55 protein-coding genes (1 of these 55 running past the window's edge) are annotated in these 57,671 nt (G+C 34.9%); 29 read left to right on the forward strand and 26 right to left on the reverse strand.

Going from position 1 to position 57,671, the window contains the following annotated elements:
- Positions 1-57: 57 nt before the first annotated feature.
- Genes A8B35_RS21525 through A8B35_RS21535 form a run of 3 tightly spaced genes read right to left on the reverse strand, consistent with a single transcriptional unit; the run spans position 58 to position 2,246 of the window.
- Positions 58-747 carry a hypothetical protein gene (locus A8B35_RS21525; RefSeq protein WP_068475537.1) on the reverse strand — a complete coding sequence of 230 codons (690 nt, stop codon included), beginning with the start codon at positions 745-747 and terminating at the stop codon, positions 58-60.
- Positions 748-753: 6 nt separating this feature from the next.
- The gene (locus A8B35_RS21530; RefSeq protein ID WP_068475539.1) at positions 754-1,509 is read right to left on the reverse strand and encodes an ABC transporter ATP-binding protein; all 756 of its coding nucleotides are present in this window, start codon (positions 1,507-1,509) and stop codon (positions 754-756) included.
- On the reverse strand, positions 1,506-2,246 hold the full coding sequence (locus A8B35_RS21535; RefSeq protein ID WP_068475541.1) for an MlaE family ABC transporter permease: 741 nt from the start codon (positions 2,244-2,246) through the stop codon (positions 1,506-1,508). Before A8B35_RS21535 ends, A8B35_RS21530 begins: the two co-directional genes overlap by 4 nt.
- A gap of 115 nt (positions 2,247-2,361) precedes the next feature.
- On the opposite strand from A8B35_RS21535, the gene A8B35_RS21540 reads away from it, so the two are divergent.
- The gene (locus tag A8B35_RS21540; RefSeq protein WP_068475543.1) at positions 2,362-3,447 is read left to right on the forward strand and encodes a mannose-1-phosphate guanylyltransferase; all 1,086 of its coding nucleotides are present in this window, start codon (positions 2,362-2,364) and stop codon (positions 3,445-3,447) included.
- Positions 3,448-3,559: 112 nt separating this feature from the next.
- Here A8B35_RS21540 and porN read toward each other — a convergent pair whose 3' ends face one another.
- The 7 genes from porN to topA all read right to left on the reverse strand — a co-directional run bounded on the left by porN (position 3,560) and on the right by topA (position 13,076).
- A complete protein-coding gene (gene porN / locus A8B35_RS21545) occupies positions 3,560-4,411 on the reverse strand; it encodes a type IX secretion system ring subunit PorN/GldN (protein WP_068475545.1) in 852 nt (283 codons plus the stop codon).
- Positions 4,412-4,506: 95 nt separating this feature from the next.
- Complete coding sequence (porM, locus tag A8B35_RS21550; protein ID WP_071792539.1) at positions 4,507-6,063, reverse strand: type IX secretion system motor protein PorM/GldM; 1,557 nt, start codon at positions 6,061-6,063, stop codon at positions 4,507-4,509.
- Between the two features lie 26 nt (positions 6,064-6,089).
- Positions 6,090-6,902 (reverse strand): type IX secretion system motor protein PorL/GldL, encoded by an 813-nt coding sequence (gene porL, locus A8B35_RS21555; RefSeq protein ID WP_068475548.1) that lies wholly within the window; start codon positions 6,900-6,902, stop codon positions 6,090-6,092.
- Positions 6,903-6,979: 77 nt separating this feature from the next.
- Positions 6,980-8,311 (reverse strand): T9SS ring complex lipoprotein PorK/GldK, encoded by a 1,332-nt coding sequence (gene porK, locus A8B35_RS21560; protein WP_245820822.1) that lies wholly within the window; start codon positions 8,309-8,311, stop codon positions 6,980-6,982.
- Between the two features lie 38 nt (positions 8,312-8,349).
- Positions 8,350-9,285 (reverse strand): PorP/SprF family type IX secretion system membrane protein, encoded by a 936-nt coding sequence (locus A8B35_RS21565; RefSeq protein WP_068475550.1) that lies wholly within the window; start codon positions 9,283-9,285, stop codon positions 8,350-8,352.
- A 201-nt stretch (positions 9,286-9,486) separates the two neighbouring features.
- Positions 9,487-10,617, reverse strand: a complete 1,131-nt coding sequence (locus tag A8B35_RS21570; protein WP_068475551.1) for an arginase family protein — start codon at positions 10,615-10,617, stop codon at positions 9,487-9,489.
- 11 nt (positions 10,618-10,628) lie between these two features.
- On the reverse strand, positions 10,629-13,076 hold the full coding sequence (topA, locus tag A8B35_RS21575) for a type I DNA topoisomerase (RefSeq protein WP_068475554.1): 2,448 nt from the start codon (positions 13,074-13,076) through the stop codon (positions 10,629-10,631).
- A 334-nt stretch (positions 13,077-13,410) separates the two neighbouring features.
- On the opposite strand from topA, the gene A8B35_RS21580 reads away from it, so the two are divergent.
- The 5 genes from A8B35_RS21580 (at position 13,411) to tsf (ending at position 18,834) form a co-directional block, all read left to right on the forward strand.
- Entirely contained in the window at positions 13,411-15,780 is a 2,370-nt protein-coding gene (locus tag A8B35_RS21580) for a transglycosylase domain-containing protein (protein WP_068475556.1), read from the forward strand.
- A gap of 433 nt (positions 15,781-16,213) precedes the next feature.
- The gene (gene rplM / locus A8B35_RS21585) at positions 16,214-16,669 is read left to right on the forward strand and encodes a 50S ribosomal protein L13 (protein WP_068475557.1); all 456 of its coding nucleotides are present in this window, start codon (positions 16,214-16,216) and stop codon (positions 16,667-16,669) included.
- A 5-nt stretch (positions 16,670-16,674) separates the two neighbouring features.
- Positions 16,675-17,061 carry a 30S ribosomal protein S9 gene (rpsI, locus tag A8B35_RS21590; protein ID WP_068475679.1) on the forward strand — a complete coding sequence of 129 codons (387 nt, stop codon included), beginning with the start codon at positions 16,675-16,677 and terminating at the stop codon, positions 17,059-17,061.
- 103 nt (positions 17,062-17,164) lie between these two features.
- On the forward strand, positions 17,165-17,983 hold the full coding sequence (gene rpsB, locus A8B35_RS21595) for a 30S ribosomal protein S2 (protein WP_068475559.1): 819 nt from the start codon (positions 17,165-17,167) through the stop codon (positions 17,981-17,983).
- 26 nt (positions 17,984-18,009) lie between these two features.
- The gene (gene tsf, locus A8B35_RS21600; protein WP_068475561.1) at positions 18,010-18,834 is read left to right on the forward strand and encodes a translation elongation factor Ts; all 825 of its coding nucleotides are present in this window, start codon (positions 18,010-18,012) and stop codon (positions 18,832-18,834) included.
- 335 nt (positions 18,835-19,169) lie between these two features.
- Here the strand turns inward: tsf and A8B35_RS21605 are convergent, their stop codons facing one another.
- Entirely contained in the window at positions 19,170-20,210 is a 1,041-nt protein-coding gene (locus A8B35_RS21605; protein ID WP_068475563.1) for a GMP reductase, read from the reverse strand.
- A gap of 200 nt (positions 20,211-20,410) precedes the next feature.
- Here A8B35_RS21605 and A8B35_RS21610 point away from each other — a divergent pair, with 200 nt between their 5' ends.
- Entirely contained in the window at positions 20,411-21,160 is a 750-nt protein-coding gene (locus A8B35_RS21610; protein WP_068475564.1) for a tRNA 2-thiocytidine biosynthesis TtcA family protein, read from the forward strand.
- A gap of 70 nt (positions 21,161-21,230) precedes the next feature.
- Here A8B35_RS21610 and galE read toward each other — a convergent pair whose 3' ends face one another.
- Positions 21,231-22,256: a UDP-glucose 4-epimerase GalE gene (galE, locus tag A8B35_RS21615; protein WP_068475566.1), complete on the reverse strand. Its 1,026-nt coding sequence runs from the start codon at positions 22,254-22,256 to the stop codon at positions 21,231-21,233.
- Between the two features lie 218 nt (positions 22,257-22,474).
- On the opposite strand from galE, the gene A8B35_RS21620 reads away from it, so the two are divergent.
- Entirely contained in the window at positions 22,475-23,398 is a 924-nt protein-coding gene (locus A8B35_RS21620; protein WP_068475567.1) for an HU domain-containing protein, read from the forward strand.
- Between the two features lie 122 nt (positions 23,399-23,520).
- Here A8B35_RS21620 and metG read toward each other — a convergent pair whose 3' ends face one another.
- Positions 23,521-25,557: a methionine--tRNA ligase gene (gene metG / locus A8B35_RS21625; protein WP_068475569.1), complete on the reverse strand. Its 2,037-nt coding sequence runs from the start codon at positions 25,555-25,557 to the stop codon at positions 23,521-23,523.
- 350 nt (positions 25,558-25,907) lie between these two features.
- Here metG and A8B35_RS21630 point away from each other — a divergent pair, with 350 nt between their 5' ends.
- The 3 genes from A8B35_RS21630 to A8B35_RS21640 all read left to right on the forward strand — a co-directional run bounded on the left by A8B35_RS21630 (position 25,908) and on the right by A8B35_RS21640 (position 28,919).
- Positions 25,908-26,807 (forward strand): S66 peptidase family protein, encoded by a 900-nt coding sequence (locus A8B35_RS21630; protein WP_068475571.1) that lies wholly within the window; start codon positions 25,908-25,910, stop codon positions 26,805-26,807.
- 108 nt (positions 26,808-26,915) lie between these two features.
- The gene (gene efp / locus A8B35_RS21635) at positions 26,916-27,485 is read left to right on the forward strand and encodes an elongation factor P (protein ID WP_068475573.1); all 570 of its coding nucleotides are present in this window, start codon (positions 26,916-26,918) and stop codon (positions 27,483-27,485) included.
- A 204-nt stretch (positions 27,486-27,689) separates the two neighbouring features.
- Entirely contained in the window at positions 27,690-28,919 is a 1,230-nt protein-coding gene (locus tag A8B35_RS21640; RefSeq protein ID WP_068475575.1) for a PP2C family protein-serine/threonine phosphatase, read from the forward strand.
- A gap of 46 nt (positions 28,920-28,965) precedes the next feature.
- On the opposite strand, the gene A8B35_RS21645 is transcribed toward A8B35_RS21640, so the two are convergent.
- Together A8B35_RS21645 and A8B35_RS21650 are read right to left on the reverse strand one after the other, a co-directional pair.
- Positions 28,966-31,476 carry a YfhO family protein gene (locus A8B35_RS21645; protein WP_068475577.1) on the reverse strand — a complete coding sequence of 837 codons (2,511 nt, stop codon included), beginning with the start codon at positions 31,474-31,476 and terminating at the stop codon, positions 28,966-28,968.
- Between the two features lie 104 nt (positions 31,477-31,580).
- Positions 31,581-33,155, reverse strand: a complete 1,575-nt coding sequence (locus A8B35_RS21650; protein ID WP_068475579.1) for a helix-turn-helix transcriptional regulator — start codon at positions 33,153-33,155, stop codon at positions 31,581-31,583.
- Between the two features lie 226 nt (positions 33,156-33,381).
- Here A8B35_RS21650 and A8B35_RS21655 point away from each other — a divergent pair, with 226 nt between their 5' ends.
- The 8 genes from A8B35_RS21655 (at position 33,382) to A8B35_RS21690 (ending at position 38,453) form a co-directional block, all read left to right on the forward strand.
- Positions 33,382-33,600 carry a hypothetical protein gene (locus tag A8B35_RS21655; protein ID WP_068475581.1) on the forward strand — a complete coding sequence of 73 codons (219 nt, stop codon included), beginning with the start codon at positions 33,382-33,384 and terminating at the stop codon, positions 33,598-33,600.
- 106 nt (positions 33,601-33,706) lie between these two features.
- Entirely contained in the window at positions 33,707-33,919 is a 213-nt protein-coding gene (locus A8B35_RS21660; protein WP_068475583.1) for a hypothetical protein, read from the forward strand.
- A 44-nt stretch (positions 33,920-33,963) separates the two neighbouring features.
- On the forward strand, positions 33,964-35,466 hold the full coding sequence (locus A8B35_RS21665; RefSeq protein ID WP_068475584.1) for a MutS-related protein: 1,503 nt from the start codon (positions 33,964-33,966) through the stop codon (positions 35,464-35,466).
- Positions 35,467-35,558: 92 nt separating this feature from the next.
- Positions 35,559-36,266, forward strand: coding sequence for a tRNA (adenosine(37)-N6)-threonylcarbamoyltransferase complex dimerization subunit type 1 TsaB (tsaB, locus tag A8B35_RS21670; protein WP_068475586.1), 708 nt, complete (start codon positions 35,559-35,561; stop codon positions 36,264-36,266).
- Between the two features lie 61 nt (positions 36,267-36,327).
- Positions 36,328-37,113: a DUF3108 domain-containing protein gene (locus tag A8B35_RS21675; protein WP_068475588.1), complete on the forward strand. Its 786-nt coding sequence runs from the start codon at positions 36,328-36,330 to the stop codon at positions 37,111-37,113.
- Positions 37,114-37,127: 14 nt separating this feature from the next.
- Positions 37,128-37,493 carry a YraN family protein gene (locus A8B35_RS21680; protein WP_068475590.1) on the forward strand — a complete coding sequence of 122 codons (366 nt, stop codon included), beginning with the start codon at positions 37,128-37,130 and terminating at the stop codon, positions 37,491-37,493.
- An 8-nt stretch (positions 37,494-37,501) separates the two neighbouring features.
- Entirely contained in the window at positions 37,502-37,858 is a 357-nt protein-coding gene (locus A8B35_RS21685) for an MmcQ/YjbR family DNA-binding protein (protein WP_068475592.1), read from the forward strand.
- A gap of 10 nt (positions 37,859-37,868) precedes the next feature.
- On the forward strand, positions 37,869-38,453 hold the full coding sequence (locus A8B35_RS21690) for a DUF502 domain-containing protein (protein ID WP_068475594.1): 585 nt from the start codon (positions 37,869-37,871) through the stop codon (positions 38,451-38,453).
- A 14-nt stretch (positions 38,454-38,467) separates the two neighbouring features.
- Here A8B35_RS21690 and A8B35_RS21695 read toward each other — a convergent pair whose 3' ends face one another.
- Both A8B35_RS21695 and A8B35_RS21700 read right to left on the reverse strand, forming a co-directional pair.
- Positions 38,468-39,487, reverse strand: a complete 1,020-nt coding sequence (locus A8B35_RS21695; protein WP_068475596.1) for an NAD-dependent epimerase/dehydratase family protein — start codon at positions 39,485-39,487, stop codon at positions 38,468-38,470.
- Positions 39,488-39,497: 10 nt separating this feature from the next.
- On the reverse strand, positions 39,498-39,905 hold the full coding sequence (locus A8B35_RS21700) for an OsmC family protein (RefSeq protein WP_068475598.1): 408 nt from the start codon (positions 39,903-39,905) through the stop codon (positions 39,498-39,500).
- 116 nt (positions 39,906-40,021) lie between these two features.
- On the opposite strand from A8B35_RS21700, the gene A8B35_RS21705 reads away from it, so the two are divergent.
- The 4 genes from A8B35_RS21705 (at position 40,022) to A8B35_RS21720 (ending at position 43,573) form a co-directional block, all read left to right on the forward strand.
- Entirely contained in the window at positions 40,022-40,627 is a 606-nt protein-coding gene (locus A8B35_RS21705; RefSeq protein WP_068475600.1) for a riboflavin synthase, read from the forward strand.
- Positions 40,628-40,664: 37 nt separating this feature from the next.
- On the forward strand, positions 40,665-41,969 hold the full coding sequence (gene tyrS, locus A8B35_RS21710) for a tyrosine--tRNA ligase (protein WP_068475602.1): 1,305 nt from the start codon (positions 40,665-40,667) through the stop codon (positions 41,967-41,969).
- Positions 41,970-42,093: 124 nt separating this feature from the next.
- Positions 42,094-42,603, forward strand: a complete 510-nt coding sequence (locus tag A8B35_RS21715) for a hypothetical protein (RefSeq protein ID WP_068475604.1) — start codon at positions 42,094-42,096, stop codon at positions 42,601-42,603.
- 256 nt (positions 42,604-42,859) lie between these two features.
- The gene (locus A8B35_RS21720; protein WP_068475606.1) at positions 42,860-43,573 is read left to right on the forward strand and encodes a DUF6261 family protein; all 714 of its coding nucleotides are present in this window, start codon (positions 42,860-42,862) and stop codon (positions 43,571-43,573) included.
- 683 nt (positions 43,574-44,256) lie between these two features.
- Here A8B35_RS21720 and bioD read toward each other — a convergent pair.
- From bioD to A8B35_RS21760, 8 genes are all read right to left on the reverse strand, one after another.
- Positions 44,257-44,928: a dethiobiotin synthase gene (gene bioD / locus A8B35_RS21725; RefSeq protein WP_068475608.1), complete on the reverse strand. Its 672-nt coding sequence runs from the start codon at positions 44,926-44,928 to the stop codon at positions 44,257-44,259.
- A gap of 6 nt (positions 44,929-44,934) precedes the next feature.
- Positions 44,935-45,693, reverse strand: coding sequence for a malonyl-ACP O-methyltransferase BioC (bioC, locus tag A8B35_RS21730; RefSeq protein ID WP_068475681.1), 759 nt, complete (start codon positions 45,691-45,693; stop codon positions 44,935-44,937).
- Between the two features lie 11 nt (positions 45,694-45,704).
- Positions 45,705-46,367, reverse strand: coding sequence for a DUF452 family protein (locus A8B35_RS21735; RefSeq protein WP_068475610.1), 663 nt, complete (start codon positions 46,365-46,367; stop codon positions 45,705-45,707).
- Positions 46,364-47,530: an aminotransferase class I/II-fold pyridoxal phosphate-dependent enzyme gene (locus A8B35_RS21740; RefSeq protein WP_068475612.1), complete on the reverse strand. Its 1,167-nt coding sequence runs from the start codon at positions 47,528-47,530 to the stop codon at positions 46,364-46,366. The genes A8B35_RS21735 and A8B35_RS21740 overlap by 4 nt, the downstream gene beginning before the upstream one ends.
- On the reverse strand, positions 47,524-48,822 hold the full coding sequence (gene bioA, locus A8B35_RS21745; RefSeq protein WP_068475614.1) for an adenosylmethionine--8-amino-7-oxononanoate transaminase: 1,299 nt from the start codon (positions 48,820-48,822) through the stop codon (positions 47,524-47,526). The genes A8B35_RS21740 and bioA overlap by 7 nt, the downstream gene beginning before the upstream one ends.
- A 287-nt stretch (positions 48,823-49,109) precedes the next feature.
- The gene (gene bioB, locus A8B35_RS21750; RefSeq protein WP_068475616.1) at positions 49,110-50,087 is read right to left on the reverse strand and encodes a biotin synthase BioB; all 978 of its coding nucleotides are present in this window, start codon (positions 50,085-50,087) and stop codon (positions 49,110-49,112) included.
- 54 nt (positions 50,088-50,141) lie between these two features.
- Positions 50,142-50,438 (reverse strand): hypothetical protein, encoded by a 297-nt coding sequence (locus A8B35_RS21755; protein WP_068475618.1) that lies wholly within the window; start codon positions 50,436-50,438, stop codon positions 50,142-50,144.
- A 65-nt stretch (positions 50,439-50,503) separates the two neighbouring features.
- Complete coding sequence (locus A8B35_RS21760) at positions 50,504-52,102, reverse strand: hypothetical protein (protein WP_075604029.1); 1,599 nt, start codon at positions 52,100-52,102, stop codon at positions 50,504-50,506.
- 66 nt (positions 52,103-52,168) lie between these two features.
- Between A8B35_RS21760 and A8B35_RS21765 the strand changes: the two genes are divergently transcribed.
- Positions 52,169-52,849, forward strand: a complete 681-nt coding sequence (locus A8B35_RS21765; protein WP_068475622.1) for a hypothetical protein — start codon at positions 52,169-52,171, stop codon at positions 52,847-52,849.
- A gap of 88 nt (positions 52,850-52,937) precedes the next feature.
- On the opposite strand, the gene A8B35_RS21770 is transcribed toward A8B35_RS21765, so the two are convergent.
- Positions 52,938-54,176: an ATP-binding cassette domain-containing protein gene (locus A8B35_RS21770; protein ID WP_068475624.1), complete on the reverse strand. Its 1,239-nt coding sequence runs from the start codon at positions 54,174-54,176 to the stop codon at positions 52,938-52,940.
- A 198-nt stretch (positions 54,177-54,374) separates the two neighbouring features.
- On the opposite strand from A8B35_RS21770, the gene A8B35_RS21775 reads away from it, so the two are divergent.
- The 5 genes from A8B35_RS21775 to A8B35_RS21795 all read left to right on the forward strand — a co-directional run.
- On the forward strand, positions 54,375-55,094 hold the full coding sequence (locus A8B35_RS21775; RefSeq protein ID WP_068475626.1) for a hypothetical protein: 720 nt from the start codon (positions 54,375-54,377) through the stop codon (positions 55,092-55,094).
- A gap of 66 nt (positions 55,095-55,160) precedes the next feature.
- Positions 55,161-55,601, forward strand: a complete 441-nt coding sequence (locus tag A8B35_RS21780; protein ID WP_068475629.1) for a DUF417 family protein — start codon at positions 55,161-55,163, stop codon at positions 55,599-55,601.
- A 3-nt stretch (positions 55,602-55,604) separates the two neighbouring features.
- Entirely contained in the window at positions 55,605-56,186 is a 582-nt protein-coding gene (locus tag A8B35_RS21785) for an LOG family protein (protein WP_068475630.1), read from the forward strand.
- 22 nt (positions 56,187-56,208) lie between these two features.
- Positions 56,209-57,357, forward strand: coding sequence for a DUF4271 domain-containing protein (locus A8B35_RS21790; RefSeq protein ID WP_068475633.1), 1,149 nt, complete (start codon positions 56,209-56,211; stop codon positions 57,355-57,357).
- A gap of 22 nt (positions 57,358-57,379) precedes the next feature.
- Positions 57,380-57,671, forward strand: the 5' end (the start) of a protein-coding gene (locus A8B35_RS21795) for a uroporphyrinogen-III synthase (RefSeq protein WP_068475635.1). The gene runs 458 nt beyond the window's last position; only the first 292 of its 750 coding nucleotides appear in the window; it begins with the start codon at positions 57,380-57,382; its stop codon lies beyond the right edge, outside the window.

Raw genomic sequence — 57,671 nt, forward strand, 5'->3', positions numbered from 1 at the left:
GAGAAAAAGGATTCGTGCTGATAATAGAGTATTATTGGGAGGGGAACGCCCGAAACATTATTCTAGAGAAAATAGTGAGTGAACAACTTTGCTAGAATCTTCTTTACTTAAATTAAAATTAACAAGCAGATAATTAACTAAGGAATCTTCCCACGATTGTGCGGAATTACGCGTTTCCATATAATTATCGAAAGCAACGTTTCCTATTATTGAAATTTCGGAAAGGAAACAGAAAAAAATATTACGAAAAACAAAGGGATTAATCCCTATTTGTTTGTACTCATCATACAATTGATCTGCGAAATCTAATAACCTCCCGTAAGAATCGTTATTTCCCAACTTCTCTACTAACCACTTTTTATCAGAGGGGACTGGCCACTTAGATATATTATTTAAAGAGGGAATGAAAGTGTCACCAATTTGGTTGCGGTAACGAAGCAGTCTTATTCTTAAAAATACAGGATTATATATATAAGAATTTACTTCAAGACACTTTTGAGCATTAACTTGATATTGTATTTTATGTAATTTAAGCAAAAACTTATTCTTAAGATTTGCGGGAAATACCGTTATCAAGCTTTCTTTTTTTAAAACACCAGGAAATAGATCATCTAACTGAAAGGCTGCTTTATGAATTACAAACAATAAATCTAAAGGAGTAGGATCATCACATTCGCTTTTTTTGCTACGAAGAGTAAAATCACTTATTATACTACGAAAGCGTTGGTCTAATACTGAGCTAAACACAAAATATTACTTTAAATTGTTTTTTATAGTTTTAAATAGCTCGGAGGCAAATACAAAATTATTCAAACGCTCTTCAGAGGCTGTAAATATTTCTTCTTTTGTACCCTCCCAACACTTTTTACCTTCGTGAATAAAAATAATCTGCTCTCCTATACCCATAACTGAATTCATATCGTGAGTATTTATTATTGTGGTAATCCCATATTCCTTGGTAATTTCATATATAAGATTATCTATTACTATGGATGTTTTAGGATCGAGGCCAGAGTTTGGCTCGTCGCAAAATAAATATTTAGGATTTAAAGCTATCGCTCTAGCAATGGCAACCCTTTTTTGCATCCCTCCACTTATTTCTGACGGAAATAAATGATTGACATTTTCAAGATTTACTCGTTTTAAACAGAAATTCACTCTTTCTAATTTCTCTTCTTTAGACATTTTTGAAAACATATCTAAAGGAAACATTACATTTTCTTGTACTGTGGAAGAATCAAATAATGCAGAACCCTGAAAAAGCATACCTATTTCCTTACGAATAGATTTTTGCTCTTTAAAATTCATTTCAGAAAACACCTGATCTCCATAAATTATTTTCCCCGAATCAATTTCATGCAAACCAACCATGGATTTTAATAGAACAGTTTTACCATGACCGCTTTGACCAATAATAAGATTAGTTTGTCCTGCCTTAAATGTAGCAGATACATCATGAAGAATCTGTTTTCCGTAAAAGGACTTTTCAACATTCTGAACTTCTATCATGCCAACATCAATTGAGTTAATAGTAAATTAAATAATAAAATAAGAATACAGCTTGTAACAACAGCTTTAGTACTTGATTTACCAACTTCGAGAGACCCCCCCTTAACAAAGTAACCCTGATACGATGAAATAGTGGATATCAAAAATGCAAAAACAACACTTTTAATTAAAGAGTATGTTATATAGAAAGGAATAAATGCATATTGGATACCATAAATATAGTCAGCCGAAGGCACTACTCCTGTAAGAGAACCGGCGAGCCATCCCCCTGTAATACCAACGCCCATACTTAGTAATACCAAGAAAGGCATCATGATCATAAATGCCATTACTTTAGGCAAAACTAAAAAACCGGCTGAGTTGATCCCCATTATCTCAATAGCATCAATTTGCTCAGTGACACGCATTGTACCAATCTCAGAGGCAATACTTGACCCAACTTTTCCTGCTAAAATTAAACCAACTATACTGGATGAAAACTCAAGTAATATAGAATCGCGTGCTGCTAGACCTATAGTATACTTAGGGATAAAAGGCATTTCAATATTGTAAGCAGTTTGTAGGGTAATTACGGCTCCCATAAAAACTGCAATAATTAACACTATACCTATTGAGTTTGTACCAAGCAACACAGCCTCATTAAAAAAATGCTTAACAAACACACTATGCTTTTCAGGCTTTGCAAAAACTCTTTTTAGGAAATTAATGTATCGCCCAAACTCTTCAAGAAACTTCATAGTTTAAGTATTTTTAAAATACAGCCTCAAAAATATACATTTAAAATACATAATAGGTTTTTTGTCTGCATCTTTTTAAGTAAATTCACATTGATAGAAATAAATTTTAAACAAAATGCAAAATAACACATACTGCGTTATAATGGCTGGAGGAATTGGTAGCAGGTTCTGGCCGATAAGTCGCAAAGAAACCCCTAAACAATTTCTAGATATTCTTGGAACGGGCAGGACATTTATACAACAAACTTACGATAGATTTCTACCAGTTTGCAACCCTGAGAATTTTTTAGTTGTAACAAGTATTGAATATAAGGATATTGTACTTGAGCAGTTACCTGATTTAAAACCTGAACAAATACTAACAGAACCTTACCGAAGAAATACAGCCCCATGTGTTGCATATGCTAATGCATGGATTAACGGAAAAGATAAAAATGCGAACATAATTGTATCTCCGGCCGATCACCTAATATTGAAGCAAGAAGAATTTATTGACGAAATTAAAAAAGGACTTGAGTTCGTTAACAATAATGACTCTTTGTTAACTCTTGGAATGAAACCAACACGACCTGAGACGGGCTATGGATATATTCAGATAGATGACAATTCAGACAAAGTTTTAGGAAGAATAGAACCTGTTAAAACCTTCACCGAGAAACCAAACTTAGAACTAGCTAAGGTATTTTACGAAAGTGGGGAGTTTTTCTGGAACTCGGGTATATTTTTATGGTCGCTTAAAAGTATTAATGATGCCTTTGACAAATATCTTCCAGAAGTAAAGTCGTTATTTGATAAGATCGAAGAGGACATACATACCAATAATGAGATCAATGCTGTTAACAAAACTTACAACGAATGTAAAAACATATCCATAGATTATGGGGTAATGGAGAAAGCTGACAATGTTTGTGTTTTAACTGCTGATTTTGGATGGAGTGATCTTGGTACTTGGTCTTCACTTTATGAACACTCTACAAAAGATGAATTTGACAATGCCATAAACACAGGTGATGCAATTTTATACGACGCGGAAGATTGTATTGTTAATTTACCGAAAGGTAAAAAAGCAGTTATTCAAGGATTGAACGGATATATTGTAGCAGAATCAAATGGATGCATATTAATATGTCAGAAGGACAATGAACAACAGATTAGGAAATACTCCAACGATATTCAGACCGAATTTGGAGATGCTGACTAACATCTAAATTCTTAAATATAAAAAGCGATTACTAGAATATAGTAATCGCTTTTTTATTACATAAAAAAACCCTATAAATAAATCTACAGGGTTTATATATCTTAGAATTTTATTAAAACTCCCACAAATCGTGCTCAAAGTTAAATATCTCAGTTTTGATTCGATTTGACTCTAACATGGCTTCAACACCAACAGCATATTCATCAATTCGTCTATTATTATAAACATTTGACTCGCGAACAATGTAACTACCAAAATATCTCTTCATAAAGATATCATCAAATGTTCTACGTTGGGCATCATTTCCTGAATTAAATACCTCATGTCTTGCTAACAAGTCTCGAGCTTCTGGGAAATAAACCCAACAAACCGCTTTCTTTTGCACTTGAGCAGGACCACCATTTGAGCCTTCTTTTACGTATTCTCTAATTGGGCAAATTCCAATAATACGCACGTCCATTCTTGAATAGTTTTTATCGAAGTACCACACTTCTTTAACCATGAACTGTTTAACCTCTTCAGGACGAACATCACCAGATACAATTTGATCAGAAAAAGTTCCATCTTCTTGCTTAATACTCATGGTATCACTGATAGCTCCTAATTCTTGACGAACTTGCTCAAAGCTCATTTCAACTTTAAACTCATCTTCGTATTTGGTTGAATAGGCTTTTAAACCTTCGTATTGAATACCATTAATAAGCAATTGAATTAAGCTAACTCTATCATCAAGTGAAGTTAATGGGTAATATAACGATAGATTTATCTTTTCACGCAAATCTATAACACGCCAAACTTTCTTTGACCACATAACATCAGCCTCACGTACATGAGGGTATGGAATAGGCTTTCTATTGGCAACATGATCTTTTGCATATACGCCATCGAGCACATTTTGTGCTGAGACAGTTGAAATAGATGCTATTATTCCAACAAATACTAGTAAGAAAAAATACTTTTTCATATAATTAATTATTTACTTTCATTTGCCAAAGAAACGAAGTTAACGTTTTAACGCTCACAATTGTTTCTTATTTTACTAATTATCTTTTTTTTACGCTAATCAACTACTAGAGTTACTGTTCCTAAATCCCTAGTTGACCCATCCGGTCCTTTAGCTCTAATATTCTCGAAAGAGACTTTAGACCCTCGAGATAAACCTTTAATTAACTCTCTTTGCTCGTTCGTTATTCTATTAGACTTAGATTGTTCATCTATTATGAACCCGCCCTTTAAGGCTGATATTGAAAATCTAGTAACTTTAAATTCAAGGTCAAAATCAAAATCATCCATCTCAGCAAAAACAGCTTTCTGAGCCAGAATCACATTCTTACCAACCTTTCCCCCTGTTGTCCCAGCTACTCTAGCAATTGGATTAGGAACACGCTTAATACGAAATGTTTGACTACCAACTTTCTGTTTAACACCATCAATCATTGCATATACAGTAATTTTTGATGTTTTTCCAGCTGTGCCAGGCTTAGGAACAACTATATAAGAATTTCCTTTTTTCTTAAATGAGACATTACTCATATTCACCTTAAGCTGACTTGCCGAAACACCAGGTACAGATATATCTACCGGATTTTCAACACCTCCATAAAACACATTCATTTTTGTTGGAGAAATTACAACACTTGGTGCATTTACAATATATGAACCTTCAATATTTTCTGTTACATCACTACCATCTGGTCCTTTAATTGTAATTGTACCTTTCCAATTATTTTCACCAATTTTAGTTCCTGGTAACTGCAATACAGCTTTACCTTCATCGTACTTTGTAACTTCTTTACCATTTACTTTTACTCGAGGTAGATTTGTTTCATCGTAGGCTGCAAATAGTAATCTAGCCTCATACTCATCACCCTTTAAAATTTGAGTAGATGTAGGTATAATCAATGGCTTTACCGTAGTAAACTTAAACGAACTTGCATCAATCTGATTAAAAAGATATCCTACAACATCAGCCTCAGCATTACGAACATCTCCTTGTATTTTACTAAGCATTCCCATAGAAGCTGCTAAAGGCATATGCTCAAATTTGGTAGATTCCCATGACTTATCCACGCCATCATCTACAGGTATATTATCAACATTGAATGTTTTATTAAAAGCTGCTGTAAGCATTGTATCCTTTTCAGGATTCAAATAAGTCAATAGAAAATCTTTATATCCAACGATCTTACTTTTCAACTCTTTACTTCTCGCACTATTTTTCTCAGTAATCATTATCTGAGGTGCGATATCCTGATTATCAATACCAGTATAATTATAAGGCGTTGCTTCAGGTCCACCAGCTTTCTGACTCAGAAGTACCTTTAACTCCTCAATATGTAATACTAAACTATCGGCTTTTGCTTTAATATTTTTCGCTTTATTCCAATGCGCCTCAACTTTCTTCTTATTACTGTCATACGAATTCTCAAACTGACTGTACATTACATTATTTTTTGCTTCTACAGTATTTCGAGATTGAGTAAAACCCTCATCTAAAGTAACAAACGCCTGTAATAATTCACCTGATACATTTAAGGCTAACATAGCTGTTAAAAACAGATACATCATACCTATCATCTTCTGCCTAGGCGTTTCTGGACAATTTCCACCACTCATAGTAATTTCTTTTAATTAAGTTTCTATTAGCGGTTCATTGCACTTAGCATGTTACCATATATTGAATTCAACTCACCTACAGTTTTACTTAACTGAGCAACTTGGTCTTTATATAATTTAGCATTCTCAACAGATTCATCAAATTGACTCTTAACAAGAGTCATGCCAGCAACAAGCTCTTGTGTTGTTTCAGCCTGGGCTTTTGAGCCTTGTAATTGTAATTCATATACAGAATTTATTGAGGCTAGATTTGTATTAATACTTGACAATTGCTGCGTATATTCCTCTCCTTTTGCAGATAATCCTTCAACAACTCCTTGTGTGGAGTTAGCTATAGTTTCCATACTTGCAACTGTTTGATTTTGAACAGAACTTAACTTCCCAACTGATTCGGCAGCCATATTCATATTGTTCAAATAACTTTCAGTAGCTAAAGAGGCATCTCCTAAATTAGCAAGCTGTGAAGATGTTACACTAAGTTTTTTTATTCCTTCGCTCAACTGATCTACAGTTCCTTGATCAATATTCCCGGTTTGTATTAGAGCTTGAAGTTCACTACCTCCTCCTGAAACAGCACCGTGAGCTTCTGATTTTGGATCTAATCCAACTAACTCAGGATAAACCAAACTCCAATCAGGCATTTCATGAGGTGGCTCAAAAGCTGATAAAAAGAAAATAACTGCCTCAGTACCTAATCCTGCAATTAGCATAGCGGCCGCCCCTGGAAGGTGAAGTATCTTCCACAACGCTCCTAGTATAACTACTGCTGCTCCAATACCATATACTTTGGCCATTACTTTTTTATACGCAGGGCTTTCAACTAATTCGGTTATGCTCATAATAATTTGTTGTTAATTTAGACTAAAATTAAAGTTTAAGTTATGTGTTGTGTGTGTGATTCTTTTGCGATAGTTAATTATTCACCAACGTAGTCTCTTACACATCTAAATCCGATGAAAGATTTAGCTGAATCTTGGTACTCGTATGAACGAGATCCACATAATAAATAGTAACCTACATCTTTCCATGATCCACCACGAATTACTTTTCTTTTCATTACATGAGGGTCATCAGGAAGTGCGTTATATTTATAAGTAGGGTTAAAATCATGTGTAAAACTATAAGCAGACTCATCAAAAGCACTTGATGTCCACTCAGCTACATTACCGGCCATATCATAAATTCCAAAATCATTAGGAGCATATGACGCTACTGCCATGGTATTGTTACCACCATCATCACCATATCTACCTCGTAAAGGTTTAAAGTTGGCCAAAAAGCATCCTTTATCATTCCTTGTATACATTCCACCCCATGGGTACATTGCATTTTCGAGTCCCCCACGAGCAGCATATTCCCACTCAGCTTCAGTTGGCAATCTGTATTCCATTACTTCAGGCTGACCTTTTTTTCTTAAGTAGTCATTTAAATATCGTGATCTCCAAATAGTAAATGCAGTCGCTTGTTGATGCGTAACTCCTACCACAGGATACTCATCAAAACCAGGGTGCCAAAAATATTTCTCAGTCCATGGTTCGTTAAATGAATAGGTGAAATCAGAGATCCAACATAAAGTATCAGGATAAACATTTACAGCATCATTCATTATAAAAGCTGTACGATCTTTAATTTGTGTTTGCTCTCCAAACTGATCATATGCTACACCTTCGTATTGCTTTGTTTGAAAATTATATCTGTTGGTCTTTTTTGCAGCTTGCTGCATATCAACCCACTGATACTCATAAGTTAACTTACGACTATCGATTTCTTTTCTTCTAAAGAAACGCTCATTCTCGGGTAAATACATATCCTCAAGCACTTCCATATATTCTTCATTATACCAATCTAAATCAACATCCCAATCTAAATATGGCGGATCTATTTCATTACCATAAACATCCTCAGAGATAACGAATTCCTCGAACTGCTCGCCCAATAAAGTACGTGCAATAGAGTCTCTAACCCAATTTACAAACTGACGATATTCAGTATTGGTAATTTCCGTTTCATCCATCCAAAAAGAACGAACTGAAACTGTTTTGGTTTGTGCTGTTAAAGACCAAGCAGCATCCTGATCATTTGGCCCCATATTAAAGCTTCCTTGCGGAATAAAAAGCATCCCGTATGGATCAGGCTCATAGAAAGTACCACCTCTTGATACGCCTACTAATTCTCCACCGCCAGAGTTTGCACACCCGCTAAGAATAGTGATAATGAAAACACTAATTACAATTACATTCTTCATCATAATTTCGGACTATTCAGTATATTAATTATTTTATTTCTTTATAAATATCTAACGCTTTTATAGCGCTTAGTTCTTTTCTCTAAACTTAAATCAAAATTATATCCTACCATAAACTCATGCGTCCCTCCGCTTTTAGCAGTTGCCAATGCTGAGGTGGTTATATCGTAGCTATAACCAAACCTAACGCCATTTTTCATTTCAACACCACCTAATAGAACAATAGCATCTTGTAAACGATAGGTTAATCCAGCCCAGTAACGAGACTTATACCTAACTAAAGTATTAATGTCAACCTGCATTGATGCACCATCTGTTTTCATGAAAAAAGAAGGTAACACTTCATATAACGTATCTTCAATCTTAAAATTGTATCCTCCCGTTAGATAAAGTGTCGGACGAAAACTAAAACTAAAATTTTCATCGTAGTTTGGTTGCGGCGAATTTAGATGAGATAATGATATCCCTGCATAATATTTCTTTGCTTTAAAATACGCCCCTAAACTTGCATCGAATGCTGAACCATCCATATCTACTTCAGGTATTGCATCATCTGGTTTACCATCAGGAAAAGAAATTTTACTCCCTTCAAACTTTTGGTTGATAAAACCTACACTTAATCCAAGGCTTAAAGTACCATATATTAATTCGAACTGAGATGCATAATTTACTCCAATACTTAAGTTCGTAAATAATCCGATTTGATCATTCATAACATTAAGTCCAATTCCAGAAGGTGTTCCGAACACATTAATCGGCATATCTCCGCTAAAAACCGTTGTCTTTATTCCGGCGGAATCAATTCTCCATTGATTCCGATTAAGAGCTGTTAAATTTATTGATTCACTTGCTCCTGCATAAGCGGGGTTAACAGCCAACATATTAAACATATTTTGACTAAACTGAGGATCAAACTGAGCCTTTACCCCCGTACAAGCGGCGCAAATTATAATAAATATCAGAATTCTCCTAACCATTTATTTCAGATATAAAAAAAATCAAAGAACTCACTTTTAAAACCCTATCACTAATTACTGTATATTAAACTATTAAATAATATACTTTCATTAGAAGAGTCTAAAAACTGAATTCGTATACTTTATTTTTAGTGTAAAGGTTTCATTTTTTTTAAAATCAAACCTTTATTTTTTTTACGATATGTCTTTACTTACACCTCTTTACCTATAACGAGATAAACAATTAGGCATTCTTCCTTTTTTTGCCTGTTGATAATCCTTCTCACCACAAGCTATCACACTAGAAACATGACCATTACTATGCTCACACCACCATCTATCAGATAACCGACTCTTATAGAAACGTACGTCTACCTCAAATTCTTGTAATCGAAGTACATAAATTTTATAATTTTTTGAATTTTCGGATGGAACCTCCCATGTATTGTGGGCTACGCCCTCAATAAAATGCCAAACCATCTGACCATACAACATTGCTCCTTTTAAACCATCCTCTACTTGCGTATTACATTCTGTTAAACCACAAACCTTAATCTGAGAACCTAAACCCGCATACCACATCATCTTGCACGCATCAAGCCCCGTAAAACCATTAACAGAACTACTGCCCATAGATGGCATAAAATTGCTTTGGATAGCAGATGCATCTGCACATATAATTTGACTATCTCTAAAAATAGGCTCTGTATTATCTATACGACTAATACTAACATCTTTTAATCGATGAACTGACCACTTTTTTTCTTGAAATAACTCCTCCTGCGCACTACCCACAAAATACCTTTGGGCGCCAATAACATTCACATTCAAACGATCAAAGCCAAGCACCCTATCCAATTGAGAGATAGTTGAATAAGTGTCAAATCTATTTTCATCGAAAGAGTAATCAACCTTATTATCAATCATTGATAAGGTTACCTTATTTTTACTAGCTAATATTTTTGTAAATGGAATTAAATAATCCTGACTACCCCCTAAAAATAAAACTACAATATTGACATCTAAAAGTCTTTTACAAACCTCCTCTAAGGCAAGGTAACGATCATCAATGGAGTTTCCCTTCACATTACCAAGATCAATAATATTAAGGCTTCTTGATGTTCTCGCTAAACCATATAAGTATTTACGTATCTTATTGGGAGCTTCTGAACAACCCTTATTAAACGGAGAGTTTGTGGCATCCTCAATTCCAAGGATAGCCAAGTTAAATGAAACAAGATCTACTCCTTCATTTAGGGATGAAATCTGAGAAGCCAAGGTATCTTCATACTCCAGAGCACCTTGACTTTCAGATTTTATATTTACAGGATTAAAATAGTCGGTTAGGTTCACAGTTCAACTATTTACTTTTTAGCAGCAGCTTTCTTTTTAGCAGCAGGCTTCTTAGTAGCTGTTTTTTTTGCTGGCGCTTTCTTTGCTGTTGTTTTTTTAGCAGCTGCCTTCTTCTTTGGTGCCGCTTTCTTTCCTCCGTCCTTAATTAACTTCTGACAATCGTCAAAAGACAAAGTTGTTGGATCAGTATCCTTAGGAATTTTATAATTCTTTTTTAGATAAGAAATATATGGCCCCCATCTACCATTCAATATTTGAATTTCAGGATCTTCATCAAATCCTTTAATGAACTTCTCTCTATCTGCTTTACGCTTCTCTTCAATTAACTCAATTGCTCTATCCAACTCAACATATAATGGATCATCAATTCCTTTCTTTAAAGAAACAAACTTACCATCATGACGCACATATGGGCCGAAACGACCAATACCTACTACCACTTTCTTTTCTTCATACAAACCTAGATCACGTGGTAAATCAAACAAGCGAATGGCTTGATCAAGCGTAATTGTTTCGAGGTGTTGGCCTTTTTGCAATGACGCAAACTTAGGCTTTTCAACCTCATTATCATCAACACTTTCACCCAGCTGAGCCATTGGACCATATCGCCCAACCTTAACACTTACTGGCTTTCCTGTTTTAGGATCTTCACCTAAAATTCGTTCTCCATTGCTCCTTTCAGCGTTTTCAAGTGTATCTTCAACCTGATCATGAAAATCCTTATAAAAAGATTCTATTGATTCATTCCAAACAATTTTACCCAAAGAAATTTCATCAAACTCGGCCTCAACCTTAGCTGTAAAATCGTAACTAACAATATTCGGAAAATGCTTCATCAAGAAGTCATTAACCACCATGCCAACATCTGTAGGAAACAACTTATTCCTTTCTGCACCAGTAATTTCAGTGCGCTCCTCCATTAACAGACCTTCATCATTAAGCAGTAGGTATTGATAATTACGTTCAACACCTTCGCGCTCCTCTTTTATAACATAACCTCTATTTTGGACAGTAGAAATAGTTGGCGCATAAGTAGATGGACGACCTATACCTGCATCCTCTAATCTTTTCACAAGAGACGCTTCAGTATATCTAGCTGGCTTTTGACTCCATCTTTCTCTTGCCTCAATATTGTTATATAATAACTCCTCGCCTATTTCTATTGGAGGTAATAATCCTGAATCTTCTTTTTCCTCACCTTCACCATCATCAGATGATTGAATGTATACTTTAAGAAAACCATCGAACTTAACAACCTCACCGGTTGTTACGAAATGCTCCTTAACCTTATCCGTTTTAATAACAATTGTAGTTTTCTCCAACTGAGCATCGCTCATTTGAGAAGCTATGGTTCTTTTATATATTAAATCGTAAAGCTTTTGTTCTTGCTGAGGACCAGAAACAGTAGGCTTATCCATATAAGCCGGACGAATAGCCTCGTGAGCTTCCTGAGCTCCCTTTGACTTAGTTGTATATTTTCTAATTTTAAGATACTCCTCACCCATTGTACCTGTAATTTGATCAGAAGCCATATTAACAGCCGTATCTGATAAATTTACTGAGTCGGTACGCATATAGGTAATCTTACCCGCTTCATATAACTTTTGTGCTACTGACATGGTTTGCCCTACCGAGAAACCAAGCTTTCTACTTGCCTCCTGTTGTAGGGTCGAAGTGGTAAATGGAGCCGCCGGAGATTTCTTTAATGGCTTTTTAGTTACGTCTGCGACGTTAAAACTAGCTCCCTCACACTTTTTCAAGAATAACTTTGTATCCTCAAGTGTAGCGAATCGTTTATTTAATTCAGATTTTAATTCAGAAACATTTCCATCTTTATCTGTATAATTAAATACAGCAGTTACCCTATAAGAAGATTCTGGCTTAAACGCGAAGATTTCTCTTTCTCGCTCAACAATCATTCTAACAGTTACCGATTGAACTCTTCCTGCTGAAAGCGATGGCTTAACTTTTTTCCATAAAACTGGAGATAATTCAAACCCCACTAATCTATCCAACACACGTCTGGCTTGCTGAGCATTCACCAAATCCTGATTAATTTCGCGCGGGTTCTCAACTGCATTTAAAATTGCAGGCTTAGTAATCTCATGAAAAACAATTCGCTTTGTATTATCAGGTGTTAACCCTAACTCATCATACAAGTGCCAAGCAATAGCCTCTCCTTCGCGGTCTTCATCGGAAGCGAGCCATACAGTCTTAACATTCTTAGTAATTTGCTTCAGCTCTTTTACTACATCTTTCTTATCATCAGAAACCACATAGTTAGGCGTAAACTTATTCGCTATATCAATCCCAAAATCTTTCTTCGCTAAATCACGAATATGTCCATAACTCGATTTCACCAAAAAGTTTCCTCCTAAAAACTTTTCAATAGTTTTTGCTTTAGCAGGAGACTCGACTATTACGAGGTTTTCTTCATTAACCGAACTTTTTTTCGCCATCTTTATATTTTACTTTAGCATCATTCTACAAATCAACATTAAACCAAATAGAACCTATTTTTATAATGATGAAAACGAAGACGTACTAATTGTCATTCATTCAATAATTGCGGTAAATTTATAAAATTATCCTAATAAATATAGCACGAGACTATTCTCACACAAACAACGCGCTGAACAAAACACCCTACAAAGCCCTAATTACCAACAAAGGAACACTCCCAACGAACATCTAAAATAAAAAAGATTCCTAAATCCTAGCGCAAATGGAATACATAGAAAAACAGTTAAAGTAAATTTGTTATTTTTACCGAAAATTTCAACTTACATAAGTATGTCAATTAGCAAAAGCAAAGCAACAAAAATATTAATTACATTCTGGGGAATAGTAATCATTGGAATGGCCTCTGTATTTACTTTATTCCTACTTATTGCCAATGGATTCTTAGGAGACATGCCCTCGTTTGAGGAGTTGGAAAATCCGAAAAGTAATTTAGCCACTCAAATATTATCTGAAGATGGCAAACTACTTGGAACCTTTGCAATAGAAAATAGAACTTATTGTAATTTCGAGGATCTTTCGCCAAATATTGTCAACGCCCTAATTGCAACTGAGGATGTGAGGTTTTATGATCACTCAGGAATAGACCCTAGAGGTTTAATGCGTGTTTTTTTCAGAACAGTATTAATGGGAGACAAGCACTCAGGAGGTGGTAGTACTGTTTCGCAACAATTGGCAAAACTACTTTTTCATGATTCTGCGGGAAGCATCTGGGAGCGAAGTCTGCAAAAATTAAACGAATGGGTAATTGCAGTTAAACTGGAGCGTAGTTATACAAAGAATGAAATACTAACAATGTACTTAAATAAAGTGGGCTTTATTTATGATGCTTACGGAATTCATTCTGCTGCACAAACTTTCTTTAATACAAGTACTGATTCCATTAAAATAGAAGAGGCTGCAGTAATTATTGGAATGTTAAAGAACCCAGCCCTTTTTAACCCAGTACGACGTCCTGAACTAACAGAAGACAGAAGAAATGTGGTATTGAGCCAAATGAAGAAAGCTCAGTTCATCACACAGGCTAAGTATGATTCATTGAGACAAATTCCATTAAAATTAAAATTCAAGAGAAACGACCATAAAGAAGGTGTTGCTCCGTATTTAAGGGAAAACCTAAGACTTACACTTAATGCTCCTAAACCAGATCGAAGCAGATATCCATCATACCTAATGGACAAATTCATTAAAGATAGTATTGAATGGGCAACTAATCCTGTTTACGGTTTCACAAACAAAAATCTAAAAGCGGATGGCACCAAATACAATATTTATAGAGATGGCATTAAAATATATACTACTGTAAATTATAACATGCAGGTATATGCTGAAAAGGCTGTGAAAGATCATTTATCACAAGATTTACAACCTGCATTTGCAGCTGAAAAGAAAGGAAGACCAACTGCTCCATTTACAGCCGACTTAAGTAAAAAGCAGTATGACCAAATCATGAATAAGGCCATTCGACAGTCTGAACGATACCGAATTATGAAGAAAGCCGGTCATGATGAAGAATCTATAATGAAAGCCTTCAATACCAAAACCGACATGGAGATCTTTACTTGGAGTGGCGACAGGGATACGGTTATGACTCCTATTGATTCTATAAAACACTTCAAATCGTTTTTACGAGCTAGTTTATATTCTCTAGATCCTAGAACAGGATATGTAAAAGCATATGTGGGCGGCCCTAATTTTAAATACTTCATGTATGATATGGCTACACAAGGTAAAAGGCAAGTTGGATCAACAATAAAACCATTTATATATACACTAGCCATGTCTAATGGTTTTACGCCCTGCTATCAAGTACCTAATATCCCTACAACATTTTATTTGGCGAGTGGTGATACTTGGACGCCACGAAATGCAGGAAGCGCGCGTGCAGGGGAAATGGTGACCTTAAAATGGGGCTTAGCCAACTCTAATAATAATATTACAGCATGGGTTATGAAGCAGTTCAAAAACCCAAAATGGGATGCTGCTCCTAATATGATTCGCAACTTAGGAATTAATAGTCCAATGCCTTACGTTCCTTCACTTTGTCTTGGCGTGGTGGACATGCATTTATCCGAAATGGTTGGTGCTTATGGTACTTTTGCAAACAAAGGTGTACATATCGATCCTATTTTAGTAACTAGAATAGAAGATCGATATGGGAACAACATTGGTCAATTTGCTCCCAATAAAAAAGAAGTAATCAGTGAAGAAACTGCATTTCTGATGCTTAACCTTCTTCAGGGAGTTAGTCAAGGCGGTACAGCAACTCGATTAAGATACAAATATCAGTTTACTGGTGAGATAGGAGCAAAAACAGGTACAACTCAAAATCAATCTGATGGATGGTTTATGGGAGTTACCCCAAATTTAGTTACAGGAATTTGGGTTGGAGGAGAAGATAGAGATGTTCACTTTGATGGAATTTCACTCGGGCAAGGTGCTAACATGGCACTACCAATTTGGGCACTGTATATGCAACAAGTATACGATGATGAAGCATTAAATATTACACAAGAAGATGAATTTGAAGAACCTCTAAACTTTAATACGAATCTGAATTGTGATGAGCTAAATGGATCGCAAAATAACGATCCATCAGAAGAAGACACCTATAGTAATGGTGATGAATCTGAATTCTTATAATTACCAACTAAACCAAATCAATGACTTTCTCCATTATTATTTCAATTCATAACATTGAAATAATAATGGAGAATAAAAAACAAACAACCTTTCACAGGCCAGGATAAATAAACAATGACATCTCATAAAATGATAAACAGTATAAATACACGGCTCCCCTATTTATATTTGTCATAAATAAAAAAGTTCACTCCTCTAATAGCATTAACTTTCTGCGAGTTAGAAAATAAAAAAACAATAAAAAGATTGGTAAATAATAAAAATAGCCTTACTTTTGCGGCCGATTATTATTTGTGCCGAACAGTGTAAGTTCATTAAACTGAATAAGTTGGATAATTTAACGACGATGGGAGTTGTGAGATTAACTACTTTATGGTGAGTGAATTATGACTGTTTGATCTGTTTTTATTAATTTTTTTAACAAAGGAAGACTGTGAACACTTTAAGTTACAAAACAGTATCGGCAAACAAAGCAACTGCTCAAAAAGAGTGGGTTGTTGTTGACGCTAAAGACATGGTAGTTGGTCGTTTAGCTTCTAAAGTAGCAAAGCTAATTAGAGGTAAATACAAGCCAAACTACACTCCACACGTTGATTGTGGTGATAATGTAATTATTATCAATGCGGACAAAGTTCGTTTAACTGGAAACAAATGGGAAGGAAGAACTTTCTTTTACCATTCAGGTTACCCAGGTGGACGTACTGATGTTACACCAGCGCAATTGTTTGCTAAAAGTCCAGAAAGACTTGTAGAGAGAGCTGTAAAAGGTATGTTACCAAAGAATCGTTTGGGACGCCAATTATTTAGAAACCTTTTTGTATACGCTGGTGCTGAGCACAAGCAAGAAGCGCAACAACCAAAGGTAATTGATTTAAACTTATATAAATAATGAGTATGGACGTTGTAAACGCAATAGGTAGAAGAAAAGCCGCTGTAGCTCGTGTATATGTGAGCGAAGGTAAAGGACAAATTACCATCAACAAGCGTGAGCTTAAAGATTATTTACCTGCTGAAACATTACAGTATGTTGTAACTCAGCCGTTAAATAAGTTAGGTGTAGCTGAAAACTATGACATCAAAGTAAATGTTTACGGTGGTGGTGTTAAAGGACAAGCTGAAGCTATTAGATTAGGCATTTCACGTGCACTAGTAAAAATTGACGAAGAGAATAAACCTGCTTTAAAATCTGAAGGATTTATGACTCGCGACGCAAGAGTTGTTGAGCGTAAGAAACCAGGTCAACCAAAAGCACGTAAGAAATTCCAATTCAGTAAGCGTTAATATTTTTCGGGTGCGTTTAGTATCTAAACTACTAAGATTCTTATTGCAAGACTACTTAGCAGTTGATATTTACAGAATGTAAACGACTTTTAAAAAGAAAAAAATGTCAAGAACAAATTTTGATGAGTTATTAGAGGCTGGAGTACACTTCGGTCACTTAAAAAGAAAATGGAACCCAGCAATGGCTCCATATATCTTCATGGAGCGTAATGGTATTCACATTATCGATCTTCATAAAACTGTTGCTAAAATTGAAGAAGCAGCAAACGCATTAAAACAGATTGCAAAATCTGGACGAAAAGTATTATTCGTATCTACTAAAAAGCAAGCCAAAGAAATCATCGCTGAAAAAATGAAGCGTGTGAACATGCCTTACGTTACTGAACGTTGGCCTGGTGGTATGCTTACTAACTTCCCTACTATCCGTAAGGCAGTTAAAAAGATGGGTACTATCGATAAAATGATGGTTGACCCAAGTGCTTGGAAAAACTTATCTAAGAGAGAGCGTCTTCAAATTACTCGTCAAAGAGCTAAGTTGGAGAAAACATTAGGAAGTATTGCCGATCTTACACGTCTTCCTGCGGCAATGTTTGTAATTGATGTTATGAAGGAGCACATCGCTGTTCGCGAGGCTAACCGTCTTAACATCCCTGTGTTTGGTGTAGTTGATACCAACTCAAGCCCAGCTGGTTTAGATTTCGTTATTCCTGCTAATGATGATGCTACTAAGTCAATTGATTTAATTACTGAAATCATGACTAAAGCTATCGAAGAAGGTTTAGCTGAAAGAAAAGTAGAGCGTGAAAGCGAAGCTGCTGCTAAGAAAGAAAAAGCTGCTGCTAAGAAAGATGCTCCAAAAAAGGAAGCTGCTAAAAAAGAAGCTCCTGCTGCTGAAGCAAAAGAAGAAGGAAAAACTGAATAATTGTTAACCAATTAAATATTATTATCATGGCAATTAAAGCTGCTGATGTAAGTAAATTAAGAAAAATGACCGGTGCCGGTATGATGGACTGTAAAAAGGCATTAACCGAAACTGATGGAGATTTTGACGCTGCAGTTGAAATCATCCGTAAAAAAGGTCAAGCAATGGCTAGCAAGCGTGCTGATCGTGAAACTACAGAAGGAACTTCAAGAGCAACTGTAAGCGCTGACGGTAAAAAAGGTGCTGTTTTGATCTTAAAGTGTGAAACTGACTTCGTAGGAAAAAACGAAAGCTTTGTTGCATTAGCTGATTCAATTGTTGAGGCTGCTTTAAATAGCGATGCTACCACTGCAGAACAAGTTTTAGAACTTGAATTAAATGGTGCTGCTATTAAAGATGTAATTACTGAGCAAATTGGTGTTATCGGTGAAAAAATCGAAATCGCTGACTTCGCCGTAGTTACTGCTGAAACAGTTATTCCTTACATTCACCAAGGTAGTCAACTTTCTGTACTTGTTGGTTTTAACCAAACTGGTTTTGACGCTCAAGTAGGTAGAGATGTTGCAATGCAAGTTGCTGCAATGGCTCCTGTTGGTGTTGATAAAGATTCAGTTCCAGCTGAGATTGTAGAGTCTGAGTTAAGAATTGGTCGTGAAAAAGCAAAAGAAGAAGGTAAGCCTGAAGCTATGCTTGACAAAATTGCACAAGGACGTTTAGGTAAATTCTTTAAAGAAAGTACTCTTTTAGAGCAAGCTTTTGTTAAAGATAACAAACAGTCTATTAAGCAATACTTAAATGGAGCAAGTAATGGTTTAACTGTTACTGAGTTCAAACGTTTTTCATTAAGCTAATTAATTAGTTTATATAAAAGCATCCCGAATCACTTTTGTGGTTCGGGATTTTTTATACCCTAATCTTTAGAAGGTTTAGATTCAAAACACGTTCGTACAATACTTGTACTAAACACATATACAACACAGATCAAAGTCACATTAAACTCACGTTAACGTGAGTTTAATGTGACTTTGATTTGTGTTTATTCTGAATAATATTTGTTTATAATACGACTCTGTACCTATTCATTATTGAATGGGATAAAAGCCAGAGAGCTAAAAGAATCCCGATAAAGCAAAAAAGGCACCCTTCAAAAGGATGCCTAATTATTCAACTATATAATAGTAAATAGTTATTTTGTATAAACTCTATTTTCTTGTTCTGATACTCTGATAAAAGTAGTACGCTTACTTAACTCTTTAAGCTGTGAAGCACCAACATAAGTACAAGTACTTCTAATACCACCAAGAATGTCTAACACAGTTTCTTCAACAGGACCTTTGTAAGCCACTTTTACTGTTTTACCTTCACTGGCTCTATAGTTTGCTACACCACCAGAATGTTTATCCATAGCAGTAGACGAACTCATTCCGTAGAATAATTTATAGGTTACACCATCCTCTTCAACAGTATCACCACCACTCTCCTCGTGACCAGAAAGCATACCTCCTAACATAACAAAATCGGCACCTGCACCAAAAGCCTTTGACACATCTCCTGGTATAGCACAGCCACCATCAGAAATAATATGCCCACCTAAACCATGTGCGGCATCTGCACACTCAATAATAGCAGAAAGTTGTGGATAACCAACACCCGTTTTAACACGTGTAGTACATACAGAACCTGGTCCAATTCCAACTTTAATAATATCAGCACCCGCTAATATTAATTCTTCAACCATTTCACCAGTTACTACATTACCTGCAATAATAACCTTGCTAGGATGCGCCTTATGCATCTCTTTTACAAAAGCTACAAAATGCTCTGAGTAACCATTGGCTACATCAATACAAATAAATTGTAGTTGAGGATGAGCTGACATAAGAGCAGCAACTTTTTGTGAGTCTGCTTCACCTGTTCCGGTGCTTACTGCAATAAAATTCTCAATTCCTTGGGGAGCTTTTTCTAAAAAGTTACTCCATTCTTCAAGCGAGTAATGCTTGTGAACTGCAGTAAAAATCTTTTTTTCTGCCAAAGCTAAGGCCATTTCGAAGGTTCCAACAGTATCCATGTTAGCAGCCATTATTGGTGTGCCTGTCCATGTTACATTACTGTTTTTAAATCTGAAACTTCTTTCAAGACTAACTTGAGATCTACTCTTTAAAGTAGATCGTTTGGGTCTGAACATTACATCTTTGAAACCTAATTTAAGGTCGTTCTCGATTCTCATATTCAAATATTTTAATTACGTCACAAAATACTGAAATAATCTGAACTAACACTTTTTTTATGTGAACATTGGTTAAAAACAGTTCGTCAAGATTGTTGTAAACACTGGAAACCAACTTATTAATTTGTTTATAACTCACCCCGGACAATAAATATTTAATGATCTGACTATATTTGTGCCATACTTAGAATTAACAATAAATGAAACTAGATAAGCAAGAAGAGAAAAAAAACAATGCGTATTGCAGAAGAATAATTAAACTAGCAGGGAATGCTATTAATAAACACAACTTAGTTACTGATGGTGATAAAATACTGATTGCGGTATCGGGTGGAAAAGATTCTCTCTCACTTATAGATATACTAGCCGATCGCCGTAAATTTTTGCCCATAGACTATGAGCTGCACGCTATACATATTATAACAGACGATGTACCTTATGTTATAGATAAGGAATTTTTAAAAAACTTATGTGAATCTCTTAATGTACACCTGCATTTTATAACTACACATGCTGGACTAGAAGAAAAGCCTAATAAAAAACCTTGTTTTACATGTTCGTGGAACAGGCGTAAGGAATTATTTGAGTTTGCACGAAAGAATGGCTTTAAGAAAATTGCTTTCGGTCATCATATGGATGATGCGTTAGAAACGCTCCTTATGAATATGACTCAGCATGGGAATATTTCTTCAATACCAGCTAAATTAAGCATGTTTGAAGGCAATATAGAGGTAATACGTCCTCTACTCTATTTAACCAATTCTGAGATGCTAAAATATTCAGCTATTAAAGAGTTTAAATCCTTAAAGGAGAATTGCCCTTACGAAGATCATACCATGCGCGAAGCTACAAGACAGATCATCCATCAATTTGAGAAATTAAATCCACAGGCTCGGTTAAACCTTTTCAGATCAATGAATAATATTGATGAGGAGTATTTAGGTAGATAATCTATAAAACATAACGAGTTCTAAATCCAGCTATTAGATTTAGAACTCGTCAAAGAAAAGTCATTTTATATTATAGTCCTCTCACATTTTTTTCCCAAGCCCAAGCAGAACCTAGAGTATCTTCCAAAGAAGTTTCAGCTTTCCAACCTAGCTCATTATTACCATAAGTTGTATCAGCCCATATTTTTTCAATATCACCTGTTCTACGTCCTACTACTTTATATTTTAAATCTACACCAGTAACTTTAATAAATGCTTTTACCAATTGCATTACTGAGTATCCCTCTCCAGTACCAACGTTGAAAAATTCGTAGTTATTCTTCTTTTTATCATTAAGCAAACGCTCAATTGCGATAACGTGTGCTTTTGATAAATCCACTACATTAATATAATCTCTTACAGCTGTTCCATCCGGAGTATCATAATCCTCACCGAAAATGCTCAACTCATCTCTTAAGCCAGCAGCAGTTTGTGTAATAAATGGAACAAGGTTATTAGGCACTCCCACAGGGAACTCACCAATTAAACCTGACTCGTGAGCACCGATTGGATTAAAATAACGCAGTGCAATACAATTAGAGGCTTCGTTTACTTTACAGAAATCACGCATAATATCTTCACAGATAGCTTTTGTATTTCCGTATGGAGATTCAGCTTCTTTACGCGGTGTTTCCTCTGTTACAGGTAATTTATCTGGCTGACCATAAACAGTACAAGATGATGAAAATACCATGTTAGCAACACCATATTTTTTCATCCCATTTAATAAATTAATTAATGAGTTTACGTTATTTTGATAGTACTCCAATGGTTTTTGAACAGATTCTCCTACGGCTTTAAAAGCTGCAAAATGAATAATTGCTTGTATATCTGTGTACTTCTGAAAAAACTGATCTGTTAAAGTAGCATCAGCTAAATTAAACTGTTCAAAAGCGGGTCTTTTACCAGTAATTTTTTCAATATTATCTAAAACTTCAATTTTTGAGTTTGATAAATCATCAACTACAACAACATCAAAACCCGAATTTTGAAGTTCTACTACAGTATGTGAACCAATATAACCAGTACCTCCGGTAACTAAAATCTGCTTGCTCATCTTAATTTTATTATGAGTTATAATTACTAAATGAAGTTCAAAAATAATAAAATACCATCAATTATATATCAATAGTAACAATATATTTTCTATAACTTTCTGTATATTAATACATAAACTAGTGGGTACTTGTAGGTAAAGTCTGTTTATCAACATATTATACCTAAGCATCAAAAAAGTATTACGATTGAAGAAAAATTTTTAGTATTTTTGTTTTTATGATCGAACTCCAAAAACAGATAAGAGACTTATTAACAATTCACGATTGTGTAATTGTTCCTGAGATTGGTGGATTTGTTGTAAACAGAATTAGTGCGCAACATAATGAAACTACGGGAATATTTACACCTCCAGGTAGAGAAATCATTTTCAACCGAAGTATTTCTCATAATGATGGCTTATTATTTAGCCATATCGCAAAAAATAAAAGCATAAATTATAAAGAAGCGCAAATAGCTACTGCAGCTGTTATCGAAGGATGGCAGAACTCCTTAAAGAATGGTGAGGTAATACTAATGAGCGAAATTGGTTCGTTAAAAATGGATAGAGAAGGCTCTATTGTTTTTAATCAATCAGATGAATTGGGAATAGCTCCTGATACATATGGTTTAGGAACTTTCCATTTTAAAACTATTGATCAGGTTAATGAAATTGAAAAGCCTACAAGACAACTTGTGCAACGCACTGTTCAATCAAAGAGTGTAAGACAAATTGCGGCTAGTATTGCTTTAATTGTAGGATTATTAACGGTTTCTCCTGATGTTAACAATTCGAAACAGACAGCTTCCTTTTCTGATTTTAAATTAAATAGCGAAGTGACCGTTGAGGAACCTGCAAAGTTAGTTGAAACTACTACTGTACTTATTGAAGAAGTAAAACCTTCCGTTGAAGTTATAAAACCTAAGGCTGTAGAAAAATACTTTTTAATCGCCGGTAGTTTTAAAAATACATCGCAAGCCGAAACTTTTTTAAGTAAACTAAATAAGCGCAATATTAACACGGCTTCAATTTTACCTGTTAACAACGGTAGGGTGAGAGTAGCTCTTGAAGGTTTCTCTGATAAGCTAGATGCAACAAATGCCTTGAATGCATATAGAAAGCAAAATGGTTTTAATTCAGTTTGGATATATACAGCCAAATAGAAAGCACGATATCTAATAATAAAGCCGATTCAAATATATTGAGTCGGCTTTTTTTGTGACATAACACAAAAAAAAGGCCAGCTAAATAAATAGCTAGCCTAATATACTATTGAGTTCTCGTATTATCGAACTTCTGAACCTGATTTAATTTCTTTTGAAGGCTCAATAAACGCTAAAGAACCATCAGCATCTTCGGCCATAAGAATCATACCCTGCGATTCAATACCTCTAATTTTTCGAGGGGCTAAATTTACTAGAATACTTACCTGTTTACCAATTATATCTTCAGGCTTGTAAAATTCAGCAATTCCTGAAACTACAGTACGTTGATCAATACCAGTATCAACTGTTAACTTTAATAATTTCTTTGTTTTAGCAACCTTCTCAGCTTCAAGGATTGTACCAACACGAACATCCATTTTAGTGAAATCCTCAAAACTAATATTCTCTTTTGCAGGAGATACTGTTTTTGAAGCCACTTCGTTAGCTACTTTTGTAGCTTCCAATTTATCTAATTGCTTTTGAATTGCCTCATCCTCTATTTTGGCAAATAATAATTCAGGCTTATTTATAAAATGATCTGCTACAAGCAAATCAGTTTTTCCAAGATCTTCCCAAGTACAATCCGATCCATTGATCATTCCTTTTAGTTTAGCAGCACTAAAAGGCAAGAATGGCTCCATCAACACAGCTAAGTTAGCTGTAATTTGAAGTGATATATTCATAATTGTTTCAACTCGTACAGCATCGGTTTTAACCAACTTCCACGGTTCAGAATCAGCTAAATATTTATTACCCAAACGAGCCAAGTTCATCATTTCTTTAACGGCTTCTCTAAAGCGAAACTGATCTAAACTGTCTGCTACTTTATCACAAATAACATTTATTTCAGCTAAAGTACTGCTATCAAACTCTGTTAGCTCATTACCTAAAGCAGGCACCTTACCTTCGTAGTACTTGTTAGTTAATACAATAGTTCGGTTAACAAAGTTACCCAAAATAGCTACCAGCTCGTTATTATGACGGGCTTGAAAATCTTTCCAAGTAAAATCATTATCCTTAGTTTCAGGAGCATTTGCAGTTAAAACATATCTTAAACTATCTTGCTGATCTTTAAAATCTTCAAGATACTCGTGCAACCAAACTGCCCAATTACGTGAAGTAGAAATTTTATCACCTTCAAGATTCAAAAATTCATTGGCAGGAACATTCTCTGGTAAAATGTAAGAACCCTCAGCTTTTAGCATAGCTGGAAAAACAATACAGTGAAATACGATATTATCCTTTCCAATAAAATGAAGCATGCGTGTATCGTCTTGCTTCCAATATTTCTCCCAATCGTTAGTCAACTCTTTAGTTGCTGAAATGTACCCAATTGGCGCATCGAACCAAACGTAAAGTACCTTACCATCTCCCCCTTCTACAGGAACTGGTACACCCCAATCTAAATCTCTACTTACGGCACGTGGTTGTAAACCTAGATCAATCCATGATTTACACTGACCATATACATTAGCTTTCCATTCTTTATGGTCTTCTAGTATCCATTTTTTCAAAAATGGCTCGTGCTTATCTAATGGCAAATACCAATGTTTGGTTTGTTTAACCACCGGAACGCTACCTGAAATTACAGAAATAGGATTCTTAAGATCTGTAGCATTTAAAGATGTTCCACAGCTTTCGCACTGATCACCATAAGCACCTTCATTTCCACAATGTGGGCAGGTACCTGTAATATATCTATCTGCTAAAAATTGATGTGCTTCTGCATCGTAATACTGATCTGATACTTTCTCAATAAACTCACCTTTATCGTGCAGTGTTTTAAAAAAGTCAGAAGCTGTTTTTTTATGTGTTTCGCTAGTAGTACGTGAATATACATCGAACCCAATACCAAAATCTTCGAACGATTTTTTAATAATACCATGGTATCTATCAACAATATCTTGAGGAGTTACACCTTCATTTTTTGCTTTTAGAGTGATAGGCACACCATGCTCATCAGAACCACCGATTAGCAATACATCTTCACCTTTCATTTTTAAGTATCTAACATAGATATCTGCAGGAACATAAACTCCGGCAAGGTGACCAATGTGTACAGGTCCGTTGGCATATGGTAAAGCTGTTGTTACCAGCGTACGATTAAAATTATCCATTCGAGAAAAATTACGAAATTATATTATTGAGACTCACACTAGGTGAATATTTTATTAATTTGCTGCAAAGATAAGTGTTTTTAATTACCATTTATCATGGTGTATTCTGAAATAAAACGGAATTGCTTTAAGTTATTTGTAAATATGCGTAAGTTCGCAGCAAATTATTGAATATTTAAGGTGGCGAGTTGGCTATAAGGCCGATAGAACCCAGCTGGCTTAGGGATAGAAGCGGCATCCTTTGTGAGCCCATTATGGCGAAGCAAAGATATAGCGCATAGCCCGACCCGCAGGGGAAGCCCCATAGAATGATTTGATAAATTTACTGTATCGTAATTAAAAATGATTATATGATTATTCCTCCATCAATAAAAAAAGGTGACACGATTGGTATTGTAGCTCCGGCGGGTAAAATTGATTTTAATATTGTAGAACAGGCATGTTCGCGTATTGAAAAGATGGGCTATAAAACAAAGCTTGCAAAACATTTAGACAAACCATTCTTCAATTTTTCGGGAACTGATGCGGAGCGATTAAATGATTTGCAACTGATGCTAGATGATGAATCGGTGCAATGTATTTTGTGCACCAGAGGCGGTTATGGGTCGGTTAGAATTATTGATAGGGTTGATTTTACGAAGTTTATGAAAAAGCCGAAATGGTTGATTGGCTTTAGCGATATTACGGTTATTCACTCTGCAATGCACAACCATAACTTGGCTTCGATACATGGGCCAATGTGTAAAAGTTTTTTGAACTATACGGATGGTGGTGTTGATATTGATATTTTATTTTCTGTTTTAGAGGGTGAAATGCCTGCGTATATGATTAACCCAAACCGCTTTAATAGAAATGGTATTGGCAAGGGAGAGGTAATTGGAGGTAACCTGTCGATATTATATAGTTTAAAAAATACTCCGTTTGATTTAGATACGAAGGGTAAAATATTGTTTATTGAGGACTTATCTGAATATTTATATCATTTGGATAGAATAATGCATAACCTGAAGTTAAGTGGGGCACTAAAAAACTTAGCTGGTTTGGTAGTTGGGCAGTTTACTGAAATGGTTGATAACGAGAACCCTTTTGGGCAATCAATAGAGGAGATTATTTACAATGCTGTAGCTGCATATGATTATCCGGTGGCTTTTAACTTTCCGGCGGGTCACATTGAGACTAACTATCCTCTTATTTTTGGTGTAGAAGCTGAGTTTACTGTTACTGATGAAGAAACGTCGTTGATTTATTAATGAAATAAGAATAAACAGAACATTATCTATAGATAATCTTTCAACTTCAAGTAATTACTTTATTTTTGCAGCTGAAATTGTTATCACAAAGAATTAATATATAAGATTATGGCTACTACAGCAGATATCAGAAACGGAATGTGTATAGATTTTAAAAATGGTTTATACTCAATAATTGAATTCCAGCATGTAAAACCAGGTAAAGGTCCTGCTTTTGTTCGTACTAAACTTAAAAATATTTCAACAGGTAAGGTAATTGATAATACTTTTTCTGCAGGACATAAAATAAACGAACAACGTGTTGAGCGAAGAGATTATCAGTTTCTTTATAAAGACGATATGGGCTATGTTTTCATGAATAACGAAAACTACGAGCAAGTTACCATTGAGGAAAAGTTAATTGAAAATCATGATTTATTAAAGGATGGATTAAAGTGTGAGGTTGTATATCACGCAGATACTGAAACTCCACTTTTAGTAGATTTACCAATGTATATTGAGTTTGAAATTACTTATACTGAACCTGGTGTTAGAGGTGATACTTCATCAACAAACTCGTTAAAACAAGCTACAATTGATACGGGTGCAACTATTATGGTACCGCTATTCGTAAATACTGAAGATTGGATTAAAGTAGATACTCGCGACAGATCTTATGTTGAAAGAGTAAAAAAATAAAAATAAAAATGCTCTGTAAATTTTACAGGGCATTTTTTATAACTACTTAGTTATATAGCATTTAAAACTCCACCTTTTTTAGCTAAACTCTTTAGCTATTATTAATCAGTAATACACGCCTAGTGTGGAATTCTATTTTTTATATATATAATTGTATATTACTAAACTCAATAGAAGATATACTCAAGTATAGGTAATCCATATATGGTAACTCGACTTAAAAAACGCAAGACAAGTTTATTTCAGGATAGACTTAATATACTTCTCGATATTGCTCAAACAATTAATGAAGAGCATAGCGTTGAAGAGTTACTTGCTGAGTTTGAGTCTGTTTTGCTTAATGAATTAGAAGTTGGCAAAGTATTGGTATTCACCTATCATGATGGAGCTTGGGAAAACTTACTCAGTACTGGTGTTGATCAAACGGAACTACAAAATATTGATGTAGAACGCGATTTGATTAAATATAGTCAGATAGAAAACATAACTGTTTCACACCCTGAGCAATTAAAAAGTTTTGATTCTGTTATTCCCTTATTTCACCGATATAAATGTATTGGCTATGTGTTAATAGGAGATGTTGATGAAGAGCACCAAGGAATTAGCCCAACAATTAAACACCTCAAATTGATACAGATCATCTCTAACTTGATTATTGTATTTATTGAGAATAAAAAGATGCAGAATGCACTCCTAGAGCAAGAAGCTATGAAAAAGGAAATGGAATTGGCATCAAGGATTCAAAATCAGTTAGTACCGAAGGATAAAGAATTACCCATTAGTACAAAATATAATATTAGCGTGTATTATCGTCCTCAATTTGAAGTAGGAGGTGATTATTACGACTTTATTAAACTTTCAAATAATGTTTTGGGCTTTTGCATAGCAGATGTCTCTGGAAAAGGAATTGCAGCTTCTTTAATAATGTCGAACTTTCAGGCAGTATTCAGAGCTTTATTTTCTACCAGGATCAATTTAAAGAAGCTTATCCATCAACTAAATGAAAAGGTAAACGATAGTGCCAATAACGAGAAGTTTATTACCATGTTTTTGGGTAAATACAATACTATAACCCGCAAGCTTACCTATGTAAACGCAGGGCATTTACCTCCACTATTATTTGATGCACATAAAAACAAATTAACTCAACTAGAAAAAGGCTGTATTGGCCTGGGCATGCTTGATGAAATACCATCAATTGAAATAGGTAAAGTTAAAATTGAGAAAGGTTCTAAATTTATGGCCTTTACTGATGGTTTAGTTGAACTTGAAAATGGTGGTCAGATTGAATCAGGCCTAGAACACATTGAAAAGATATTATCAAATAATAAAAGCTTTGATAGTAATATGAGTGAGATTAAAAGCTTAATTGACGACCATTTAAAATCAGACTCTCTATTTGATGATGTAACCGTTACTGGTATCGGTTTTTAATACTTAGATTGAGTTAAACCCAACCTAAGTATTAATTTATATTCTGCTATTTCTTTTTTCTTTCCATGTACACAAGATAAGCTATTGCTAATAATATTATTACTGAGCCTATTCCCGCTAGTATTTGTCCGAATTTATATGACTTTGGTTCAAACTTGAACTCTACAGTATGATTACCTGCAGGTAACAGAGCTGCTCTCAAAATATAATTGGCACGTAATATGTCTATTTTTTCTCCATCAACATAAGCATTCCATCCTTTAGGATAATAGATCTGTGAAAAAACTGCTAACTGCTCCTGAGTTGAATTGTAATTGTATACTAAATGATTTGGTCGATATTTTTCTAATGAGATATTTCCATTAATCGAATCAACATTATACGAGCTTACCTTGTTAAATTCGGTAATGTTAACAACTGCATTCTTACTAATGTCAGTAGCACCAATTGCTGCTATTGCATCGTCTGGGGTATTAACAGAAGTAATAGCCTTAACAAACCAAGCATCTCCCAGAACGTTAGCATTTACAATAGGTTGACTATTGGGATTGTAAACAATATATTTTGCATTCAGCATATTTAAAGCTGGCATGTTAACCAAGGCTCTGTTAATTTCAAGTTCGGTTCCTTTATTCTGAAGTACACCCAACAATGTGCGCCAATCACTCTCAAGGTATCTTGATATTACATCTTGATATCTACGCAATTTTGCACCATGATACCCCCCAATAGATTGGTGATGAAATGATGTATGCACTTCATTAAATGGATTGCGATATATAGAAAATACTCTGTCGCCCTCTGTCTTCATTCCTAAAATAGCAATATCTGAAGGAGTAGCTTCAAACTCACTTTTTAGCTTACGCTCACTTACAAAATCATCATTACTTAGATATCTTTTATCAACAGACCATAAATCTATTAAAATCAAAACACCTAATCCCCAAACTAAGTATTTACCGCTTAGCTTATTTGTTATATATAACCAAATAGATCCTGAACCAATTAGAATAAATGCAAATGAACGAAAGGCATCGGCCTTAAGCAGTTGAATACGGGCTAACTTTAGATTATATAATAAGCCATCAAAATACTGATTTACCTGGCTTGCTTGACTCGCATTTTGCTGTATATATTGCTGCTTCTGTTGCAGAATACCTTGCAGCTCCGCATCACTAATAAAATCGAAGAACGTGGTTGGTATTAAATAAAATACCAAACATACCCCACCCGTTAAACCAAATGCAAGCATAAACTTTTTAACATCATCTTTAACTAGTTGGGGATTATTATATATTTCTCTTAATCCTAAGAATCCAAGTGTTGGAATGGTAAGAGATGCTACCACCATTGCCATTTCGACCGTTCGAAACTTATTATATAAAGGAAAATAGTAAAACATAAAATCGGTAAAACCTTCGAAATGTTTTCCCCATGCCAAAAAGAATGAGAATACAGTTCCGATAATTAGCCACCATCTATCTGGGCCTTTATAGTAGAAAGCCCCTAGCATAAATAAGAAACATACGATAGCTCCGGCATAAACAGGGCCGGAAGTAAAAGGTCGTCCTCCCCAATACTGGCTCTGCCCCCCTACAGTTTCCTTATAATCATTTTCTACAACTTCTAAAGCTGACTTATTATTTGCAATTTGTTCTGATGCTCCACCTACAACATTCGGAATCATTAATGTAAACGTTCCCTTAGGTTCTAAACTCCACCCTAGAGCGTAGTCTTTATCTAAGCCACTATGCTCTTTACCTTCTGCGCTAACCGCCAAATCTGATTTACCTCTTATACTATAAGCACCATACTCATATGTTGTCCACAGATTAGTTATGTTAGGAAGAATAGAAATAAAGGCTGCAATAATAAGAACCCCTGTTGCTTTAGCAAATTGAGGTAATTGCTTGTTTACAATTGCATAAACTAATCGTGTTATAACCAAAATTCCAATAAGAAGAACAAGATAATAAGTTATTTGAACGTGATTATAAGCAATCTGCATTCCCAATGCAAGCGCAGTAAACACCCCACCTTTTATTATATCTCGATTATAGGTATATAAAATCCCGGCAATAACAGGGCCCATTAAAGCAATTGTATAGGCCTTTGTAATATGGCCCGCAATAATTATTATCAAATTATAGGAACCAAAAGCAAAAGCAATCGCTCCAATTAACGCTAACCATTTGTCGAGTTTTAGGCTTAGCATAAAAACATAGAAGCCTAATAAATACAAGAATAGAATAGCGACAGTATGATATGGCAAACCAAACCTGAAGAAGTTATTTAAATACCAGAATACATTTTTTGAAGGATCCCCTTTAATTTGATATGAAGGCATTCCTCCAAACATACTATTGGTCCATTGTGTTTTGTCACCTGTATTCTCTTCAAATACTTTAATCTCCTTTGCCATACCAATTGCATGGTTGTCATCCATTTGTGGTAATACCTTATTCTGAAGAACAGGACTAAAATATGCAATACTAACTGCAGCAAATACCACTATGGCAATAATATATGGCGAAGCTGATTTCAATCTCTCAATCATAATAATGGTTTATATATTTCAGGTTGCTAAAATATATAAAATGCTCGTAACCGGGAAGACATAATATTAAATAATACAAACGCAGAATACGACTTATAATACAATTAGTTAGACATTAAACCCTCTCTTACTTTAGATTTAAAAATTTCTTCGAGACTCGCATCAGAATCCAATTCCAACTTTTGCTTGATGCGCTGTTTTGCTTTACGAACGGCTGAAACTTGAACACTCAGTATAGAACATATTACATCGTTGGAATAATCGAGTACAAACATTAAGGCATAACGGAGTTCTGTTTTACTTAAAGCAACAAACTCCTGCTTTAAAACATTGTAAGTTTCACCATATGCAAACTCCAAATCCTCAATTAAGCTATTATGGCTTACTGCACTACTTGCCAACTCATCAACACCTTGCTTTTTAAGCAAACGTAATTTCTCTTGCGTATTTAAAGCAATCTTTTCAAGTTCATTGTTCTTTAAGAGGATTTCTTGCTCCCTTTGGTTCTTTTTTCGAATAACTATATATAGAATTAGCAAGGCAATAACAATTGAAAACGAAGAAACTAAGATTACCATTAAACGCTCCCAACGTAATTTTTGTAAAGACTGCTTTAATGCAGTTATATCCGAAGATATTTCCGCTAGCTTTGCACCCCTTTGTTTAGAAATCGAATTGGTTTGTTCCTTTCGTTTAAATGCTAATAACAGATGTTCAAATGCAGCTTTATAATCACCTCTTATAATATCTATTTCATAGAGAATATTATACGTATAATATTGTCGCTCCACTAGGCCATATTTTTCATATATTGCTAATGACTTCATCAACCAGACTTCAGCATTATTATAATCTTTCTGCTCGTAATATATTAAGGCTTTATGATGCGTTGCACTTGGTTCAACATACGGATCATTTATTTCAGTATTACTAAAATAATTAAGTACTGAATCAGCATAAAAATGTGCAGAGTCATATTCCTGCAGAATCCTATATTTTTTTGAAACAAAATTCAACGCTCCAAAACACCTATTATTCAAATCCATCTCACGATAAATTACTGCTATATCAAGCAACTTATCAATACTATTTTTCATTTCATAATTCTCAAAATATATACTTACATAAGTAGAATAAGCTCTCTGCTCCTTACTACCGTATTGAGATAATAAAAGCTTACCATTAGTATAATACTCGTCAAAATTTTCATTTAATTGTTTGTAGCTCCGTGCCAAACCAAGATAAGCCAGCCCCCTGAGCGAATAATTACTTTGATGTGAATTTTCTATAGACTCAAAATAATTAATTTTTGCTTGTTCAAACTGATCTGTAATTTCTGCGATATTGCCTAATATAAACTGACATTTAGATAATCCTGAATTATTATTCTGTAACATATAGAAATCGGTTGCCTTTTGCAGGAATATAAATGAGGAATCTATATGCCCCTTAGAAAATAAGAGTACTCCTTTTAAATAATTTACATACGCTCTATCAGAGTTAGTAAATTGTTCATTATTCATGTCGACTATATTTAATAACTTCTTCTCTGCAATATCTGGGTAATAAAAAACACTGTCTTCTACATCCTCAAACATTTCCCTGAAATCCTGCGAGAATATTCCTTGAAAAAAGGATAATAATAATCCTATCGATATTAGTACACGCTTAAAAAACATATAATATTTTTGATTTCCACAAAGGATAAACCTAAACAATTTAATACAATATAACAATTAATATCAAAATACACCCCATCCCTAAATATCAAACACACCCTATATAAGCCACTCTATATTAGCCTCATGGGCTTTGTCACACTTTTGTCACACTAAATATTCGAAATTTATTTTAGGAAAACTCAAATTTGTATTCAACAACTGATAACAAACAAATATTTAAAATATGAAAAAGCTAATAGTATTATGTGTTTTATCGTTAAGCCTTGGCTCACTATTAAAAGCAGAAATGTATAGAGACGATCCTCCCCCGAAAGATGAAGATGATGCTATACATGCATATTCAATTGTATTTATTGACCCTAGAAGCGGAGAGCCTACTGACATACCCCAAAGTGAATTTAATCCATTCGCACAAGACGCAACTAGCGAAAGCGAAGAATAAAAATATTTGGAATCGCGAGATTCCCCTCTTAACCCCAATAATCAAGTATATAGTTCCCTCATTTATTATAGGTGAGGGAACTTTAATAACTTAATTCAATACAGTTATGAAAGATAAACTTAACATATACGCTTGGTTAATTACATATCTTCTTTTCTTAATTAGCTATATGGCAATTTCTATTGGATTTGGCATTAGTAATCTTTATAACTTTTTAAACGGACTTTTAAAACTAAGCTTACTATTCTGTTTTCCATTAGCTGTTATTATAGCTTACAATATACTTAAACCTCTTTTAACTAAGCAAACTACAAAGTAAAACAGCTACTTCTTTTAGATAACCCTCCCCTAAAAAATGAAGTAATGAAAAATGAACAACGATTATTTGAACATCTTGTTAAACCAAACTTATTTCATACCCAAACTATATTAGATGTAAATTTAGAAGAACTCTTTAATAAAATTGACTACACATCTTCTGCATTTGGAAGACAGTTCTTTTACAAACATTTGTTTGAGAAGTTCAATAGCATACCTACAAATATAATTCAGAACGATTTTATTCAATTATCTACAAAAGATAACAGTCGTATAATTAAAGAATTAGAGAAGTGCAATAATGAAAGTGATTATCACGTAATTGATACTATAATTAACTCTAGATTTAAACGCTTAAATACTTCGATAAGTTTATCTTCAACTATCCTATTAATAATTGGGCTATTAGGATTAATTATACATTTTTCTTTTGCAATATTTATTCTTGCTAGTATTACTCTTAATATAAAATCCGCAACTAATTGTGAAAGATCTTTTCATGAGCGACCTAATACTTACATTGCTATTAGTAGGTTCATAAATCTTGCACATTTGATCTCCGGTGTAAAAACTTATGCATTTAAAGACGAGTTAAAAAAACCAAAACTAAGATTCCATCGACTGAATTATTTTTTTAGTGAATCAAGCTTACATAATTACGCTACTAAAAGTATTTTTAACCTCATTAGAATAATAATTCCTATTGATCGAATTGCTTACAAATATTATATAACTCATTTAAACTCAAATACTGATTATTACATTCGTACTTTTCAAAAAATTGGATATTTCGACTTAATAAATAGCATTGTAGAAATCAGAAATAATTACCAAACGTGCATACCTACATTTAATGATAACTACGGTAATATTAGAATGGTTAAAGGTTATCATCCGCTAATAGAAGAATATAAAACACACTCATATATTCCTGTAAAGAAGGATTCTATTATTACTGGCGGAATTATGAGTGGCAAATCTACGTTTTTAAAACAGATTGCCTTAAATACAATCATAGGACAAAAATTAGGTATTTGTTTTGCTTCGGAGGCTATACTTCCAACATTTCCAGTATGTACTTTTATGAATTCTACAGAAAACTTACTTGGAGGTGTTAGTCATTTCTATTCACACCTCACACGTATGAAGAACATTATGCAGACATGCCTAAAGGAGAAACATATCGTAATCATAGACAACACCTTTAAAAGCGTTAACTCTTCTGAACAGGTTGCTATAAATTATGGAATTATAAAAGAGATAAGTAAATTATCACACATACTCCTCACAACTTCTGATGATGACAACTTAGTTAAACTATTCCCCAACTTTAATCTATACCATATAAACCGTGCAAAAATTTCTGATCAAGAAGCATATAGTGGAGAGATTGTTCAAGGAACGCAATTGGAATGCAACACAATAAATGCTGCTCAAGAACTTGGCATGCCAAATTCTGTTCTAGAAAATGCAAAAAAACTTCATCAACATATCAGTATGCATCACGACAAAATCAATAGTTACTCAAATACAATAATTAACTTATAGTCTCGTCATCATAACCCCAGCACTATTCTTGAATCCTAATTTTTGCCTTTATAAAATATGATAGTACATTTGTGCTAAACAAGATTTTAAATATGGCACTTATTCTTTCAATAGAAACTTCGACTAAAGTTTGCTCTGTATGTTTATCTGATGATACTTACATTGTTGCAAAAAAGGTTCTTCACGAAGCAAACTCGCACGCTACGCACCTTACAGTATTTATTCAAGAACTTTTTGAAGAAGCAAAAGAATACTCTATAAATGATATTGATGCCGTTGCAGTAAGTAGTGGACCTGGTTCATATACAGGGCTCCGCATTGGAGTATCTGTGGCAAAAGGCATCTGCTTTGCTATCAACAAACCTTTAATAGCCATAACTTCTCTAGAAGCCTTAGCTTATAGCATTCAATCTAATAATGAATATACGGAGTTATTGAAACAAGGTGCTTTAATATGCCCAATGATTGATGCGCGTAGAATGGAAGTATATACAACATTTTTTAATGCTGATATGCAAATGGTAGATAAAATATCAGCACAAATTATAGATGAAGAAAGTTTCAGAAAAGTTCGTGAATCTACTAAGATTATATGTCTAGGAGATGGGGCTGCAAAATGTAAAGAAGTTCTGAAACATGAAAATATCTTCTTCATAGATGAAGCTGCTCCTTTAGCCCAGAATATGATTCCTACCGCTTTGCATAAATTTAATAATAAAGAATTTGAGGATGTAGCATACTTTGAACCCTTCTACCTAAAGGATTTTATTGCCACAACTCCTAAGAAAAAAGTGATTTAAAAACTATCCTTATTAAATTAATGGTTACTTTTATTCAGTTAATTAGTAACCACTAACTAATATGAAAAACAAATTACTTTTTTTTATTCTTTTTGTATTTGGGTTTAATATAAAAGCACAAAACCCTGCTGCTAATACAGATGCGTATAAATCTGGCGAGTTTCTTAAATATTCATTAAGTTATGGATGGATAACTGCTGGTTATGCTACCTTTTCAGTAGAAGACTCGTTATTAAATGGAGTAAATACTGAGCATATTGAAATGAAGGGAGTAAGTGCGGGGGTTTTAGAAGCACTTTATAAGATAAGAGATACTTATACTACATTTATTGATCCTGAAATTCATCAACCCATAAAATCCATAAGGAATATTCGTGAAGGAAAATATAGATATTATAACGAAGTTACCTTTGATTATTCTACAGTAGAAGAAGACTCTATTACTATTCAGAGTAAGAAAAGTGGCGAACATCAAGTTCCCTATGTAATACAAGATATTCTTTCATCTTTATACTATTGTCGCCGTTTTGAATTTAATGACGACCTAAAGGTTGGCGAAATCATAGCTCTAGATACCTATTTTGGAGATGAACTTTACCCATTAAAGATGAAGTTTATGGGTATTGAGACAGTGAAAACTAAGAATGGCAAAATTGAATCTTACCTATTCCACCCTGTAACAGAAGTAGGAAGAGCATTTAAAACAGAGGATGATATGAAACTCTGGATTAGTAGAGACAAAAATAGAATACCGGCTTTGATAAAGATGAACTTAAAGGTTGGGTCTTTTGTAGTTGAACTGATAGAATATAAGAACCTTGCAAATCCTTTTTCAAGTAAAAAATAAAAAACCTTATTCAAATGGCTGCACATAACGAACTCGGTAATAAAGGCGAACAAATTGCAGTTAATTTCTTACGAAAGAATGGCTATCAAATCCTTGAGCAAAATTGGCATTTCAAACAAAAGGAGATAGACATTATCGCGATTCAAGGCGACACTCTTATTGTTGCCGAGGTTAAAACGAGAAGTACCGAAAACTGGGAACATCCTTCAGAAGCGATAAACAATTCTAAAATTAAATTCCTGGTTGATGCGACAGAGGCATTTATTGAAGAGAGAGATATTGACAAGGAAATACGATTTGATATTATCTCCGTTATTCCAGAAAATGGTGAATGGAAGATTGAACATATTGAAGAGGCATTTTATCCACCAATGAATTAATTTTTATAATGAATATTGAAGCTTTAAGAGAATATTGTATCAATAAAAAAGGGACTACAGAGGAATTCCCTTTTGATGATGTTACCCTAGTATTTAAGGTTATGGGTAAAATGTTTGCCTTAACAAGTTTAGATAAAGACTTATCAATTAATCTGAAATGTGATCCTGAAAAAGCTATTGAACTAAGAGAGGAGTATGAGGCTATTATTCCGGGGTACCACATGAATAAGAAACATTGGAACACTGTGCAGATTGACGGTAGATTAAAAGTTGACCTGATCAAAGAATTAATTGATCATTCTTATAACCTGGTTGTTTCTAAATTAACAAAGGCTCAGAAAACGCAACTTACCAAATTAGAGTAAAAAAACTATCATGAAAAAGTTAATCCGATTCTTTCTTCAGGGGCTGCTATATATTGTTCCACTTGCCGTTACCATTTACGTTATTGTTTTTGCAATAGTATGGGTAGATGGCCTTATAATGGATCGTGAGATTTTTCAACATGGCATACTTGAGAAGTATAATTTTCCTGGGGTAGGCTTAGTCTTTATTTTAATATTTATAACACTGATTGGATTTATAGGGCAAAAGTTGATTTCATCACCCATATCAGAGGGATATAATAAAATGATGAAACGCGCCCCGCTTATTAAAATGATTTATTCTTCGGTAAAAGATTTACTCTCAGCATTTGTAGGCTCTGAGAAAAAATTTAAAACCCCAGTAATGATTTCGCTCGATAAAACGAATACACTTAATCGCCTAGGCTTTATAACCTCTAAAGATTTAAGCGAAATTGGATTAAATGAAATGGTTGGGGTTTATTTACCCTCATCATACGGAATGCTGGGCGAACTATACCTAGTGCCCAAAGAGCAGGTTAAACCTATTGATGCAAATTCGGCTGATGTAATGAAGTTTATTGTTTCTGGCGGCGTAACCAACATCAAGCAATAGCTACTGAATTCAGATTATAGACAAACCTCGCTTGTTTCTTTATAGTAATTAACACTTTCTGTTATTGTCGTATTAAACGGAGTATAATTGAATTGTATATGCTCTTTGATTGCCTCCCCTGAATACTGCGTTCTTTTTAAAGAGGTACGCGCTGATTCTTTGGTTATCATCGGCTCTGAGCCTGTTATTTTATTTTTTAATTTCTCAAAACGCCACCCTAAGTTAACCAATATCTTTTTGGCTCGTATGGAAGGACGCTTAACACCCAATCCATCCGCAATGCGATTGAATAAATCTTGATAAGTTAAATTGGCACCATTTAAAATAAACCGCTCGTTTTGCACATCACTCTTCACTAAAGTAACCATGGCTGTTACCACATCACGAACATCAACAAAACCGGTCCCTCCTGTGGTGTAGAATTTCATTCCTTTTGCAATAGTTTGAATTGTACGAGGACTACCTTGACTCCAATCTCCAGGTCCTATTATAACCGATGGATTTACAATAACTGCATTTAATCCTTCTTTAGTAGCGCGCCATACCTCCATCTCCGATTTAAACTTACTCAAGCTATAAACCGAATGATCTTTACCTCCCTGCCAATATGAAAATTCATCAATTACTTCGCCGTTTTTAGAATTCCCTAAACTAGCGATTGAACTCACAAAACAGAATTTCTTAATTCCCATTTCCAATGACAAGTTTACCAAATTAGCAGTTCCTTCTTCATTAGTTCTCATCAGCTCATGGCGCATCTTTGGATTAAAAGACACCATGGCACCTGTATGATAAACTACCTCGATATTTTTTAATGACTCACGCAAAGAATCGTAATCAAGTAAATCACCATCAACCCACTCTATCAAATCAAAGTAACTTAGGGCATCTGCACCATAAAATCCAAAAATGTGTTTTGTTTTATTCAAATTAGAACTAGGACGTTTCAGCACCCTCACCCTTTCTCCTGCTTTTAACAACTTATATAATAAATGTCCGCCAACTAATCCGGTACCCCCAGTTACTAATATCATATAGAATCTATTACCAATTAAAAATAAAGCTTTGTTTTACATCGGGATGCAAACTTAAGGCCACAGGACATGAACTTGCTACTCGCTCAATTAATAGTTTATCTTTATCGGCGTAAGCCTTTTTAGGGAAATTTACTTCAACAATTATCTCCTTAACTCGGCGCGGACTATCATTCATTATTTTTGTAATGTTTAACTCCGTACCCTTAATATCAATATTGTTGTCCATCGCTTTTATGCCCATAATGGTCATTACACAATCACCAAGTGCAGTAGCTAATAAATCAGTTGGCGAAAAAGCCTCACCTTTGCCTCTATTATCAACGGGTGCATCCGTTATTATAACTTCTCCCGATTGCAAGTGCTGATTCTCGGTTCTTAGTTCTCCTAAATATTTGGTTTTAACCGTTACGCTCATACTAATATTATCTCTATTGTTAATTGTTTATACATGTGATATAAACAGTTCAAAAATAGTCAAATCTTTTATGTAATTTTGCCACACTAAAAGTAAACAACTAAAAAAATTAAGATATGTTCTCAGGTATTGTAGAAGAAGCAGCTATAATAACCAATCTAAAAAAAGATGGTGGCAACCTTCATCTTACATTAGAATGCTCTTTTGTAGATGAATTAAAAATTGACCAAAGTATTGCTCACAATGGCGTTTGCTTAACTGTGGTTGAAAAAACTGAAAAAACATATACTGTTACTGCTATTCAAGAAACTTTAGATAAATCGAACCTCGGACATTTAAACGTAGGTGATAAAGTAAATTTAGAGCGCAGTATGATTATGAATGGCCGATTAGATGGACATATTGTTCAGGGCCATGTTGATCAAACAGCTAAATGTATCGAAATTAAAGAAGCTGATGGCAGTTGGTACTTTACTTTCCAATATGACATTAACAAAGAAAAGGCCGCTGAAGGTTATATGACTGTTGAAAAAGGATCAGTTACTGTTAATGGTTGTAGCTTAACGGTTGTAAACTCAAAAGACGATCGTTTTTCTGTTGCTATTATCCCATACACATATGAGTTCACAAACTTCCACCAATTTAAAGTTGGAAGCGTAATCAACCTTGAGTTTGATATACTAGGAAAATACATTTCTCGTATAATGGGATTGAGATCATAATTAAGAAACAACGTAAATAACAAAACAAACATATCATATGAATTTTGTTGAAGAATTAAAATGGCGTGGCATGGTTCACGACATGATGCCAGGAACCGAAGAACTATTGCAAAAGGAAATGACGAGTGCTTATGTAGGTATTGACCCTACGGCCGACTCATTACACATTGGCCACTTGGTTTCTGTAATGATGCTGAAGCACCTTCAGGTGTGTGGGCACAGACCAATAGTTTTAGTAGGTGGTGCTACTGGTATGATTGGTGATCCATCAGGGAAATCTGATGAGCGTAACCTTTTGGATGAAGAAACACTTCAGAAAAACCAAGATGGACTTAAAGCACAATTAAGTCGCTTTTTAGATTTTGAGGGAGATGCTGAAAATAAAGCATTAATGGTTAACAATTACGATTGGATGAAGGAATTCTCATTCCTTGGTTTTATCCGTGATATTGGTAAGCATATTACTGTTAACTATATGATGGCTAAAGATTCAGTAAAGAAACGTATTACAGGAGAAGCCAACTCAGGATTATCGTTTACAGAGTTTACTTACCAGCTAGTGCAAGGAACCGATTTTTACCACTTATACAATACTTACAATTGTAAGTTACAGATGGGTGGTTCTGATCAGTGGGGAAATATTACTACAGGTACTGAGTTAATCCGCCGCATGGCTAAAGAAGGCGAAGATGCTAAAGCCTACGCTTTAACTTGTCCGCTAATTACCAAAGCCGATGGTGGTAAATTTGGTAAAACAGAGTCAGGTAACATTTGGTTAGATCCTGCTCGTACGAGTCCTTATAAATTCTACCAATTCTGGTTAAACACAAGTGATGCTGATGCTGAAAAATACATCAAAATTTTTACTTTATTAAGCCAAGAAGAGGTAAGCAACTTAGCTAAAGAACATGCCGAGGCACCTCACGCACGTGCTTTGCAAAAAAGGTTAGCCGAAGAAATTACTGTAATGGTTCATGGCCGCGAAGCCTATGACGCCTCGGTTGAAGCCAGCCAAATTTTATTTGGTAAAGCAACTACTGATGCACTTAAAAAAATAGATGAAGATACTTTCTTAGCCGTTTTTGAAGGTGTACCAACGCATACTGTAGCTAAAGCTGATATTGAAGCAGGCTTAAACATTGTTGAGTTGTTAGCAACTAACACCAATATATTTCCATCAAAAGGCGAAGCGCGCAAAACCATTAAAGGTGGTGGTGTAAGCTTAAATAAAGAAAAAGTAGCTAACGCTGATGTTGTTGTGAATACCGATGCTTTATTAAATAACAAATATTTATTGGCTCAAAAAGGAAAGAAAAATTACTTTGTGATTATTGCAGAATAATAGATAAAGTACATATTTTATATTAAGGCCGGACATAGTTCCGGCTTTTTTTATGCTTAAGAGTATCTCAATTAAATAATCCTTAGTAATTTTAGGCCTCATCATTATTACTTGAAACCTTCGTATGAAGAAAGCACTTTTATTACTCATCTGCATAATTGGAATATCAATTAACGTTAAAGCACAAAAAGAGATGCTTGTGTTTTATAATGATAGTGCCAGGCAAGCCATTGGGGTTAAAAAATATGGCACGGTAATGCTTGAGTACAAAGGCTATTTAAACCAAACAGAGTTAAAAACAAATACTATTATAGAAATATCAGACAGTACCGTTGTTCTTGCGAAACCTCGCATTTTTAATGGACCTACACAACACCATAGCATCATGCTCAATGATATTACTGGTTTTAGAAAAGTGAGCACAGGTAGTCAACTCTTAAAAACAGCTATCATATTGGGAGTAACGGTAGGTTCATACTTTGCCATTAGTAATAACGACAATTTTAGCAACACCGAGCAAGTGGTGTATGCCACAGCAATAGGACTAGGCACTACCTACGGACTCAAGCTAATTTTCCCGATGAACAGACCTAAATATTTCTTTAAAGATGGCTGGAAAGTAAGAAGTAGGTAATTCAACTGTATATAGAAGACTCGTTTATTTTTCATTGCCAAAACAATGTTTGCATCAACAAACACTCCAACATTGCCGCACATTCTACATTTCATATTCATTAGCAATCCAATGCTACTTAAGAGTAATACAATCGTCATTATTTAAATGTTTTCGAACACATTAGCATAATAATTAATTGCAAATGATTAATTTAATAGTATTATTTAATCTGTGAGTAAATACTTTAACTCACTTAACCCTAATACTAATTCTAATGGAAAAAGTAATTGGCCACAGCCGAACCACAGAAGTTGGTTCTTTATTGACTTTAATAATCAATTCCTACAAATCATCACAAATTACTAATTCATTTCTCGATTCACTATTTGTGCACCTAGGCGAAAGAAACATGCAATTACTAACAGCAGTTAGCCGCTCCAAAATAACCAATATGTTGGATGATAAAGATGAGATGCGTGATGAAAAAATTCGATCGCTTTATTATGTGCTTCTTGGAGCATCACATCACCCTGATACTGCAATTGCTAATGCAGGTTTAACTTTATTAGCTATTTTTGATAAGTATGGCTTGGCTATGTTGCGCCAGAGTTATGCCAACGAGTCTACCTTACTAAATTCACTAATTCAGGATTTTGAAGATCCGCTTTTAGCTTCAGATATAGCGCTGGTAGCTGGTTGTTCAATTTTAATTGGAGACCTAAAAACTATGCAAAGCGACTACGAACTAGTTCATATTCAATTTGAAGAGGATAAGGCCCTACAAGGTCATCTATTATCAGCAACTGAACTTAAAAAGGAACTGATATACAATATAAACACTAAACTAGTAGTTTATCTTGAGGCAATGATTTTGGCAGAGCCAAAGTCATTCGGAAACTTAACACGTTCTATTGCACAAATTATTGCCGATAATAATGCCGCTGTAAAAAAAAGAAGAAAAATTCATGTTGAAGAATTAACAGTATAATGAAACTCAGGTTTATTTTTATCAGAAGAGCGCTAATTAAGGCACGCTTCTAGTTGATTTAGGTTTATTAATTAAATTAAAAGTTGGAAAGCTCTGTTTTCCAACTTTTTTCTCTCAAACCCTAGTTACCAACAGCTATTCACATACTTTTAAACAAGCAACACACATTTTATCAACAGACAAGTTACTTTGTTAAAAAAACATGAAACCCTACCAACAGTGAACCAACAGCTATTCAATAGATATTCACACAGAAATAAACACGCGCAGTTTATAAACCCCCTCTTTTTGTTAATAACCCATATTAAGCTGAAAATAGTCCGCTTTAACCTATAAAAATAGCTTTGTTAATAAGTTTATGATTTTATCCAACATCCTATTTAGTAAATTATTGAGGTTTTTTACCCTTAGCTCAAAAGGTAATTAACAAATCCCCATATCTTTTAAACCGCTTATTAAAGGTTTATGAACAGAAATTGTGGAAAAACTGGTGCCACGTTCATACATTTACCAACAGTATATAAACGGATATAAACACTTATCACAAGCTATTCACAAAATAACCAACAGATCACGTTTATAAACCCCTATTTTTTGTTGATAACTCAAGATTTCAACAAAAAGAGGGCTTTAATCGCCGAACTTGAGCTATGTTAATAAGTTAAGAGGTGAATCAATAACACTTATACAAACCAGTTTTCAAGTTGCAGACCCTTGTTTGATGTGTTTAGTTCAGGCACCTCACCCCATAAAGCATCGGGATAATAACACAAAAGGTGCTGCTTAATAATTTTAGCCGAATCTTTAGTAATTAAGGGATCGCTAACGGGATAGTGGTTGTAGATAATTCCGTATAGCGGGATGCCTTTACTTTTTAGAACTTCGAGTGATAGTAAGGTATGGTTTATGGAACCTAATCTGCCTGAGGTAACTAAAATAACCGGAGCATTAAGCTCTTTTATAAAATCGACCAATAAAGTTCTGGGGTTTAGAGGCACCATTAATCCACCAACACCTTCTAATAGAACATTAGAATATTGCTTTTGTAATGTTTGATAGGCTGTTTTAATTTTAGCAGGGTTTATTTCAGTGTCAACCATTTGGGCCGATAAATGTGGCGATGCAGGAAATGGAAATAAATAAGGACAGCTTGTTCCATCCTCATCTAGATCTTGCCAAGGCATATCCATTATTTTACGATGCATTTCTATATCATCTGATCGCTCAACACAACCTGTTTGTGCCATTTTCATGGAGATAACATCATCACCCTTATCGAGCATGTACTTTGCCAATAACCCGGTAACAATAGTTTTTCCGGCGTCAGTATCGATGGCTGTGACTATATAATTCATATTATATCATTTTCGTTTCAACACTAATAAATAGGGGTGGTAAGTTAAAGGGTAACCAGCATTGTGTTTGTAATTTTCGTATTTATCAACAAAGTTCTGAAAATGCCTTTTGGTCCATTTACAATTCGCGGTTCCGTTTACACCCGTATAACGCATGTGCTTTAACACATCATAAGCACTTTTAAAATACAATTGCTGATGCCACTCTTTTTGATCCACAACTTCAAAATAATCAGAAGCCAATTGCATCACCTCAAACACATCAGGATAGGCTATTCCATGAGTAGTAATCTCTTTAATCTCGGTATAATTATCAGGACCAAACGACGATAAAATAAGATAACCGTTCTCCTCCAGGCAATCATGCATCTTGCTAAAAAAGAGACTCAAATTTTTTATCCATTGAATTGTCGCTCCTGAGCAAATAAGGTACTGCCGTTTAGGAAAATCAACAGCTTCGATATCGCCAGCAATAAACTGAAAAGTAGCACAAGAATTGGCTTCAACAATCTCCTGAATAACAGAATTAGTACACGGCACTAAATCATTTGCAGCATAATGTTTGGGAGAAAAATAATTGAGCACTGCCTTTGTTAACAAACCAGTACCACTGCCCAATTCAAGAATATTGTCCACTTGGCTCCCATCAATATAGCCCTTTGCCAGATCTACTAAATCAACAGCCATTTTTGCCTGTACTGCGGCATGCTCAATGTAGGTTTCTTTAGCACTACAGAAACGTTGCTTTAATAATTGTTTATTCATCACATGTGATTTTATTGGCAGAGCTGTATCCACTGCGTATAATTATAAAAACAAAAGTGGGGAGCTTCAATGGTCTGAATTTCTGATTTTCCCTCCCAAAAGGTCTGCTGATTTTTTGCCGTAAATATCATATCATCATGCCCAATGATAGCTTTAGTAAAAGAGTTAGTCGATAATTGATGTGATTGAAAGTGACGATATAAACAAGCCAATTCTGCTTTCTGATTCTCAAAGCTTCGCTTAGGCGGATGAGACTGAAACTGCAGCCAAGCATCTCCTCCTCCGCACATGCGCCGCTGAAACTTGCCAAAAGTTCTATCATTTAACCCTTGTAAAGTGCCCTCTGCAATTGCTTTGGGTATACCTGCACTTTCATTAATTGGCGCTAGTGTACCATTAAAGGCTGTGGCGCTCGTAGCATTAACCTGAGCTATTTCCATAATATATTGTGCTACCCAAACCCCAAAGCTCCAAGCAGCAACATGCACTTGCTGATAAGATTTAATGGCATCTATAATGGCATCTTCAATTAATAGTGATGAATAATCGTAGAATATCAACACATCGGTACCACCGCATTTTAAAAACTGAAAACCTTCACTGTCGCAAGCCCATCCATTAAAAAATACAATCAGCTTGTCATTCTGGCAATTATTAACCCACGTATGTTTCATTGTCTCAATCTTTGTTTTTCAGTATTGATGATATCTATGGCTTTTAATAGTTCTGCCTCCTTAATATTTGCTGTGAGCGATAAGCGTAAACGCGCAGTGCCGGCGGGTACTGTTGGTGGACGAATAGGAAATACCAAATATCCTTTCTTCTGCAAGTAAAGCGATAACTGAACGGCAGCACTGTTCTCACCAACTATAAAAGGCACAATAAATCCCTGATGCAAACCCGAATTATACAGTACTTCTTTTGTTTTAATGCAGAGATCAAGCAACTGCTTTCTCTGTATCTTAAAGCTTGGCATGCGCCGAATAATAAACATTGACCACGCCATATTTACAGCCGGAAGTGCTGTTGTAAACAGTAAGGTGCGGGCCTTATTAATCAACATTTGCTGTAAGTCTTTTGAAAAAACGGCGTAGGCTCCAACCGAAGCCAAAGCTTTTCCCATGGTTCCCACCAAAATATCAATATCAGATACCACTCCCTGAAGTTCACACAGTCCCAGTCCATTTTCGCCAACGGCACCCACGGCATGTGCTTCATCCACATACAAAATAGCATCGTATTTTTGCTTCAGCTGAACCAAGATGCCTAGGTCGGCTTCATCTCCATCCATACTAAAGATAGATTCGCTTACAATAAATACATTGTTGTAGGAGCTTCGCTTTTTTTGCAAGATAGATTCCAAGTGTTCATAATCGAGATGGCGGTAACGAATTTGCTCTGCATTAGACAACCGTATGCCATCAATTATACTAGCATGACATAATTTATCGCTTAATATCAAATCCTCTTTTCCGCTAATAGCGGGAAGAATACCTGCATTAGCATGATAACCACTATTGAAAAACAAGGCTGCTTCTGCTCCATATAAATGCTTTAACAGCCCCTCGGTTTCATCATATAAATTGGAATTTCCAGTCAATAATCGCGAAGAAGAACTTCCGAACTGAAGCCACTCAGGGTTCTCTAAAAGCTGCTTGGTAAACTCCAACTTTAAGGGTTCGTAGGTAGCCAGTCCCAGATAATCATTACTCGATAAATTGAGCATCTTCTGTCCTTCGAAACTACAATACCCATCCTTTAAGTGCGCTACAGAACGAAGATTACGCTGCAAGCCTTCTTCAGATATTTGAGCCAATTGCTTTTTAAAATCTAACATACAAGTGCTTTGGTACTTTCAACAACAACCTTACACACAGCATCGCATAGCTTCTGTAGTTCAGCATCGGTAATAATAAAAGGAGGCATTAGATAAACCAACTTCCCGAAGGGGCGCACCCAAACACCAGCCTCAACAAACATGGCTTGTATACTTGCCATATCAACCGCTTCGTTCAACTCCACAACCCCTATAGCCCCCAATACACGAACATCCGCAACAGCGGTATTTTCTTTTAAGGATGATAAGCCATTGCGCAAGGTATTTTCGATGTGTTGTACTTTGTTTTGCCAATTACTTTGAAGCAATAACTCTATACTTGCATTGGCCACTGCACAGGCCAAAGGATTTCCCATAAAAGTAGGGCCGTGCATAAAAACACCTGGCTCGCCATTACTAATAGTATCCGCTACATTTGCAGTGGCTATGGTGGCAGCAAAGCTCATGTATCCGCCCGTAATGGCTTTTCCTAGGCACATTATATCAGGCCTTACACTAGCAAAATTACAGGCGAACAGCTGACCTGTTCTACCAAAGCCTGTGGCTATTTCATCTGCAATTAAGAGTACATTGTAATCTTCACATAAAGTTTTTAGTCCTGCCAGATATTGAGGATGATAAAAGCGCATACCACCGGCTCCTTGCACTATGGGTTCAATAATAATCGCCGCTATTTCATCGCTATTTTCACTTAATATCTTTTCCATCGGAACTAGCGACTCTGGCTTCCACTCTGTATCAAAAGCAATGCTTGGTTGTTCTGCAAAATAATGAATGGGCAGTTTGCCATTAAAAATATGATGCATACCTGTACCAGGATCACATACCGACATGGCATTCCACGTATCGCCATGATATCCATTGCGCACCGTAGCAAACTTAGTTTTAGTTTTACTACCCTTGGCATACCAATATTGTAGTGCCATTTTCATGGATACTTCTACCGCAACGGAACCCGAATCGCAGTAGAAAACTTTTTCTAAACCATCGGGTGTAATGTTAATTAACTGCTCGGCTAACTCAACAGCCGGTTCGTGTGTTAATCCGCCAAACATTACGTGCGACATATTTTTAAGCTGCTTTTCTATGGCGGCATTTAAAACAGGGTGATTGTAGCCATGCACGGCAGCCCACCACGATGACATGCCGTCAGTTAGCTGCCTGCCATCCTTTAGATGAATGGTGCAGCCCTCGGCCTTACTTACCGGATACACGGGTAAGGGATTTGTAGTAGATGTGTAGGGGTGCCAGATATGTTCTTTGTCGTATTCTAATAACTTATTTGTCTGCATTGGGTAATGTTTAATAGTATGTAAGTTTTAGGGCTGAAGGCTGAAGTGTTAGACAGTAGAATAGCCATACCTTCCAAGTCTAGCTTCGGCCTCTTTTTAAAGGGCTTCTGTTTTTAATAAGGTTTTAGTAAGACTGGGAAGCTGAGGGCTTTGCTCGAAGATCACCCAGCCGCACTTAAACCGTTTAAAATAAAGAAGACTTTTAAAAAGCAGCCGACGGACTTTTTGTCTACTTTTTGGTCTGTAGCAAAAAGTAGAAGCCCTTACGGCTTGAGTATTTTATCAGGCTACTTTGAACAACAACTTTGCTTCTCAACCGAAAAACCGGCTTGTTCAAAAGCGGCTTTATCTTGCTTAATATTTGTTCCAACCGTAGTTAAATAATCTCCTACCAAAGCAGCACTTACCCCGGCTTTTAAGGCCTTCTCTTGAATATGAGCAATTAAACTTCTACCGCCAGCCAAACGTATATTCGCACTTGGATTAATAAATCGAAACAAGGCAAAGGCAGTTAAAATTTCCTCATCGCTAAGTTTGGCTGTACCTTCCATGGCAGTGCCTTCAACCGGCATTAGGATATTAATTGGAATAGATTCAATTTCTAATTCCTTCAAAGCAAAAGCCATTTCTATGCGCTGCTCTTGCGATTCGCCCATGCCAATAATACCTCCTGAGCAAACACCCATACCTAGTTCTTTAGCATGACGAATGGTGCGCATCTTTTCTTCTATACTATGCGTTGTCACTAAAGACGGAAAAAATGACGGCGCCGTTTCAATATTACAGTGATAATGCTTTACTCCTGCCTCTTTCAGTTGCATTAAGTCTGATTTGTTAAGCAAACCCATTGAGGCACAAAGGTGAATAGGCGTATCATTCTGAATTTTTTTATACACTCCGCAAAGTTGAGTTAAGTTACTTTTTGATATTTTTCGGCCACTAGTTACTAAGGAGAATTTATGCACCCCTTTGGCAGCATTTTCTTTGGCCAACGCTTCAGCTTCCTTTAAATCAACCAACTCGTATTCCTCAATATCGGTTTTATGAAACATGGATTGCGAGCACCATTTGCAATCTTGCGTGCACTTGCCTGATTTGGCATTCATGATACTGCACATATCAAAATGATCACCTTTAAAGAACTTACGAATATCATCTGCCGCAGCATACAATTCTTCTTTATCCTTTAATTGAGCCAACGCAATAGCCTCGCTATTTGTAATGGCACCACCTGCTAAAATTCTGTTTTTAATTTCGTTAACCATAGCACAAAAAAAAAGCCGTTAACCAGAGCAAAGCTCCAATTAACGGCAGTTATATTATCGTTTATATTTATTTTTTATAGCACATTCTGCATCAACAGCAACTGTTAATGGTAACAACTCTAATAATTCCTGATCTTGCAATTCATCCGTATCATCATCAACCGACAATTTTAGAATAGCTTCAAACACAGCACTCAGCTGATTTAAAGCATCACCAACCCATTGAGCTGCTGATATAGAAAGATTACCAATACTCACCTCTTTGCCTATTGAAGCAAAAGCTGCATAAGCATTACGGCTCCATTGTTTAAAACGAAACTGGCGGTTTGTATATGAATATCCTGTTTTCATTGCCTTGCAAAACTAATATAAAAAAAGTAAAATTGCTTGTATCTAAATACAATGATTATAACTAATTAGTTTAATGATATTTTCATAACCCCCATTTTAGTGCTATAAAAAAGCCCTAAATAACCTCTCGGTTTTGTTTTCTGAAAAGGAACTACTACTTGACCACTATCTTCTCCTAAAGATCTCATAAACTCAGGCATAACCGTAAGCTTATTATCTTTATTATTTAAGATTGGGGTTTTAGTATACGTTCCATCACTCTTCAACTCCGAACCCACTAAAATAGCGCCTTTTAGCTTCTTTAAAGTAGACAGATCCTTTGCATTTCTAATATCTTTCGTTAAATTTCTTTTGTGCTCATTATACAAGTAAACAAGATCATTACCTGTCTTTAATGTACCAAAAGACAATGCAAATCCACCATCATTAACTGTATGCTGTTTCTTAGGGATATCTGTAAACTGTAGAATTTCCCCTTCATTACTTACAACTGTAGTAAATAAATTTCCACGTTCGTAATGATGCGTAGTTGTAGTACCTCCATTTTGAGAAGTATGTGTAACTATATAATCTCGTCTTTGCTCAGCAACAATGTAATAATTACCATTCTCCAATTTATGAATATCGCGAAGACTAAAGGAATTAGAAACACCTCTCTTTTTTTCTGAATTGGATAATTTTTTATCAGAATTTAATTGGGCAATAATATCATTAGGTAAACTTTTAGATTCGGCTTTAGTAATTGCTTTTGTTTCAAGATCAATAAGCATGTAATACACACCATTAATCCCCTTTGTTCGTTTTGCAGAAGTGTGAATATCTGCATAAAATCCTGCGCAAACAGCCACCCCATCGGTTTCATTTAAGCGTATTCCTACATCCTCAATCTTCTTACCTGGCAACTCAATCTTATACTTACTCATTGCACCGCCATCAGGTTCAACTAGTAAGGCCTCAAAAAACTTGGTATCTGTTCGTTTTTCTTTATCTTCCTTATCTACTTGAACAAGTAAAAGCACCTCTCCACCATTACATACGTAATAATCTAAAACACGAACATCTTGATTTTTGTAGGGAAGCTGAACTTTTGCACTTGAAATATTTTTTAATTCCCCATCATATACCCTTAACAAATAATCTAAATCTGCTTTCTTTTTATTATCAGGGGTTTTTATTACAATAAACTTTGTACTATCCTGACTAGGCCATACTTTATATTTATTTGTTCTCTTACTTGAAATACTTGGTTCTGAGTTAATCAACTTAGCCTTACCAATCTTTTCCCCTTTTAAAGTGAATGACTGCGCATAAAGGCGATGCGTTTTACTCTTCTTTTCAAAAGTTTCAAACATAACAATAACCTTATTGTCAGCAAATAACGTTTTAGTATAAATAAATCCTTTTGCAAAAGGTGCACCTTTTCCAATTAACTCTACCTCATTTATTATTTGCAAAGTATTCGCATCATATACCTTTAATGAGTATTCTTTGCCCTTACCATCATTACGACTTACAATGTGTACATAATCATCTACACCTCCAGCAAATCTAATAATTGATCCTGAGCTAACCTTCTCATATTTACTTACATTTACTTTAAACTCTTTGGCATTTACGTTTAGTGCAATAATTACTGCGCAAAGAAATAGCATTATACGATTCATTTTCATTTGTTTAGGTTAATATAATATTGTTTATTTGCAACAAATAAACAAAAAATTAATATTATTATGGCCAAGATTCTTCACTTAATATCTATTATTCTCCTTTTAAGTCAAAATTCATTCTCACAAGAAACAACAGTAGTCACCTATAACGCTTTCAATTCCGAAGAAACTCTTAACAAAGAGAGCATCAAACAATACAAAAACGCATTAAACACTAACCTTTTTCTTTTACCAAGAGGAACATTCATAATCAATTATGAACGCGCACTAAATAATTATTTCACTTTTGAAATAGGTGCTGGTTTAACACATAAAGACTATTTATATAACTTCGATTTAGATGATATGTCTAACGATACCAATACTGAATATAAAATCGCTTATGCATATAATGCCTCAATAAAATTTTTTCCTAAAGAGCAGTATGATTTAGAGGGTTTTTATATATCTCCTTATTACCGATATCGAAAACATACAGAAACGTATAATAGTGTAGATGTAGAGAATAACGAATACTATGCTAATAACGATATGATAGTTCAAGAAACCGCATTATTATTTGGCTATTCTGCACTATCCTACAGTGATGTATTGTTCGATTACTACATAGGTATTGGATATAGAAACCGCAATTATACCCAGTTTTCTTATAATGATAATAATACAGGTGGTTTAGTAGCCCAAGATATTAATGAGGGCACGCCCACTATATTACTTGGTTTAAAAATTGGCTTTAATTTTTGATTATTAAACTAATTTTCGGTAGTATTTACCCATGAAAGCAATAGCTTCAAGGGTAAATATTATTTATATAAAACTTGGAATATTTCTTTTAAAGAACTTCTCCTATTGACCCCTCAGCGCTTGGAGTCAGGACATATTTTTTATCGGGCTTTAAGCCTAGTTCTGTGCGGTGCGAAACATATAAAATGGCCGAATCGCTTTCGTTAGCAATTTTATTTATCAAACTTACCATCATATTAGCATGCTTATCGTCAAGCCCGGTAGATGGTTCATCTAAAATTAATAAAGGCGGATATTTCACCATGGCACGCGCTATCAATATCATGCGTTGCTCTATCTGAGAAAGCTTATAAAATAAAGTTTGGGCCTTATCTTTTAAACCTAAAAGCGATAGCCATTGCATCGCCAATCGCTGTTGTATATCTGTTGGCCTGCGATACAAACCAACACTATCTACTAAGCCCGAAATAATCATATTCTCGGCTGTATGATTACCGCTAAATAATTCGGTCATTGATGGGGTGAAATAGCCAATCTTTTCTTTAATCTCCCAAACCGATTCTCCCGTTCCTTTTTTATGCCCAAATAAAAATAAATCCACTCCATACGCCTTCGGATTATCTCCGTAAATCATAGTAAGCAAGGTAGTTTTACCCGATCCATTGGGCCCAATTAAATGCCAAAATTCACCTTTCTGAATCTTCCAATTGAGCTTCTTTATAATGCATCGCTCATCGTAGCTTACCGTAACATTCTTTAGCTCAACTAACACTTGAGACACTTCAATTAATTTTCCTGCTGCAGCAGGAAGTGCATTTACAAAAACATCTTTATTCTGATGAATTAAACTTTCCTTAAAAGAATTTAGACTATGCCTTTTAACCAGCTTTTCTTTTTCCAATACCAATACATCGGTAATAAACGGAAGTATATCATGCTCGCGCTTAAACAACTGAATAATAGGAACTACTTTACTTAATTCTAAAATACTTTCTTTGAGCGAAGCCACCGAAGCCACATCTAAACAATCAAATGGGTTATCTAAAATTAAAAATTCAGGCTTTTGGTTAATTAAATAGATTAGAAGTGCTTTTTTCTGCTCCCCGCTTGAATAGGTTCTAATACTTCTACTCTTATCGAGCGATAAAGCAAAATTATCAAGACGCATTTCATCATCAATCATCTTTTCGAGTGTTACATTTGAAAAAAGTAACCCCCGTTTATTATCTAATTCTGGTAAATCTTTTTCTTTTTGCGGACTTAAAATATGCTTAACCCAATCTCCTTTTACAGAGATTGATTCACTTTCAATGGCGTAATGCTTCACAATTCTACTCAGTTTTGGTGCGCTACAAATTTAGCATTTTCAATTTATCGAAGTAAAAAATAGAACATAAGGGTATCAAAAGCGAGTACATATAGTTCTTTTTAAGCTTTTTTCACTTTAAACCCCTGCATAAACAGTCATTTATCTTAATAAAATTGATAATTTTGATCCTAGACCGACAAAAAAAACAACAACTACATGAATTATCTAGAATCCGCAGCAAACTTAAAATCTCTCATTGAAAAAGCGAATATTCAATTACTCGCTTCGAATGAAGCCAAACTACAAGAACCCAACAAAGCATTGTTACGCACAAACTTTGGTAAAGAAGTGAGCCTTCCCATGGAGGAATTTACCAATAGTTTCGTACAAAAAATATTATCGGAGTACGAATCAGAAGCCATTGTAATAAGTGACTTTGTTGCTACAAGAGAAAACGACAAAGAATTACACTACTTTTTATATAAAGGCTACCACAAGCTGTTTAATAAGGGCTTAGTTTATTATCAGTTGGTAAACAAAGCAACTTATGAACCCATAGGAGAATTACAGTTCAGCAATATTGAGGATAATATCTTCTATTCTGTTGAGGAACCTAAGGACGAAGAGAGCTCTTGCAATGCTGTTGAAACAAAAGAGAATACGGTTAAGAATCCGTCCATCGCGTTTCTAATTGGGCATATGAACGAAGAACGTTTATTGTTTGATATTAACCGTTTGATATTTGAAACGGCTAACAATGTGCAGAAGCACAAAGGGCGCAATTTTACTTTCCACATACAGGTATCTAAATTTGGAGGAACTGTAAAACGTGAATTTATTAAACAACTAGATAGATTAAAGACTGATATTGACAAATACATCCACTCAACTTATCCGAATAGCCAGTTTATTTTAGATTTGGATGAACTGAAGTAAAGTCAGGTTTCAAACTTCAATTGATATTAACTATCTTCGAAACCGAATTAGAAAATATCAATTTGCATGAAAAACCTTCTCAGCAAAATTTTAAAATCATTTGGCATATTTATGCTAAGATATGGCCTTGCCTTTGTAATTATCTGGCTTGGCTTTTTAAAATTCAAGAACTTTGAAGCAGATTATACACGCCAACTTATTAGTGGCGGATATGTTTCGTGGGTACTAAAATACATTACCCCTTATGCTTTAAACTCTATTATTGCCTACCTACAAATTGCAACAGGTATACTTATTATGCTTAAGCCCGTTTCTCGTCCACTATCATTCTGGGGAGGGCTTATTGCTGTAATAATGTTTACACTTAGCGCATCTTTACTCTTTACATCTGATTATGTGTGGTTAGCAGGCTACGGCTTCCCTGAGTTATCAAAAGCCGGGCAAACCATATTAAAAGATTTTATTTTACTTGGCGCATCTGCATGGTGCGTAGGAGATAGTTTATAAATTATGACAATAAAAAGAGTTTGCGTATTCTGCGCTTCAAGCCCCAAAGTAGATCAATACTACTTAGACCAAGCCACACAACTTGGCAAAATATTAGCCCAAAAAGATATTGCCATGAACTACGGTGGTGGCGAAATAGGTTTAATGGGAGCTGCCGCCAATGCAATGCTAAGTAACAAAGGCTCGGTACGAGGAGTTATTCCTCAATTTATGGTTGAGGTAGAATGGGCTCACAAAGGCGTTGAAGATATGGTGATTACACAAACCATGGCCGAGCGCAAACAGCTTTTAGTTGAAGGTGTTGATGCTATTATTGTATTACCCGGCAGCACAGGCACATTAGAAGAACTTGCCGAAGTACTTTCTAATAAAAAACTAGGCTTATTTAATAAACCCATAGTGATTGTTAATGCTAAAGGTTTTTATACTCCGCTCATTAAAATGCTGAAGCTAATGATAGAAGAAAACTTTATGACAGGCGAAAACGCTAAGTTATGGATTGAAATACCTTCTATTGAAAACATTGTAGAAGTTATTTCGCAAGAATTAAGAGATAGTAAAACAACCAATAATTCAATATTATAATACTGGTGATTATATAAATTTAATGAAGTACTTTGCACCTCAAAATACAATAACTGCTGATAGCACAAGCACTGAGATTAAACCCAGTTTGAATTCTGAACTAAAGGTTAAATCATCAACTACAATTACTTCTATACCTGAAACTCCAGTTCGATTTCAGGTACAAAAGAGATATACACCGCGTAAAAAAATAAAATATTATACCCCTAGTGCTGAAGATTCGATTAAATACAATCTTAAAGTTCGTCCTATAAATAATAAAAGTCCACTATTTGACAATGTAGTTAATGACTACCTAAACCCAATCCCACGCAGTGATAAACAATGGGTCAACACCGCTACAACTAATAACTCAGGGATTATTGATATCATTAAAAATGAGATAGAAAATGAAGAAATAAATCAGACCTTAAACAGTTTAGCCCTCGAAGCAGACTCCATCATCAATCAAGAAAATAACACCAGAACTGAAACACAAACTTTAGTAGGTGAAAACTCAAAGCTAAAAGAAGGTCAGTTTATTTCAAGCACAGATAAAGATGTTATCTCTGGGCTTTTAATATTTGTGATTGCCATTGTTGGATTTCTTCGTATCAGCAATTTCAAATACCTTAAGGAATTATTTTCGTCATTAATTTATAGTCAAGCAGCCCGAAAATTAACCACCACATTTAGTACTCAAAATCAATTACCGTCTTTTGTACTAAATGTTCTTTTTGTGCTAAATGCATCCATATTTTTATATTTATTCAGCAGTTATTTTCAGTTATCTCATGTAAAATTACTGGGACTATGGTTAATTCCAATCAGTATGCTCATAATTCTTGCCTATTTTACCTTCAAAGCAGGAATGTATAGATTGGTAGCTTATATTTTTGATACCACTGATCAAACAAAAGAATATTTATGGATTGGCCAAAGACATAGTAAAATAGGAAGTTTAATTCTATTACCATTTATTGCCATCATCCCATATATTGAGATCAGCATGGTGGAAATTCTATTAAAAATTGGAATATTATTGATGATCAGCCTCTATTTAATTCAGATTACAAGAGGTTTGCAATTAATTTTAGGTAATATAGCATCGTTATTTTACTTGTTTTTGTATCTTTGTGCCCTAGAAATTTTGCCTTTATTAATTATGTATAATATTTTTAAAGGGGCATAGTTGAAATTAAAACAGTAAAGCTTTGAAGATTAAAAGAATTTTGGTTTCACAGCCAAAGCCACAGACCGAAAAATCTCCATATTTCGAATTAGCGGAAAAAAACAATGTAAAAATTGATTTTAGACCATTCATTCAAGTTGAGAGCGTACCTACAAAAGAGTTTCGAACGCAGAAGATTAATATCCTTGATCACTCTGCTGTAATTTTCACAAGCCGTACGGCAATTGACAATTTCTTTAGAGTTGCTGAAGAAATGAGGGTTACTGTACCTGATGACATGAAATACTTCTGTATTAATGAAGCAACGGCTTACT

It is taken from the genome of Saccharicrinis aurantiacus (assembly GCF_001660705.2).
Lineage (GTDB): Bacteria > Bacteroidota > Bacteroidia > Bacteroidales > Marinilabiliaceae > Saccharicrinis > Saccharicrinis aurantiacus.

Excerpts from the sequence above, each read along its gene's own strand:
- A8B35_RS21530 (WP_068475539.1), bottom strand. The coding sequence starts at position 1,509 with ATGATAGAAGTTCAGAATGTTGAAAAGTCCTTTTACGGAAAACAGATT.
- A8B35_RS21535 (WP_068475541.1), bottom strand. The coding sequence starts at position 2,246 with ATGAAGTTTCTTGAAGAGTTTGGGCGATACATTAATTTCCTAAAAAGA.
- A8B35_RS21540 (WP_068475543.1), top strand. The coding sequence starts at position 2,362 with ATGCAAAATAACACATACTGCGTTATAATGGCTGGAGGAATTGGTAGC.
- porN (WP_068475545.1), bottom strand. The coding sequence starts at position 4,411 with ATGAAAAAGTATTTTTTCTTACTAGTATTTGTTGGAATAATAGCATCT.
- porM (WP_071792539.1), bottom strand. The coding sequence starts at position 6,063 with ATGAGTGGTGGAAATTGTCCAGAAACGCCTAGGCAGAAGATGATAGGT.
- porL (WP_068475548.1), bottom strand. The coding sequence starts at position 6,902 with ATGAGCATAACCGAATTAGTTGAAAGCCCTGCGTATAAAAAAGTAATG.
- porK (WP_245820822.1), bottom strand. The coding sequence starts at position 8,311 with ATGATGAAGAATGTAATTGTAATTAGTGTTTTCATTATCACTATTCTT.
- A8B35_RS21565 (WP_068475550.1), bottom strand. The coding sequence starts at position 9,285 with ATGGTTAGGAGAATTCTGATATTTATTATAATTTGCGCCGCTTGTACG.
- topA (WP_068475554.1), bottom strand. The coding sequence starts at position 13,076 with ATGGCGAAAAAAAGTTCGGTTAATGAAGAAAACCTCGTAATAGTCGAG.
- A8B35_RS21580 (WP_068475556.1), top strand. The coding sequence starts at position 13,411 with ATGTCAATTAGCAAAAGCAAAGCAACAAAAATATTAATTACATTCTGG.
- rpsI (WP_068475679.1), top strand. The coding sequence starts at position 16,675 with ATGGACGTTGTAAACGCAATAGGTAGAAGAAAAGCCGCTGTAGCTCGT.
- rpsB (WP_068475559.1), top strand. The coding sequence starts at position 17,165 with ATGTCAAGAACAAATTTTGATGAGTTATTAGAGGCTGGAGTACACTTC.
- tsf (WP_068475561.1), top strand. The coding sequence starts at position 18,010 with ATGGCAATTAAAGCTGCTGATGTAAGTAAATTAAGAAAAATGACCGGT.
- A8B35_RS21605 (WP_068475563.1), bottom strand. The coding sequence starts at position 20,210 with ATGAGAATCGAGAACGACCTTAAATTAGGTTTCAAAGATGTAATGTTC.
- A8B35_RS21610 (WP_068475564.1), top strand. The coding sequence starts at position 20,411 with ATGAAACTAGATAAGCAAGAAGAGAAAAAAAACAATGCGTATTGCAGA.
- galE (WP_068475566.1), bottom strand. The coding sequence starts at position 22,256 with ATGAGCAAGCAGATTTTAGTTACCGGAGGTACTGGTTATATTGGTTCA.
- A8B35_RS21620 (WP_068475567.1), top strand. The coding sequence starts at position 22,475 with ATGATCGAACTCCAAAAACAGATAAGAGACTTATTAACAATTCACGAT.
- metG (WP_068475569.1), bottom strand. The coding sequence starts at position 25,557 with ATGGATAATTTTAATCGTACGCTGGTAACAACAGCTTTACCATATGCC.
- A8B35_RS21630 (WP_068475571.1), top strand. The coding sequence starts at position 25,908 with ATGATTATTCCTCCATCAATAAAAAAAGGTGACACGATTGGTATTGTA.
- efp (WP_068475573.1), top strand. The coding sequence starts at position 26,916 with ATGGCTACTACAGCAGATATCAGAAACGGAATGTGTATAGATTTTAAA.
- A8B35_RS21640 (WP_068475575.1), top strand. The coding sequence starts at position 27,690 with ATGGTAACTCGACTTAAAAAACGCAAGACAAGTTTATTTCAGGATAGA.
- A8B35_RS21645 (WP_068475577.1), bottom strand. The coding sequence starts at position 31,476 with ATGATTGAGAGATTGAAATCAGCTTCGCCATATATTATTGCCATAGTG.
- A8B35_RS21650 (WP_068475579.1), bottom strand. The coding sequence starts at position 33,155 with ATGTTTTTTAAGCGTGTACTAATATCGATAGGATTATTATTATCCTTT.
- A8B35_RS21655 (WP_068475581.1), top strand. The coding sequence starts at position 33,382 with ATGAAAAAGCTAATAGTATTATGTGTTTTATCGTTAAGCCTTGGCTCA.
- A8B35_RS21660 (WP_068475583.1), top strand. The coding sequence starts at position 33,707 with ATGAAAGATAAACTTAACATATACGCTTGGTTAATTACATATCTTCTT.
- A8B35_RS21665 (WP_068475584.1), top strand. The coding sequence starts at position 33,964 with ATGAAAAATGAACAACGATTATTTGAACATCTTGTTAAACCAAACTTA.
- tsaB (WP_068475586.1), top strand. The coding sequence starts at position 35,559 with ATGGCACTTATTCTTTCAATAGAAACTTCGACTAAAGTTTGCTCTGTA.
- A8B35_RS21675 (WP_068475588.1), top strand. The coding sequence starts at position 36,328 with ATGAAAAACAAATTACTTTTTTTTATTCTTTTTGTATTTGGGTTTAAT.
- A8B35_RS21680 (WP_068475590.1), top strand. The coding sequence starts at position 37,128 with ATGGCTGCACATAACGAACTCGGTAATAAAGGCGAACAAATTGCAGTT.
- A8B35_RS21685 (WP_068475592.1), top strand. The coding sequence starts at position 37,502 with ATGAATATTGAAGCTTTAAGAGAATATTGTATCAATAAAAAAGGGACT.
- A8B35_RS21690 (WP_068475594.1), top strand. The coding sequence starts at position 37,869 with ATGAAAAAGTTAATCCGATTCTTTCTTCAGGGGCTGCTATATATTGTT.
- A8B35_RS21695 (WP_068475596.1), bottom strand. The coding sequence starts at position 39,487 with ATGATATTAGTAACTGGGGGTACCGGATTAGTTGGCGGACATTTATTA.
- A8B35_RS21700 (WP_068475598.1), bottom strand. The coding sequence starts at position 39,905 with ATGAGCGTAACGGTTAAAACCAAATATTTAGGAGAACTAAGAACCGAG.
- A8B35_RS21705 (WP_068475600.1), top strand. The coding sequence starts at position 40,022 with ATGTTCTCAGGTATTGTAGAAGAAGCAGCTATAATAACCAATCTAAAA.
- tyrS (WP_068475602.1), top strand. The coding sequence starts at position 40,665 with ATGAATTTTGTTGAAGAATTAAAATGGCGTGGCATGGTTCACGACATG.
- A8B35_RS21715 (WP_068475604.1), top strand. The coding sequence starts at position 42,094 with ATGAAGAAAGCACTTTTATTACTCATCTGCATAATTGGAATATCAATT.
- A8B35_RS21720 (WP_068475606.1), top strand. The coding sequence starts at position 42,860 with ATGGAAAAAGTAATTGGCCACAGCCGAACCACAGAAGTTGGTTCTTTA.
- bioD (WP_068475608.1), bottom strand. The coding sequence starts at position 44,928 with ATGAATTATATAGTCACAGCCATCGATACTGACGCCGGAAAAACTATT.
- bioC (WP_068475681.1), bottom strand. The coding sequence starts at position 45,693 with ATGAATAAACAATTATTAAAGCAACGTTTCTGTAGTGCTAAAGAAACC.
- A8B35_RS21735 (WP_068475610.1), bottom strand. The coding sequence starts at position 46,367 with ATGAAACATACGTGGGTTAATAATTGCCAGAATGACAAGCTGATTGTA.
- A8B35_RS21740 (WP_068475612.1), bottom strand. The coding sequence starts at position 47,530 with ATGTTAGATTTTAAAAAGCAATTGGCTCAAATATCTGAAGAAGGCTTG.
- bioA (WP_068475614.1), bottom strand. The coding sequence starts at position 48,822 with ATGCAGACAAATAAGTTATTAGAATACGACAAAGAACATATCTGGCAC.
- bioB (WP_068475616.1), bottom strand. The coding sequence starts at position 50,087 with ATGGTTAACGAAATTAAAAACAGAATTTTAGCAGGTGGTGCCATTACA.
- A8B35_RS21755 (WP_068475618.1), bottom strand. The coding sequence starts at position 50,438 with ATGAAAACAGGATATTCATATACAAACCGCCAGTTTCGTTTTAAACAA.
- A8B35_RS21760 (WP_075604029.1), bottom strand. The coding sequence starts at position 52,102 with ATGAATCGTATAATGCTATTTCTTTGCGCAGTAATTATTGCACTAAAC.
- A8B35_RS21765 (WP_068475622.1), top strand. The coding sequence starts at position 52,169 with ATGGCCAAGATTCTTCACTTAATATCTATTATTCTCCTTTTAAGTCAA.
- A8B35_RS21775 (WP_068475626.1), top strand. The coding sequence starts at position 54,375 with ATGAATTATCTAGAATCCGCAGCAAACTTAAAATCTCTCATTGAAAAA.
- A8B35_RS21780 (WP_068475629.1), top strand. The coding sequence starts at position 55,161 with ATGAAAAACCTTCTCAGCAAAATTTTAAAATCATTTGGCATATTTATG.
- A8B35_RS21785 (WP_068475630.1), top strand. The coding sequence starts at position 55,605 with ATGACAATAAAAAGAGTTTGCGTATTCTGCGCTTCAAGCCCCAAAGTA.
- A8B35_RS21790 (WP_068475633.1), top strand. The coding sequence starts at position 56,209 with ATGAAGTACTTTGCACCTCAAAATACAATAACTGCTGATAGCACAAGC.